The organism is Altererythrobacter sp. Z27, from assembly GCF_052683155.1.
Window position 1 is genome coordinate 2,629,235 of the sequence record NZ_JBQYMC010000001.1, and the last position, 54,442, is coordinate 2,683,676.

Here is a 54,442-nt window from a genome sequence, read left to right on the forward strand (position 1 = left end):
ATCAAGATCGCCGTCGGGGAACGCCGAGGGTATAAGATCGCGGAGTTCTTCTAGGAGCTCCTCCAAAAGATCGGGGGTCGTGCCGCTAACAGTGCTAATGTTATTACTCATCAACTCTTCTTCATGATTGTATTTTCTTCATACTTCAATCGCTTGGCTCTCAAGGACGCCACACCTCATCGCGAGATTCGGTAGATGACGGAGCACCATCTCGCTTTATTGCTCAATAGATGCGTGATGATCATAAGCAACCTTGCGGCCAAAAAGATGTTGAAATTGGGTTCTCTCAGCTCCCGCCAAGGAAACTGGGTTTTAAGGTGCGGTCGGATGATGCGCGCAGAGCATTCCAGTTGCTGGCCTCGCAACGTTTAGCGGTTTGCGTCCATGTCCCTCGCTTCGAATTTGCGTGGCCCGAAGAGTCAATGCGTACTACGGCATGCCGACGTGGTTTTGGTTGAATTCCTATCTCTTTAGGTGCTTGGGTGCGCTGTGTCGTAAGGTCTAGTTTTGTCTAGTCCTAGGCGGTCACCAGCAACGTTGAATTTCGATGCAATATCGGTTATAAGCATCCTATCGGGCGTGGTGCCTGATAAAGTAAAATCTACTAGATGCGCCCCTCTCAGGGGTGAAGTGGTCCGAAAACCGAGCCGCCTTTAAGCTCTGGCACTGTTCCCGCGAAGGGGAACCTTAAACTAGAGCGCCCCTTGCGGGTTAACAGGCTGAAGTAAGACCCTGAAGCGTTCTGGCACTATTTTACCGTCCTTCGCATAAACGGTAAAATGCGAGGTAGCCATGAACGCTATTCCCGAATTCTATTCTGACAAAGATATTGCGCGTATTCTGAACATGTCTCCTGCCTGGGTAAGGGGGCAGAGACACAAGCGTCGCAACGGCCTTCCATGCACCTTCGACCTGAAGCCGAGATATATCGGCTCGTGCCCCCGTTATCTGCGCGACGAGGTTGAAGCATTTGTCGCCTCTTTGAGGGGGTGACTAGCGATGAAAGTGGATATTGATCCCGGCATTCGCGCCGGGCCCGTCATGTTGCCCGCCCAAAAGGCACGACAACCACGATCTGGAGTGGCCAGGAAGGCTCCCCCAGGTGTTGGGGTGTTCTTCGACGAACGGCTCGATTTGCGGGACCCAGAGGGGCGTGCCTTGGTGGACCGCCTGATGGAAGCCTTCGTTGAGGTCAGAGCGAAGCAGAGGCTTCGAGGCATGGAGCTATGGCGATTGCGTGTCCGCAAATTGGCCGCAAACGTCCTCAGGGCCTATTTCTTCCGCAGGCCCCCTTCCGTTCTGTACTTTAGAGGGGCAGCAGCGGGCTCATATGAAAGCAAACCTCAATGGATGAGGCATGGCGCGCTTGGAGACGTTGCAGACACTCTGATGGCAGCTGGCTTGCTTGAAGGGACCACTGGGAAGAAGATGCCATTCTACTCAGCGACTCCCTCTTACGCCTCTTCCCTCTGGGCAAGTGATGCGCTGATTGATTTGGCGAAGGGCCTTGGTGTCACCGAGAGCTCGATCGTCTCGCGTGTCTACGAGGATGATCTGGTGCAGCTCTATGCTCCCAAGAAACGGCCTGAGTTTGACCGCATCAAAGGGCAAATATTGCAGCCTAGGAAAGGGGAAAGAATTTGGTTCGAACACACGGACGAAACCAAAGTTTGGCGTGAAACGCTTCTTGCCATCAACGGGTCCTACCGGCGGCAATCAATCCAACTTGGTCTGTCAGATCGTGATCTTCAGACATGGTTGGATCAGCTCAACACTGACCCTGAAAAGAACGGGCCAAAGCATCGTGCTCCGGAACTCTTTGCTACCGACCTTTATCGTGTCTTCAACGATGGGAATGCCAAGATTCCATCCTTTGAGAAAGGAGGGCGGCTATTTGGCGGATGGTGGATGCAAGTTTCCGAAGAGGCTCGCAAGGCCATCACAATCAATGGAGAGGCGACGGTAGAACTGGACTACGCCAACTGCCATCCAAGAATGCTCTATCATCAGCAGGGGTTGGAATTTGAAGGCGATCACTACCGTGTTCCTGAGATTACCAGATATGAAGAAGAGCACGGTCTTAGGTCTGGGCATTATCGCCCTTGCATCAAATGGCTCATGCAAGTTCTGATCAATTGTGGGGGGAGGCCCGATATGGTCTCAGCTCCGGCCGATATTGAATTCCCAGACGACCTAGAACGAAGAGAGATCGTGCAGTTCATTGAGGCCATGCATGAACTGATTTCTAATGCATTTGGCACAGGAATAGGCCTTCAGTTGATGCGCCTGGAATCCGACATAGCGTTGGAGATCATTTCAACGGCGATGGAGGATGGTTGGACGGTCCTTTCTGTCCATGATTCCTTTATCACAACAACAGATCGACGAGACCATCTCCACGAGTTGATGGTGCGAAGCTATGAGCAACGACTAGGTCAGAAACCAACGATCAAATGAATTTTGGCTTGGCAGCAGCTAGGGCTGATCTAGCAGATGCTTAGTGAGGCCGCTCACTGCATTTATAGGAACTCATAAGCCCACCCAAGCAAGGAGCCCTAGCTGCAACCTTACGGGTTCGTACCTTCCGTTGTCGCGTTTTCTAATGAGCTCTCGATTGCATTTCCAAGCTCAACAGTAGCCACAATGGCAAGAAGCGGGAGGACCATGCCGGAGACAATGCCAATGATGGCGAATAGGCGTGGCTTGCGGCGCAGAGCAATCAGCCCTGCAATGATTGCGAAGGGGGACAAGACTAAGCTCACTACGCCCACATACGGCATGAACCCAAAGAACAGGCTCGAAATCCCGGCAATGGATGACGCCTTACCTAGATTGTTCTTCGGCTCATCACTGTCCACATACGACATTCGACACAATCCTTCCTTCAAGGTGCTTTGAGCGGTGCATTAGCCTTTCTTCCAGCAAAGCATTTCGAGAAGCGCTTCGCCGATTGTGTCGGGAACAACCTTGCGCGGGGAGGCGCCACTCCACTTTTCCGATGAAGTTACGCGGCCAGCAGGATCATAAGTTACCTCTTCTAGAGTGGAGTAGCTATCAGATTTACAGTAATATATCTGATAAACTAGGCGTTCTCTGTCTCGAGTTGATTTATCTTTTCTATGATCCCATTTGACCCAAGTTGTGACCCTGCCTGATGAGACATTTAAGGATTCTAAATCTATGAATATCTGAGATCCCAGATCACTACCTGTAACATATAGCCACCTGGAGTTCTTCAGGTGGTCCGAAAGCAATGCGGCGAGATATTGCCGTGATGCCCACCACGGAGCTTTGACTTCGTATACTAGGCGTGTTTCCTCGTCAGTAAGCTCGAATACACCTGCGCGATCCTCACTTCCCCACATCCAATCAAGTTGAAAGTTAGCCTCGCGTTTCTTCTCAGCTGGCTTCGCAGGGGCTATCACAATCGGTGGAGGAGGTAGCGCTGCCTCTTTGCGGGCAATGTTCGCCGCGCTCCAGGATGGCGGAAGAGTTTCAAAGCTGATTCCAGCCGCGTCACTGTTTAGCTTGCTCAACTCCATTAAGCTGTGCGGCGGCTCTCTAGTGGCAAAAATCACGCTTTTGGCCGGAAATCCTAGCAAGGTGAGATACCGGCCAATGATGGCATTGGCAGCACCTGACTCTTGCAACTTGCCCTGCTTGTCACGGTAAGCGGCGTGAAATCCAATAGTACCCTTCTCGGATAGCCATCGTTTTTTCCCGGCGATCCAAATAAGCGCGCATGCAGATGTGCACTTCGCTCCATCTGGCACAACGGTTTCGTATCCCGCTTCCCTAATTCGCTCTCCGATCTTGATGGCCGGTATGAGCTGACCGCCGGTGCTATAGAGCACCACGATCTTATCGGTTTCTACGAGGGTTGATAGCGCCAAGAACTTTTCGGCGTCTCCCTCTTCGATTGGCCCATCCACCATGATCGCGACCTTACCGTCGATCCACTTTTCCGGAATATAGATTGTCGCTGCGTTTGCGGAGAAATGAAGCAAACTCAAAAATGGTAAGGTTAGGGCCCAAAGGATTATGCGAAACATGTCTCTGCTTACCTTTTTACCGCGAAAGGAATGCAACTTTATTGTAAACTGTCGACGTCACTAAATCTATGGATTTAATGAAAAATACGACATCATATGGGGAGCGGCTGAGATGTTTTGAGGCATGCGACAATTTTTGAATTTTTTGGAAGGACGATGGCTGCTTGCCATACGGTCCAACTCTAATAAAAATCCAACCCTCCCCGCGGGGGGAGGGGGCTTCGAAACGTCGGCGCCGTCATGCTACTCTAGTGCCAGTCGTCGGGATGGAGCCCAGGGCGGTGCGCTTGGCGCTGCAGTGCTACGACCGTCCTGCGTCTCGTTTGAAATGGGGCCGACCGATGCCCATATTGAGCCTTCCGGGTCGAGTTTAAGGAGAAACCAATGGTAGGCTGGCCCAAAGTCAAAACAGGCCCGACAGCGGGGAAAGACAGGTCTCGAAACAAGTCCGATGGGCGGATTCGGGGAAAACGCTCAGATGCTGGGAAACCACGTAGCACCAAGAAGAAATGACACGAGCGATTCGCTAGCTCAAGCACCGCGTTTTATCCCGAGGATGATGGGGATATGGTGGGGCGTTTCTGAGAAGCGAGCGCCAGAGAGCTTAAGTCATTGAAAAGATGGTGGGCGCGGCAAGGATTGAACTTGCGACCCCACCCGTGTGAAGGGTGTGCTCTACCACTGAGCTACGCGCCCGTCCGGCTGGACAGGGGCGCGCCATTGCCACGCAGCAGGTCGATTGGCAAGGGGCCAGTTGCGCGGCGCGCCTCAGCTGGCTCCGAAAAACCTTCCCAGCAGCGCCAGCCATCCGCTGATGCCGGCGGTACTGCCTGCCCGCACTTCGCGCGGGCATTCGAGGCAATAGGCCTGTACTCCCTGCACACGCGTCAGCCGGTCTAGGTCGGTTGCGACCTGCGACAGCGCGGCGTTGCGCTGGCGGGCCAGCATGGCGAAGACGTCGGCAGTTCCTTCGGAGTCCTCCGCACTGTCGACCAGCAACTGGCGGATCAGCGAATCATAGCTTGAAGGCGTGGTGCCGAGCCGCTTGGGATACCAGCCGCCATCCTCAAGCCCGGCCTGCTTTGCTGCCCATTCAAGCGCGTCGCCGAGCCCGCCGAACTGGTCGACGAGGCCGAGCTGGCGCGCGGTGCCGCCATCCCAGACGCGGCCCTGCGCGATGGCATCGAGCCGCTCGGGAGTGATCTTGCGGCCTTCGGAAACATGGGTGATGAAATCGGCGTAGCTGTCTTCGACCGAAGCCTGCAGGATCGCATCGACTTCGGGCGTGAAGCCCGCGATGATGTCGGGCTGGCCGGACAGCGGCGTGGTTGGCACTCCGTCGGAGTGGATGCCGAAGCGCGCGGCGGTCTTCTCGAAAGTCGGGACGACTGCGAAAACGCCGATCGAGCCGGTGACCGTCTCGGGCTGGGCGAAAATGCGGTCGCCGGTCGAAGCGATCGAATAGCCGGCGCTCGCAGCGACATTGGCCATCGAAATCGCCACCGGGATGTCCAGCGCCTTGTGGCGCAGGATGGCGCGACGGATCTGTTCGGACGCAGTCACCGAGCCGCCCGGCGTGTCGATCCGTACCACCAGAGCGGCCAAGTCGTCATCGAGCGCATCGTCGAGCAGTTCGGCAATGCGGTCGCCGCCGGCGGTGCCGGGGCCTGCGTCGCCGTCAACCACGTCGCCCGCAATGGTTATGATCCCGATCGGGCGGCCATGCTTGCCCGGCTTGGTGTCGACCAGATAGGGGCCAAGATCGGTCGAAGCGAATGCGCCCGGCTCACTGCTCCAGTCGTCCTCGCCCGAAACTTCCGCCACTCGCGCACCCCATTCGGTGCGATCGCCCAGCTTGTCGACCAGCCCGGCGGTGAGCGCTGCCTGCGCGAGGTCGCCCTTGGCAGCCTGCACCCAGCCGACCGGGTCCTTGGTGACAAGGTCGAGATCGGCGGCGGGGCGCGCCTTCTTCACATTGGCTTTCCATTCTTCCCACATCGCGCCGTAAAGGCCGCCGATGTTCTCGCGCGCCTCGTCCGAGAATCCTCTGCGGGTATAGGGTTCGGTCGCCGCCTTGTGGGTGCCCACGCGATAGACGCGCGCGTTCACGTCGAATTCCTTGAGCAAATCGCCGTAAAACAGATAGGCGCCGCCCGGGCCGCCTATCACTGCGCCGCCGATCGGATCGACCCACACTTCGCTGGCGTGGGCCGCAAGCTGCAGGGCGTCGTCGCCATAGGCGAAGGAATAGACCAGCACCGGCTTTTTCGCGACGCGCACCCGCGCCATCGCTTCGCCCACTTCCTGCAAGTGGACTTGGCCGCCGCCGAGGAAACGCGAAAGGTCGATCGCGACCGCCTTGATGCGGTCATCGCCCGCGGCAGAATCGAGCGCGCGGACCAGTTCGCCGACCTCATATTCGGTGACCGGGGCTTCCTGGCTCAGCAGCGCCGCGAACGGATCGACCTCGGACTTTTCTTCGACGACATAGCCGTCGAGTTCGATCAGTAGCGCACCGTCACGCACCATGCCGGGGCTGGGCCGCGCAGACAGGATCGCGAACAGTAGCGCGAAGAACAGCAGCATGAACACAAGGACAAGCCCGTCCTTGATGCCGACCAGCAGCCGCCAAACCTTTCCAGCAAAACTCATATTTCGTCGATCCAATTGCGTTTGTGGGCTTAAACTAAGCGCGAAAGTGCAAACTTCCACTGAATTCGGGGCAAGGAATTGGTCGAGCCGCCGATATCGCTCGCCGAACGGCTTTGGATGCGGAGGTGCGGATTCCCACTGGACGGTTGGTTAAATCCAACCTAGAGCGCCGTTCCATGCAAGACCTGCTCCACGAAATCGAACAATTCTGCCTCCGAAACGGCATGTCGGAGACGCGCTTCGGCGAACTGGCGCTCAACGACAAGCCCTTCGTCTCACAGCTGAAATCGGGGCGCGATTTGCGCGGCAGCACTGCTGCGCGATTGCGACAGTTCATGGTGGATTTCGAAGCTGGCCAGTCGGCCAACCTGCCCGACAATGGCCGGTTTCCCGCGGGACGGCTGGCCTTTCCGCATCGCGACCTGCTCGGCATCGCCCAGCTCGAGCGGCACGAGATCCTCTATGTGCTCGACCAAGCGGAGCCGTGGATCGATCTCAACCGACAAAGCTCCAAACATGCCGATCTGCTGGCGGGCCTGACCATCATCAACGCCTTCTTCGAGAACAGCACGCGCACGCTGCTGAGCTTCGAGATCGCGGGCAAGCGGCTGGGGGCGGATGTCGTCAACATGCACGCCGCCCAGTCGAGCGTGAAGAAGGGCGAGACGCTGATCGATACCGCGATCACGCTCAACGCCATGCGTGCCGATGCGATCGTGATCCGCCATGCGTCGAGCGGGGCGACCCAGCTGATTGCCAGCAAGGTCGATTGCCCCGTGCTCAATGCGGGTGACGGGCAGCACGAACACCCGACGCAGGCGTTGCTCGACGCGCTTGCTTTACGCCACGCGCTGCGCGAACGCGGCGAGGCGGCAGAGGATTTCACCGGGCTCACGGTCACGATCTGCGGCGATATCCTGCACAGCCGCGTGGCGCGTTCGAACCTGCTGTGCCTGCAGGCACTGGGCGCCACGGTGCGGCTTTGCGCGCCGCCCGCGCTGATGCCCGCAGGGATCGAAGCGCTGGGCGCGCAGCCGTTCCACGATTTTGACGCCGCGCTGGCGGGCAGCGACGTGGTGATGATGCTGCGGCTCCAGACCGAACGGATGCAGGGCCAGTTCATCCCCTCCGCGCGCGAATACCACCACCTCTACGGCCTCACGAAGGAGCGGTTGAAACGCGCCGCACCCGATGCGCTGGTGATGCATCCCGGGCCGATGAACCGCGGGGTCGAGATCGACAGCGACGTTGCCGACCTGATCGACCGCTCGATCATCACGCGCCAGGTCGAAATGGGCGTGGCGATCCGCATGGCTTGCCTCGATATCCTGACCCGGCGGGCGCGGCAGGTGGAGGGCTGGGCATGAAACAGCTTGCACCAGTCACGATCACCAATGGCCGCGTGGTCACGCCCGGCGGCATCGCCGAGGGTAGCGTGCGGCTGGTCGATGGGCGGATCGAAGCAGTCGGCGATGTAGCGCCGCTGGACGGTGACGAAGTGATCGACGCGCGCGGTAAGCTCGTCGCCCCCGGCCTCGTCGATTTCGGAAGTTTCGCGATCGACAAGCCCGCGTGCCATTTCGGCGGGATCACCCGCGCCGCGCTGATGCCCGACCAGTCGCCCCCGCTCGATCTGCCGAGCCGCGTCAGCTACATCGCCAAGAGCGGCAAGCCCGACCTGTGGGTGCATCCGCTGGCCGCCGCCACGCGCGGCCTCGAAGGCAGCGAACTCGCCGAGATCGGCCTGATGAAAGAAGCGGGCGCGCGCGGCGTCGCGACCGGGCGGCGCTGGATTGGCGATAGCGGGGCGATGCTGCGGCTGCTGCAATATGCGGCCATGCTCGATCTGGTGGTGGTGAGCCATGCCGAGGATGCCGGGCTGGCCGGCGACGCGGTCGCAACCGCCGGTGAAATGGCGACGCGGCTCGGACTCCCGAGCGCCCCGGCGGAGGCCGAAGCGCTGGCGGTGGCGCGCGATATCGCGCTCGCCGAAATCTGTGGGGCCCGGCTCCATATCCGGCAGGTGACCACCGCCGCTGCGCTCGAACTGGTGCGTGCAGCGAAACGTCGCGGGGTTGCAGTCACGGCGGGCGTAACCCCGGCGCATTTCATGCTGTCCGACCTTGCGACGGCGGAGTTCCGCAGCTTCGCGCGGCTTTCGCCCCCGCTTCGCAGCGAGGCGGACCGACAGGCAGTGATTGCCGCGATCGGCGACGGGACGATCGACGTAATCGCTTCGGGCCACGATCCGCGCGGCCCGGAAGACAAGCGCCTGCCCTTTGCCGATGCCGAGCCCGGCATGGCCGGGGCCGAAACGCTGCTGGCCATGACGCTCACGCTGGTGCGCGATGGTGTGATCGACCTGCCCCGAGCCTTCGATCTTCTCGCTGCCGCACCGGCACGCCTGCTGGGCGTGGCCGCCGGGGAGATCGAGGTGGGGCGCGAGGCGGATATCGCGCTGGTCGATCCCGAAAAACCCTGGATCGTCGACCGCGCGAAAATGGCCGCCACCGCCGACAATACGCCTTTCGACGGTCAGCCGGCGCAGGGACGCGCGACGGCCCTGTGGAAGGGCGGCGTCAGGATCGCCTAGCGCGGCTTCTCTTTTCCCGCCGTTCGCTGTATCAGCCCGCGCAGGGTCGCGTTCCTCAGGGAGGGTAGGGGAACATGGCGACACATGCCCAAATTCAGCCTGCGTCCGGCGCCGAAGCGCCGTCGCTCACGGCTTTCATCGACCGCTGGATCTATGTTTTCATGGCGGCGATGCTCGTCGCGGTCGTGCTGGTGGGGTTCATCCCGGATTCGATCGGCAAGATCGCAGCAGTGGAGGCGGGAGAAAGACCGCCCTTTCCATTCGCCATGCATGTCCATGCCGTGCTGATGGGAAGCTGGATGCTGCTCTTGCTCACGCAGACGACACTGATGGCGACGGGGCGGCGCGATTGGCACATGCAGCTTGGCATGTTGGGGATGGTGCTCGCACCCGCACTGGTGCTGGCGGGCGTGGTGCTGGTTCCCACCAATCTGCAATCGATGATCGCCTTTGCAGAGGGCAAACCGCCCGAAGTCCAGGCCGAGGTACAGGGCTTCCTGCATTTCATGACCAATATCGCGCTGATCCAGGGGCGGGTTGCGATCTGCTTCCTTCTGCTGGTCTATCTCGGATTGAAGGCTCGCAAACACGATCCCGGCTTGCACAAGCGGCTGATGATCCTTGCCACGACAGTGCCCATGCCGGCAGCGCTCGATCGCATGGAGTTCCTCTATCACACCATGCCGGATTCGCCGCTAAGTGCCGATTTCTGGCCGCTGTTCTGCATCGCGCCGATGTTCCTGTGGGATCTTTACCGCCAGCGGAAGATCCACCGCGCCTATTGGATCTGGGCGGCGGTGATGGTGCCGACCGGCATATTCGTGAACCTCGCCTGGAACAGCGACTGGTGGCACTCCTTCGCCCCCGGGATCCTTTACGGCTGAAATGAAAACCCCCGGAGCCTTGCGGCGCCGGGGGCATTCACGCTGAATTTCAGGAGATGCGCGTCAGCGTGACGCGACGCGGATTCCGCGATCCACCGCGCCGGGAAGCGGGCGGCTCGCCGCATAGGCAATGCAGCCCTTGCCGCCGGACTTGACCGTCTGGCACATGGCGGTGGCGCTGCGCGCGCCATAGCCAGCCGCTGCAACGCGGAAATAGGTCTTGCCGCGTACCACCGCCTCGGTGATCACGACGTCGCGGCCCGAAAGCTGCGGATATCGGGTCTGGTAGATGCCCCAGGCGCGCTCGGCGCTTGCGCGGCTGGCAAAGCTGCCCAGCTGCACGAGGTGCGTGTTCGAGCCGCTGTCAGCCGTTGCGGCCATGCGGCGCTGCGACGAGCTGGCGGCGAGGCGCGAAGCGGGTGCGGCCGGCTTGGCGGCGGGCTTCTTGTAGTCGCTCGGCAGCTGCTGCACGACCGGGCCGGTCGCGACGCGCTGGGCCGGAGCGGCAGCGGGTTTGGGCGCGACAGGCGTGCTGTCCTGCGCGAAAGCGACTGCAACGGTTTGTGTCGCAACGGGCTTGGGCGAGGGTGCAGGGGCCGGCGCTTCGACAGGCTGCGCCACGGCAACCTGCGGCACTTCGCTGGCTGCGAGTTCGGGCCCGGCGATATCACCCGCCGCATCGGCCACCATCTGCCCATGGCTGGGGAAATTGGCGAGCGCGAGCTGCGCGGGCTGGCCGCCGTCATGGGACGGGGAAACCTGCAGCAAGCTAGCGACGCGTTGCTGGTAATATTCGGGAGCGGCAAGTTCAGCCCATTCGCCGATACGGTCCGAGACCATGTCGGCCGGGACGTCTTCCGCGACCATGACGCGCGCGGCGCGCCAATTGCCCTGCAACGCATAGGCATAGGCGAGGTTCTGGCGCAGCTTGGCGCTCGACTGGCCGCTGCGCAGTGCGTCGGAAAGCACGGCGACGCCTTCATTGGCATCGCCCGCAAGCGCAAGCGCGAGGCCAAGGTCGGCCGGGTCGATATCGTTGCGGGCTCCATCGAGCGCATCCACCGCTTCGCGGCTGTTGCCCAGCGCGATCTGCGCCAGCGCATAGCTGAGCACGGTGCGCGGATCGCTGTCGCCCAGTTCCATCGCGTCGCTGAAGCTGGTCGCCGCGGCCTGGAAGCGGCCTGCCTCGAGATAAGCAGCGCCCAGCAGCGCGCGGCTCTGCGCATTGCGGGGATCGGCCAGCACGGCGCTTTCGGCATGGCTGACGGCCTTGCTGAACTGTCCCTTTTCAAGCGCGACCTGCGCCTTGGCAGCCGATGCCTGAGCCGGCGGAGCGGCTGAAGTGGCGCAACCCGACAGCGCGATGCTGACGAGTGCAGTGCTGACCGCAAGGGCGATCTTCGGCTTGTTGGTGGCGGTCTGGCTCATTGGGTCATCCCCCTCAGTTCACGCATTTCCGGTCACTTGCGCGTCATTTTGTCGGCAAGCGCATCGAGGTCCTCGACTTCGGCCAGCAGCCGGTCGAGAGCATCGGTAACGATCTGCTGCGCGCTTTCGCCCTTGATGGTGGCGGCAAGGCGCAGCTTGAGATGGCGCTGCGCATCGAGGCGCAGGGTAAAGGCGGCGCGCTTGCCGCGCTTCGAGGCCGAGACGCGCTTGGCCGGTGCAGCCGCACGGGCGGAAGCGAGGCGGATCGCGGGCGCTTCGTCATTCGACGGCGGCGTCAGCTGCACGACATTGTCCTGTTCGTCACCGCCCATGTCGTTCCAGCCGAGATCCTCGAGATTCGCGGACGAAACGTCGGGGATCGGGGCGAGCTGCGGGCGCATCGCGGGCTTGGCGCCACCTTTGCGGGCCAGCAGCGTCGGGCTCAGGGAAGCAAAGCTGGCTTCGGTCATGGCCCGCGCTCCTTACTGAGCGACGCGGCGGCCGAAACCGCCTGCCGGACGATGCACGCCTGGCAGCTGCGACTGCGAACCCGGGGCAGCAAACACCGTGCGGCGGAAATTCTTTTCGAGCCGGTCCGAAATATACTTCCACAGCGCGGTCACTTCGGCGGCGCTGCGGCCTTCGGGATCGACTTCCATCACAGTGCGGCCATCAATCATCGAGGCCGCGAAATCGGTGCGGTGGTGCAGGGTGATCGGGGCCACCGTGCCGTGCTGTGACAGCGCGACCGCGGCTTCCGAGGTGATCTTGGCCTTGGGCGTGGCGGCGTTGACCACGAACACCAGCGGCTTGCCGGCGCGTTCGCACAGGTCGACGGTCGCACCCACGGCGCGCAGATCGTGCGGGCTCGGACGGGTCGGCACCACGATCAGTTCGGCGACCGAGATCACCGACTGGATTGCCATGGTGATGGCCGGCGGCGTGTCGATCACGGCCAGTTTGAAGCCCTGCTGGCGCAGGACCTGCAGGTCGTTCGCCAGGCGCGCCACCGTGGTCTGGGCGAAGGCGGGATATTCCGCTTCACGCTCGTTCCACCAGTCGGCGAGCGACCCCTGCGGGTCGATGTCGATCAATACCACCGGGCCAGCGCCAGCGCGCTGGGCCTGGACGGCGAGGTGACCGGACAGGGTCGTTTTGCCCGATCCGCCCTTCTGCGATGCCAATGCAAGTACTCGCAACGCCTGGTTCCCCCTGGTTAGCCCTTCAAAAGATGCCGCAACCAATGCGGCTTCAAACAGGGGGATGGCAGTATACCCCTAATTTTGGGTTAACGCCGATGCGCCAGAAGCAAGGTTTCGGGGCGCGGCAAAGGCCTTGCCGGTGTCGCAATACATCGCGCGCGGCTTTCCAAAGGGGGCCAGCGTGTTATGAGTGCAAACCGCAGGGGATTAAGGGGAATTCGATGAATCACGCAGACATGCCGGCAGCGAATGGCGACACGGCCGCTGCCGCACCGGTTGTGGGCGCGGACCGGATCGGAAGCCTCGATTTCATCCGCGGGCTGGCCGTGATGGGCATCCTTGCGGCGAATATCGTCGCCTTCGGCCAACCATCGAGCGCTTATATGTTCCCCGACGCCTTCCTTGTGCCCAGCGGCGATCAGGGCGGCTGGCTGTGGATTGCCCAGTTCCTCCTGATCGACGGCAAGATGCGCGGGCTGTTTACGCTCTTGTTCGGCGCCGGACTGTATCTCTTCATGGAACGTGCGTGGGCGCGTGGCGCCACCCGCTGGCTACAGGCGCGGCGACTTTTCTTCCTGCTGCTGTTCGGGCTCGCGCATTTCTTCCTGGTATGGTTCGGCGACATCCTGACCTATTACGCGCTGTGCGGTTTCATCGTGCTGCTCTGCCTGCGCTGGCGGGCCAAGACGCAGCTGGTCGTCGGGCTGGGTGGTTATATTCTGGGCGCTCTCGCCTATGCGGCGATCTTCGTTCCGCTTCATTTCATCGCCGATACGCCGATGGGCAAAACGGCATCGCTGACCGAAATGCGCTCGGGTCTCGAGGAATCGAAGGCCAAGGCGTTTGCAGAAGACGAAGTCGAAACCGGCCTCATATCCTCGGGCGACTATTCCGGATTCGTCGCGCACCGGATCACCGAGCACACATTCGAACCGCTCGCCAACGTGCTGCTGTTCTGCATGGAAAGCATTCCGCTGATGCTGATCGGCGTGGCGCTTTACCGGCTCGGCTTCTTCGGGGGCGGGTTCGAGCGGCGCGACATGATCCGTTGGGGCTGGATCGGGCTGGCGGTTGGCGGAGCGATTCATGTCGCCATTGCGCTATGGGCCCGGCAGGTCGGCTTTACCTATTACGGCAATCTGGCGGCATTCATGGGGTTCAGCCCTTTGCCGCGGCTGTTCATGGTGTTGGGGCTGGCCGCGCTGCTGGTGGCCTATTCGCCCGGCTGGACCGGCTGGCTGGGACAGCGGATCGTGGCAGCGGGGCGCGCGGCCTTCAGCAATTATCTTGGTACGTCGATCGTGATGCTGTTCGTATTCCACGGCTGGGCGCTGGGCCTGTATGGCGAACTCAACCGCCCGCAGCTTTACCTGGTCGTGGCGCTGGCCTGGGTGGCGATGCTGGCATGGTCGAAGCCATGGCTCGCGCGCTTCCGCTATGGCCCGCTCGAATGGCTGTGGCGCAGCCTCACTTACGGGAAGCTGTTCGCCCTGAGACGATAGCTGACGCGCTTGGCCGCGGCAGCCAAAGGGCGACCGCCCGCCCGCAGGCGCCCTGTAGCGAAGCGGAGGGAGTAGCGCCGAGGATGCACCTGCGGAGGCAGGTGCCAAATACAAATTTCACTTGCTATTGAGAATAGTTCGCATATTTCTACTCCTGCGAATCACTCGCAGGAGACTGCCGCCGATGTATGTCTGCATCTGCAATGCTATCCGCGAAACCGAACTGCGCCATGTTGCACGGCGCACTTCGGGCGATGCCGAGGCGGCCTATGCTGCGCTGGGCAAGCGCCCCAATTGCGGCACCTGCCTGATGGAGGCTGACGCGATCCTGTTCGAGGAGCGCGAATTGGGCTGCAAGCCGATCGCCGCCTGAGCGGGTTCCGCGCTAACGCAAATCGCTCGCAAGTGGCGGAATTCCGCCATTTTTCATCCGCTCATCTTGTCTTTCCGGCCCCATGGGAGCATAAATCTGCGCTCATCCGGGAAGCAAGGGAGCCGCGCCATGAAGGGCGACGCAACAGTCATCGAATTCCTCAACAAGGCGCTCACCAACGAGCTGACCGCGATCAACCAGTACTGGCTGCACTACCGCGTGCTGGCCGATTGGGGCGTGGCGCAGCTCGCCGAATATGAGCGGCACGAATCGATCGACGAGATGAAGCATGCCGACCAGCTGGCCGAGCGGGTGCTGTTCCTGGGCGGGCTGCCCAATTTCCAGGCGATCCACCGGCTGAAAGTGGGCGAGACGGTCGAAGAAATCCTCAAGGCCGACCTTGCGATGGAGGAAGAGGCGATCCCCTTGCTGCGCGATGCGATCGAGCATTGCGAGAAGGTGCGCGACTATGTCAGCCGCGACCTGTTTGCATCGATCCTCGAAAGCGAGGAGGAGCATGTCGATTTCCTCGAAACCCAGTTCGAGATGATCGGGCGGATGGGGCTGCAGAACTACGTTCAGCTGCAGAGCAAGCCCGCCGAGGAATGATCGCGGGCCGCCAAGCCGGCCTCCAAACCTTCAAATCATTGCCGTGCGCCGGGCCGATCCGGCCGGGCCGATCGCATTGACTCGCCTATGAATAGCGCGCACACCGTGCGCCGGAAGCGTCAGGTTGAACCTGTGGGTCGTGCGCCTTCCTTTTCCGGGTCGCAGTTACCTGTGAAGAAGGGGTACGAATATGAAGACCATCCTGAAATCGATCGGCCTTGCAAGCGCGACTGCCGCTGCTTTGGCATTTGCCTCGCCTGCGGCAGCCCAACTCACCGTTTGGGAAGACTACACGCCGCAACAGACAGTGATCGAACTGACCTATGTGAAGGTCGATGAAGGCCAGCTGGACACCTATCTCGAAGGGCTCGCCCAGACCTGGGTGAAGGCCAATGAAGTGTCGAAGAGCCTCGGCCAGATCACCGACTATGGCATCTACACCGTTCCTTACGGCAGCAATGAAGTGAACCTGGTGTTGCGGATCAACTATCCCAACATGGCTTCGCTCGACGCCGACAAGGCCGAGTACGACAAGTTCATGACCGCATGGGGCAATGCCAATATGGCAAACAGCAACAAGACCGTGCGCGAGGTCTACAACAAGATCCGCAAGATCAAGGGCACCTACATCCTGCGCGAACTGCGGATGAACACCAAGTAGTTCGCTGCTCGATTGGGCGGGCAAGGGGCGGGGCGCGCTGCGCTTCGCCCCTTCTGCTGTCGAGGGTTAGTCGCCGGACGGGCCGTCCCGGTGCTCCTGCTCTCTATAGCCGCGCGCGGCGACCAGCGTTTCGACCACGAAATGCAGCAGCCCGGTGATCAGGAAGCCCATGGTCGCGATCCATGCCAGCGCCGTCACCGTGCCGATCTGCGGCTTTATGAAGGCGCTGACGAACAGCAGCGCCACCACCACGCAGATCGTCAGCCCCGCAATGGTGCTGAACATCACCGCGCGCTGCGCCAGCAGCCGGCGCCGACGCAGCCAGGCCAGTTCGCTGTAATCGCGCGGCGTCCGTTCCTCTTCCATGCGTTCTTCGAGCCGCTCGATCCGCTCGGCGACCCAGATCATCCGCGTCATCATCACGTTCATGATCGCGCCGATCGCCGCCAGCAGGAAAGCCGGTGCAAGGCTCAGCCGCACGATTTCCTGCACGCGCAGCGTGCTCGCGGTGCGTTCCAGCAAATCGGTGGCGATGTTGCCGCTTGAAGCGAGGAGATCGAGCATTCCCGGATACCTTCCTCAGTCCTTGGCGTAGGGGTTCTTCGGGCTCTTCAATACCACGCGCACGGGCACGGCGTCGAAGCCCAGGTTCTTGCGGATACCGTTGACGAGGTAGCGCTCGTAGCTCTTGGGCAGCATGTCGAGCCTTGTGCCGAACACCACGAAGCGAGGCGGGCGGGTGCCCGCCTGCGTTATATAGCGCAGCTTGATGCGCTTGCCGCCGGGCGCTGGCGGCGGATTGGCTTCGAGTGCATCGTCGAACCAGCGATTGAGCGCGGCGGTCGGCACACGCTTCGACCAGCTTTCGCGAAGTTCGAAGGCGGCGCGCAGCAGGTCGTCGAGACCCTTGCCGGTCTTGGCACTCACCGCGAACAGCGGCAGCCCGCGCACTTGCGCCAGCCCTTCGTCGAGCGCGTGGCGGATGCCGTTGAACAGTTTCGACGGGTCTTCGGCGACGTCCCACTTGTTGATCGCCACCATCAGCGCGCGGCCTTCCTGCAGCACCAGATCGGCGATCTTGAGGTCCTGGTGTTCGAGTCCCTGCGTCGCATCGAGCAGCAGCACCACCACTTCGGCGAAATCGACCGCGCGGCGCGCATCGGCGACCGAGAGCTTTTCCAGCTTCTCGACCACATTGCGCTTCTTGCGCATCCCCGCGGTGTCGATCAGCCGCACTTCGCGTACGTCACCCGATTTCGGATCGGTCCACTGCCAGTCGACCGCGATCGAATCGCGCGTGATCCCGGCCTCGGGGCCGGTCAGCAGCCGGTCTTCGCCCAGCAGGCGGTTGATCAGGGTCGATTTACCTGCGTTGGGCCGCCCGACGATGGCCAGCTTGAGCGGGCCGAGCGGGGCTTCCTCGCCTTCGCTCAGTGCGAATTCCGCGGCGGTTTCGGCCGCTTCTGCCTTTGCACCGATGATCGGCCACAGCGCGCCGAACAAATCGGCCACGCCTTCGCCATGCTCGGCCGAGATGGCGATCGGTTCGCCCAGACCCAGCGCATAGCTTTCGAGCACGCCGCCTTCGCCCGCGCGGCCTTCCGCCTTGTTGGCGACCAGCACAACGGGAACGCTCTGCCCGCGCAGCCAACGCCCGATTTCCTCGTCCAGCGGGGTCAGGCCCGCGCGCGCATCGATCACGAACAGCGCGGCGTCGGCGCCTTCGAGGCTGACTTCGGTCTGCTTGCGCATCCGCCCGGGCAGCGTTTCGGGGTCGTCATCTTCCCAACCGGCAGTGTCGACGATAGTGAAGGCCATGCCCGCGATCTCGGCATCGCCCATGCGGCGGTCGCGCGTCACCCCCGGCTGGTCGTCGACCAGCGCGAGCTTCTTGCCCACCAGCCGATTGAACAGCGTGGACTTGCCGACATTGGGCCGGCCGATGATGATGACCTGCGGTTTCATGCTTGCCGGGCGGAGTGGCCCTTATCTTGCCCGAAGGCAAGCCTCGTGCGGGCTCAGGCCTTGGCGACCGGCGGGCTCTCGCCCAAGTCTTCGTACCAGGCTTCGACCGGGCCGGTGAGCTTGATGGTCAGCGGGTTGCCGTGGCGGTCCATGCTCTTGCCCGCCTGCACGCGCACCCAGCCTTCGGAAATGCAATATTCCTCGATGTCGGTGCGCACGCGCTCCTTGAAGCGGATGCCGATGCCGCGCTGCAGCTTGTCGGCATCGAAAAAATCGCTGCGCGGATTCACCGACAGGCGGTCGGGCGGAGTGTCGTTTGTGGAATTCTCGGTCATGCGCGGGCCCTTAGTCGCGTGGAGTGAACCAAACAAGCGGCTTCCGCTTGCCCTTTCGCGTCGGCCCGACTAATGGCGCTCCCCTACACGCGAAGCGGGTTCCGTTTCGCGCGCAGCTTCGTTCGGGCTAGCGGGCGTGGCGGAATTGGTAGACGCGCTGGTTTTAGGTACCAGTATCGCAAGATGTGGGGGTTCGAGTCCCTTCGCCCGCACCAATTCGCTCGAACGTTGCTCTGTCATAGCGAAATTGTTGAAAAGGCTTCAGTTTTAATCCCATGCAGATCAAGGAAACGACCAACCAGGGCCTCAAGCGCGCCTATCAGCTGACGATCAAGGCAGGCGATATCGCCGCAAAGATCGAGGCAGAGATCAAGAAGATCGCGCCGCAGGTCCGCATGCCCGGCTTCCGCCCTGGCAAGGTGCCCGCGAATCTCGTCAAGAAGATGCACGGCGAACAGCTGCACGCACAGACTGTGAACGACGTGATCCGCGAATCGGTCGACCAGCTGATGAAGGACAAGGAGCTGCGCCCCGCGATGCAGCCCCGCATCGAGCTGGGCACGGGCTATGAAGAAGGCAAGGACGCGGAAATCGCCGTCGAGCTGGAAGTGCTGCCGACCATCGAAGCGCCGTCGACCGACGGGTTGAAGCTCGAAAAGCTGGTGGTGCCGGTGTCCGACGAAGCCGTCGACGAGGCGCTGCAGGGCATCGCCGGGCAGCAGAAGAGCTACAAGGACGCGCCGAAGACGAAAAAGGCCGCCGAAGGCGACCAGCTGATCATCGATTTCGTCGGCCGCCTGGGCGATGAGGAATTCGAAGGCGGCAAGGCCGAAGACGCTGCGCTGGTGATCGGTTCGGGCCAGTTCATCCCCGGCTTCGAAGAGCAGCTGGTGGGCGCGAAGACCGGCGACAAGAAGACCATCAAGGTCACTTTCCCCGCCGACTATCCGGCTGAGCACCTCGCGGGCCAGGAAGCCGATTTCGACATCAATGTGAAGCAGGTGAAGGTCGAAGGCGAAACCAAGGTTGACGAAGACTTCGCCAAGTCGCTCGGCCTCGAAGGTCTCGACCAGCTCAAGGGCCTGATCCGCGGCCAGCTCGAACAGCAGACCGCCGGGCTTACCCGTACGCAGATGAAGCGCGCGCTGCTCGACCAGCTTGCCGCCGGCCACGATTTCGAAGTGCCCGAAGGCATGGTGAACGCCGAATTCGACCAGATCTGGGCGCAGCTGCAGCAGGAAGCCTCGCGCGAGGAAAACCCGCAGGAAGCGCTCAAGGAAATCCAGAACGAGCGTGACGAATACCGCAGCATCGCCGAGCGCCGCGTGCGCCTGGGCCTGCTGCTGTCGGAAATCGGCCAGGCCAATGGCGTGGAAGTGACTGCGCAGGAAATGAGCATGCTGATCCAGCAGGCTGCCCAGCAGTATCGCCCGGAAGACCGCCAGCGGTTCGTCGACTATGTCCGCCAGGAACCGATGGCTGCCGCCCAGCTGCGCGCGCCGCTCTATGAAGACAAGGTCGTCGACTTCCTGTTCGACAAGGCCGACGTCACCGAGCGCGAAGTGACGCAGGAAGAGCTCGAAGCCGCGATCGAAGCGGACGAGACCGCCGAGGCGAAGCCTGCTCCGAAGAAGAAGGCTGCTGCCAAGAAGGCCCCCGCCAAGAAGGACGCTCCCAAGAAGGAAGCGGCCAAGGAAGAAAAGCCTGCGGCCAAGAAGGCTCCCGCCAAGAAGCCTGCCGCAAAGAAGGCAGAAGCCAAGCCCGCAGCCGAAAAGAAGCCGGCTGCGAAGAAGGCCCCTGCCAAGAAGGCTGCGGCCAAGAAGTAATCAGCTTGGGTCTGGCGGTCAGTCCGCCGGGTGCCAGGGTTTGAACGAGGGCGTGGGCAGCTTGGCTGTTCGCGCCCTTTCGTATGCGGCGCCCGCTTTCAGCACTTCGTGGTCCTGCCACTTCCCGGCAAAGATGCTGAAGCCCACCGGCAGCCGCTCAACCGCGCCCATCGGCACTGTGAGGTGCGGATAGCCCGCGATCGCCGGGAGCGAGCCTGCGCCGATCCCGCCGCCGAAATTGTCGCCATTGACGAGATCGGTCGACCAGGCCGGGCCGGTGGTCGGCGCGACCAGGAAGCTAACCTTGTGCTCGGCCATCAGGCGGTCGATACCATCTTCGCGCGTTGCCTTGAGATTGGTCTCGAGCGCTTGGCGATAGGCCACCTCGTCGGTCGTTCCCAGCGCCTGCTCGAACAAATCCTGCCCGAACCAGCGCAATTCCTGATCCGCATGCGTACGGTTGAATGCGACAAGGTCTGCCAGCGTGTCGGGCATGGCCGGATCGGGAAGAGTGGCGAGATAGGCGTTCATGTCGCGCTGCAATTCGAAAAGCAGCACGGTCAGCGAGCGGCCCCAGAAGCCCTCGGGATAGCTGTATTCGACATCGACCAGTTCCGCGCCCGCTGCCTCGAGATCGCGCAAGGCCTGTTCGAACAATGCGGTCACGCCGGGGCGACGACCGATCTGGTTGCGCATCACGCCGATCCGCACGCCCTTGAGCGAATAGTCGGCAAGGCCTGCGGTGAAATCGGTCGCGTGGCTGTCTGCATCGGCGGTTGCGGGGTCCGCAGGATCGCTGCCGGCGATCGCGCCGAGCAATTGCGCTGCGGCAAACACGCTGCGCGCCATCGGCCCTGCCGTGTCCTGCGTCGCGCTGATCGGCACGACATGGGTGCGGCTGACCATGCCGACAGTGGGCTTGAAGCCCACGACGCCGTTCACGCTGGCAGGGCAGGTGATCGAACCGTTGGTTTCGGTGCCGATGGCCGCCCAGGCAAAGCCTGCCGCCACGGCCGCGCCGCTGCCAGACGACGATCCGCAGGCGTTGCGGTCGATCGCATGCGGGTTGCGCGTAAGGCCGCCCACCGCGCTCCAGCCGCTGGTTGAATCATTGTCGCGGATATTGGCCCATTCGGAAAGGTTCGTCTTGCCCATCACCACGCCGCCCGCATCGCGCAGCCGCGCGATCATCGGGGCATCGCGGCCGGTCATATTGCCCTTCAGCGCCAGCGAACCGGCGGTGGTCGGCCATTCGGAGGTCTCAATATTGTCCTTCACCAGCACCGTGCGCCCGCCGAGCGAAGTTCCGGCATCGAAGGCTTCACCGGCTTCGCGCCCGACTTCCGGGTTGAGTGCGATCACCGCGTTGAGCCCGTTTTCTCCATCGTCCAGTTCGAGGATGCGCTGGTAGCGTTCGAGCGCATGGCGTTCGGCGATGTTGGGGCTTCCCGGAGGCGGTGCCGCATCCTGCGCGGCGACAGGGACAGAAGCGAGGGCGAGTGCGATCAGCGCGGCGTATGTCTGCATTGGCGCACACTGCCACCATGCGCATCCATTGCAAGCATCCACATGCTATTGCCAGTTCCAAGGGTTAACGCCCTTGAACATCGCGCCGCGCGGCCCGACATAGGCCCTCACGCAATTCTATGAGGAAGAATCGATGATCGACCTGCTCGGCAATTCCGGCGAAACCTATGGCGCCCAGGGCCAGTTCACCCGCGATCCCCTGACCGGGGCGCTGGTGCCGGTGGTGGTAGAGCAGACCAGCCGCGGGGAACGCAGCTTCGACATCTTCAGCCGCCTGCTGCGCGAACGCATCGTGTTCGTGACCGGCCAGGTGGAAGACAACATGGCTTCGCTGATCGTGGCCCAGCTGCTGTTCCTCGAAAGCGAGAATCCCTCGAAGCCAATCAGCATGTACATCAACTCGCCCGGCGGCGTGGTGACCGCAGGCATGGCGATCCACGACACCATGCAATACATCAAGCCGCGCGTTTCGACCGTGTGCATCGGGCAGGCGGCCAGCATGGGCAGCTTCCTGCTGGCGGCGGGCGAGCCGGGCATGCGCATCGCATTGCCCAATGCGCGGATCATGGTGCACCAGCCTTCGGGCGGCGCCCGCGGCATGGCGTCCGACATCGAGATCCAGGCGCGCGAAATCCTGCGTATTCGCCAGCGGATGAACGACCTTTACGTGAAATATACCGGCAAGAGCCTGACCGATATCGAGAAGGCGATGGACCGCGACACCTTCCTTGAGGCTGATGAAGCGCTCAAGTTCGGCATTGTCGACAAGGTCTTCGAAAGCCGCCCCGAAGGCGAAGGTTCAAGCGAAGCCGAAGGCTCGGGCGGCGCACCGGAGTAAGAATTCCGGGCTTTTCGCCTCTTTGCGGGACACCGGCGCCACGATCGGCGCCCGGCACCCCGGATAGCGCTACGCGGGGCCGCAAAAGCGTGCGCTATAGGTTGATTCATCATTATGCGGGTATAGATTGGCCGAATCCCCATATATTGGGGATTCAGGAATCCTAGGAAATGACCAAATTGAGCGGAACTGACAGCAAGAGCACCCTGTATTGCAGCTTCTGCGGCAAGTCGCAGCACGAAGTGCGCAAACTCATCGCAGGGCCCACCGTATTCATCTGCGATGAATGCGTGGAACTGTGCAACGACATCATCCGCGAAGAGACCAAGGCGGGGATCGCCGGGCGCAAGGAAGGCGAAGTCCCCACGCCGAAGGATATCTTCGACACGCTCAACGATTACGTGATCGGGCAGGACCGCGCGAAGCGCGTGCTCTCGGTCGCGGTGCACAACCACTACAAGCGGCTCAAGCACAGCGGCAAGGGTAACGATGTAGAGCTGGCCAAGTCGAACATCCTGCTCGTCGGCCCGACCGGTTCGGGCAAGACGCTGCTGGCGCAGACGCTGGCGCGAACGTTCGACGTGCCCTTCACCATGGCCGACGCCACTACGCTGACCGAAGCGGGTTATGTGGGTGAAGACGTCGAGAACATCATCCTCAAGCTGCTCCAGGCTTCCGACTACAATGTCGAGAAGGCGCAGCACGGCATCGTCTACATCGACGAGATCGACAAGATCACGCGCAAGGCGGAAAATCCGTCGATCACGCGCGACGTGTCGGGCGAAGGCGTGCAGCAGGCGCTGCTCAAGCTGATGGAAGGCACCACCGCTTCGGTTCCGCCGCAGGGTGGCCGCAAGCATCCGCAGCAGGAATTCCTGCAGGTCGACACGACCAACATCCTGTTCATCTGCGGCGGCGCCTTCGCGGGCCTCGACAAGATCATTGCCGACCGCCTGCAGAAGCGCTCGATCGGCTTCGGCGCGCATGTCGCCGATCCGGAAAAGCGCCGCGTGGGCGAATTGCTCGAGAAGAGCGAGCCGGAAGATTTGCTCAAATTCGGCCTGATCCCCGAATTCGTCGGCCGCCTTCCGGTGATCGCCACGCTGCACGACCTCGATGTCGATGCGCTGGTCCAGATCCTCAAGGAGCCCAAGAACGCGCTGGTCAAGCAGTACCGCAAGCTGTTCGAGCTTGAGGATGTAGAGCTGACCTTCACCGAGGAAGCGCTGCAGGCGATCGCCGAACGCGCGATCAAGCGCAAGACCGGCGCGCGCGGGCTGCGCTCGATCGTCGAAGGCATCCTGCTCGACACGATGTTCGACCTGCCCGACATGGACGGCGTGACCGAGATCGTGATCGACAAGGATGTGGTCGAAGGCCGCAAGGAACCGGTCCGCGTGATGCAGGGCAAGAGCGGCAAGAAGGAAGAGGCGGCCTGAGCGGTCACTGCCTCCTCTCGCGATGACACGATAATCTGATTGCGGGGCTCCTTCGGGGGCCCCGTTTGCTTTTGAGGGAACTGCCGGATTGAAAACCATCGGCCTGATCGGCGGAATGAGCTGGGAAAGCTCGGCGCAATATTACGCGATCATCAACCGCGCAGTGCGCGACCGCCTCGGCGCCCCGCACAGCGCCAGGATCCTGATGCACTCTGTCGATTTCGGCGAAGTTGAACGGCTCCAGCATGCGGGCGAATGGGATGCGCTGGGCGACATGATGGCTGACAGCGCGAGCCGGCTGGAAGCAGGAGGGGCAGAACTGATCCTGCTCTGCACCAACACCATGCACAAGCTGGCCGACCGGATCACGGCGGCAAGCGGCCTTCCTTTCCTGCACATCGTCGATCCCACCGGGGAAGCGATCAGGGCGCAGCGAATTGCGAAGGTCGGGCTGCTCGGCACCGCTTTCACCATGGAGCAGGACTTCTATCGCGGGCGGCTCGAAAGCGAGCACGGGCTCGAAGTGCTGGTTCCCGAAGCGGAGGACCGCGCCACGGTCCACCGGGTGATCTATGATGAACTGGTGGCGGGCATCGTCACCGAAAGCTCGCGCGCGGCCTATCGCGATGTGATCGCACGCCTCGTCGAACGCGGCGCGCAAGGCGTGATCCTGGGCTGCACCGAGATCATGCTGTTGGTGCGCGAGGAAGACAGCGCCGTGCCGCTGTTCGACACCACGCAATTGCACGCGCTTGCTGCGGTGGAGCAGGCGCTCGCCTGAATTGAACGAGTGACTGCGCCTCAGCGGGGCTCAGGTCGTCAACATCAAGCCACCGTCAGGGGTCAGCGTGGCCCCGGTGATGTAGCTCGCTTCGTCGGAGCAGAGGAAAGCGATCGCCCGGGCGATTTCCTCGGGCTCGCCCGCGCGGTGCTGGTGGACCCGCGTGATCATGCCCTGGTCGATCGCCGCATCGCCGATCGTGTCGCGAATGCGCTGGTGCATCGGCGTCTTGACCAGTCCGGGGCAGACGATGTTGACGCGAATGCCCTGCGGCGCAAGTTCGGCGGAAGCGGAGGTCGTCAGGCCGAGCTGGCCGTGCTTGGACGCGGCATAGGCCGTGGCTCCGGGCGATCCGAGGAAGGAGTTGACCGACCCGACATTCACGATCGCGCCGCCATTTCCGGCCTTGAGCATCGCCTTGGCCTCGTATTTCAGGCACAGGAAATTGCCGCGCAAATTGATGCCGGTGACGCGATCCCAATTCTCGTCGGGCATGTCGGTGAGCATCGAGATATGCCCTTCGATGCCCGCGTTGTTCACGGCGATGTCGAGCCGCCCGAAAGTTTCGACCGCATGGGCGACCATCGCCTGCACATCTGCGGAATCCGATACGTCGGTCCTGATGTGGCTGGCCTGCCCCCCGGCCGCGCGGATCGCTTCGGCATGTTCGGCAATGTCGTCGCCCCGGCGAGCCGCCAGCACGACGGCTGCTCCGCGTTCAGCGAGAAGTCTGGCGGTTGCCAGCCCGATCCCGCTGCTTGCGCCGGTGACTATCGCGACCTTGCCATCGAAACTGCCTGCCATGCTATCCCCTCCCGAACCTGTCCGGCGGTTCCGCCGGGATGGAGCAGGCTAGGGTCGAAGCGCCGGTCGCGCAATGGCGAGCATTCAGACCATTTCGGGGCGGCGATGGTTAACCTTCGCCCGCCTTGCGCCGCTCGACCAGGGCATCCATCCGCGCGATCTTGTCGGGCGCGAGAAGCTCGCGGAAGTCGTAATAGGCGTCGAAGTGCGGGATGCCTTCGGGCAGGGCGACCCAGGGCATGCGTTCTGCTACCCACACCGCCGCATCCGGCCTGATGTCGCGGCAATCGTCGAGCGTTCCCACGCGCAGCCCCGCTCCGAGCCTGCCGAGGCGCGGATAATGGCTCCACAATGCTGTGCCGCACTCGCTGCAACGGCAGATGATATGCGGCCCGCCGCTGCCGGCTGTAACCACATGCTCGGTCAGCTCGCCTGAAAGCAGCGTGATGCGGTCGCTTTCGAAGAAGGCGTTGACGACTGAGGTCGATCCGGTTTGCTGCTGGCATTGGCGGCAATGGCAGTTGTTGACGAAGATCGGATCGCCTTCGATCCGATAGCGCACGGCGCCGCATGCGCAGCCACCCTCGCGTTCACTCGCTGCCATGGCCTCTCTCCTAATCGTGTTCCCCTGCCGCCTTGCAACAGCCCGCCAGCCGCACACTTGCGACCTGCACGGTGACATGCACGATGCCGAAACGATGCTCCAGCGCATCCGAAAGCGACTGCAGGAAGGCGTCGCCGGGATGCCCGCCGGGCATGACCAGATGCGCGGTGAGCGCGGTCTCGGTGGTCGACATCGGCCAGATGTGCAGATCGTGGACGGCGCTGACGCCCGGGAGCGCCGCCATATGGCTGCGCACCGCTTCCTCGTCGATCTGTTCGGGCACGGCGTGCAGGCCCAGCTTGATGCTGTCTTTCGCCAGTCCCCATGTGCCCCAGCCGATCACCGCCACGATCAGCAGGCTTGTGACCGGATCGATCCACAATTGGTCCGTCAGCAGGATCGCCAGCCCGGCCACCACCACGCCAAGCGAGACCAGCGCATCGGCCGCCATGTGCAGGAAGGCGCCGCGAATGTTCAGATCGGTCTTGCGGCCGCGCATGAACATCAGCGCAGTGGCGGTGTTGATCGCGATCCCGATGCCCGCCACGACTACCATGGTCATGCCCTCCACCGGGGCCGGATTGAACAGGCGATGGATCGTCTCGAACAGGATCGCGCCGATCGCGATCGCCAGCAGCATGGCGTTTGCCAGCGCTGCGAGGATGGTCGAGCTCTTGAAGCCATAGGTGAAGCGGGGCGAGGGCGGCTTCTTCGCCGCCACGCTCGCCGCCCATGCCAGGATCAGCGCCAATACGTCGGATAGATTGTGCCCGGCATCGGCGACCAGCGCCATCGAGCCGGAAAGGATGCCGTATGTCGCCTCCACGATGACGAAAGCGGTGTTGAGCACAACCCCGACGAGGAATGCACGGCCGAAGTCTGCGGGCGCATGGCTATGGCCACCATGGTGGTGATGGCCATGGTCATGCCCATGATCGTGGCTATGTGAGTGAGTCCCGCCCATTGAAGTCAGTCGTAGACGCAGGAATCGAGCCCGTCACGCCTCACAACGCCCATGCGTGCCGCAATCATGTTGCCATAACGCCTTGTGAAGCCGCCGGGATTGACCACCGGGCGCTTTTTGGGGAGCGGCAGCGCGGCGGCCATGCGGGCGGCCTCGCTCCGCGTCATCCGTGCCGCCGAATGGCCGAAATAGCGCTGCGAACCGGCCTCTGCGCCATAGGTGGCGATGCCCGTCTCCGCGACATTGAGATAGACTTCCATGATCCGCCTTTTGCCCCAGACCTGTTCGATCAGGAAAGCGAACCAGGCTTCCATTCCTTTGCGGAAATAACCGCCGCCTTGCCACAGGAACACGTTCTTGGCGGTTTGCTGGGTGATGGTCGATCCGCCGCGGATGCGCCCGCCCTGCAGGTTGCGCGCCGCCGCCTTGGCGATCGCTTCAGTGTCGAACCCGTTATGGGTGCAGAACTTGCCGTCTTCCGCCGCGATCACTGCGGTGACCAGGTTCCGGTCGATATTGTCGAGCGATTCCCAGTCCTTGGTAAGCCCGCCTTCCTCCCACACCTTTTCGTCCAGCAGCATGGTCGCGGTGATCGGCACCGGCACCCATTTGTAGATCAGCACCAGCGCCAGGCTGATCGCCACGAAGCCGAGGATCCCCTTGGCCAGCCAGCGAAGGAGCGTGCGCCCGGGCGAGCGCCTGAGGTTGGCGAATCCCTCGCGGATGGCGGGAAGAAATGCAGTGCGCATGCTTTGTCGATTAATCGCGCTGCGGCGGCTGCGCAATCATCATACATGTGCGCTTGCGCGCGAAGTGCGAAGCTGCTTGGAATGCGCCGAGGTCGAATTCAGGAGAGACTCGATGAAACTGATCCGCAAGGCGATGCTGGCCGCGGCACTGGGCGCGGCATGGGCGGGCACCCCCGCAATGGCCAATGACGATGCAATCGCTGCCGCCGTGAATGCGGATTACGACGGATATCTCGACGAGTTGTTCGTCCACTTCCATCTCAACCCCGAGCTGTCCTTCCTCGAGACGAACACCGCGGCGCGAATGGCGGCGGAACTGCGCGCCGCCGGGCTGGAAGTGACCGAAGGCGTCGGCGGCACCGGCGTGGTGGGCATGCTGAAGAATGGCGACGGGCCACTGATCCTGCTGCGCGCGGACATGGACGGCTTGCCCGTGCCCGAGAAATCCGGGCTCCCCTATGCCTCGACCGCGAAGCAGGTGGGGCAGGACGGGGTCGAATATCCCGTGATGCATGCCTGCGGCCATGACGTGCACATCACCTCGATGGTGGGCACCGCGCGCCGCCTGATGGCGATGAAGGACAAGTGGAGCGGAACGCTGATGTTCGTGGTCCAGCCCGCTGAAGAGCGCGTCGGCGGGGCGCGGGCGATGGTCGAAGACGGGCTATACGACCGCTTCGGCAAGCCCGACTATGCGGTGGCCTTCCACGTGTCTTCGGAACTGCCGACCGGAATGGTCTCCGCATCCGAAGGCATCCAGTATTCGAGCGCGGATTCGGTCGACATCGTGGTGCCGGGCATCGGCGCGCATGGCGCCAGCCCGCATGCGGGGCGCGACCCGGTCTACATCGCATCGCAGATCGTCACCGCGCTGCAATCGATCGCCAGCCGCGAAACCATGCCGCTCGACCCGGTGGTGGTGACAGTGGGCGCATTCCATTCGGGCACGAAGCACAACATCATTTCGGACCGAGCGGACCTGCAGCTGACAGTGCGCGCCAATGACGAGAAGGTGCGCGCCGCCACGCTCGCTTCGATCGAGCGGATCGCGGTCAATATCGGGCGTGCGCACGGCCTGCCCGAAGACATGCTGCCCAAGGTGACGGTCAGCGAAGGCACTCCCGTGACCAATAATGACCCGGCGCTGGCGCGGCGGCTCAACGCGGCGATGAAGCGGACCTTCGGCGAGGAATCGGTTCCCGATTTCAAGCAGAAGGGCATGGGCGCGGAAGACTTTGCTTTCTTCGTGACCGAGGATCTGGGCGTTCCGGGATATTATTTCGCGGTGGGCGGCACCCCGGCCGAAGCCTTCGAGGCGGCAGCCAATGGCGGCCCGCCGGTGCCTTCGCATCACTCGCCGTTGTTCAAGATCTCACCGCGCGAATCCGTGACGGTGGGCACCCGCGCGATGATCGCGGCGGTGCTGGACCTCGCGCCCGCCGAATAGCGGCACAAAAAAAGGGGCGAAGAACCGCCCCTTTTTCATCGTTTCGGTGACTGTCAGGCGATGCCCGGAAGCAGCCGTTCGCCGGCAATGCGCTGCATCGCCTTCTGTAGCTTTTCAAAGGCGCGCACTTCGATCTGGCGGATGCGCTCGCGGCTGACGTTGTATTGCTGCGAGAGCTCTTCGAGCGTCTGCGGGTTCTCGGTCAAGCGGCGCTCGGTCAGGATGTGCCGCTCGCGCTCGTTGAGCGCATCCATCGCTTCGGACAGCATTTCATGGCGCATGTCGGCTTCTTCGGCATCGGCGACGAGCTCATCCTGCAGCGGACGGTCATCGGTCAGCCAGTCCTGCCACTCGCCCGAACCTTCCTCGCCATGGCGCATCGGCGTGTTGAGCGAACCGTCGCCGCCCATCATCATGCGCCGGTTCATATTGATCACTTCCTGCTCGGGCACGCCGAGATCGGCCGCGATCTTGGCGACATCGTCAGGATGCAGGTCGGTGTCCTCGTAGGCGTCGAGGTTCTTCTTCATCCGGCGCAGGTTGAAGAACAGCTTCTTCTGCGCGGCGGTGGTGCCCATCTTCACGAGGCTCCAGCTACGCAGGATGAATTCCTGCATGCTCGCCTTGATCCACCACATGGCATAGGTGGCGAGGCGGAAGCCGCGATCGGGCTCGAACTTCTTCACACCCTGCATCAGGCCCACATTCCCTTCGGAAATGAGGTCGCTGACGGGCAGGCCATAGCCGCGATAGCCCATCGCGATCTTGGCCACGAGCCGCAGGTGGCTGGTCACCAGCTGTGCAGCCGCTTCGGGATCGTCATGTTCCTGGTAACGCTTGGCGAGCATGTATTCCTGCTCGGCCGTGAGTACGGGGAATTTCTTGATCTCGGAGAGATAGCGGTTGAGGCTCTGCTCACCGCTCAATGCCGGAACCGTCGGGTTCTTCTTAGTGCTCACTTCTTCCCTAACCTTTCTTGCGTCGACCCTTCGGTGCCGGACCCCTGATGGGCGTCCGCTGGTGAGGGCCACACGGTTACATATAGACGCATCTGTCGCGTTTTGCAGTGCGATTCATCGATTTTAACGAGCGGTTTGGCCGATCAGTTCCCGCATGTCGGCGGGCAATTCCGAGGTAAATTCCAGCCATTTGCCGCTCACCGGGTGTTCGAAACCGAGCGATGCTGCATGCAAAGCCTGCCGGTTGAAGCCCAAGTCCTTGAGAATCGACCGCAATTCGGATGGAGTGCGTCCATATAACGGATCTCCCAATAGCGCATGGCCGATTGACGCACAGTGAACGCGCACCTGGTGGGTTCGCCCCGTTTCCAGCCGGCATTCGATCAAGGCGGCAGACCTGAGCTTTCTGATTACCTTATAGTGCGTAACCGCGTGTTTCCCGCGTGAGGAATTCTTGTCGAGCACGGCCATTTTCTTGCGGTTCGCATCGGAACGGCCGATTCGCGTGGCGATCGTGCCTTCGGGCGGGGAAGGGTGCCCGGCGCAGACCGCGAGATAGCGCCGCTCGATCGAATGGTCCTTGAACTGGCGTGCAAGCCCCTCATGCGCGACATCGCTCTTGGCGACAACCAGCAGCCCCGAAGTGTCCTTGTCGATGCGGTGGACGATGCCGGGGCGCGCTACCCCGCCGATGCCGGAAAGCTGCCCGCGGCAGTGATGCAGCAGGGCGTTCACCAGCGTTCCGTCGGGATTGCCCGCCGCCGGATGCACCACCATGCCCGCAGGCTTGTCGATCACGATCAAATGCTCGTCTTCGTAAACCACTTCGAGCGGGATATCCTGCGGGCGCGCTGCGGCTTCGGCTGCGGGCGGCACTTCGACCGTGTAGGCCGCGCCTGCCGCGACCTTTGCGCTGGCGCTGGTGGCGGGCTTGCCCCCGATTGCCACCATGCCTTCCGCGATCAGCGCCTTGATGCGTTCGCGCGATAGCCCGCTCGCCTCGGCCAGCGCCTTGTCGAGGCGGCCGGGTGCGGCAATGGTGCCGGTGATGACATTCGCGTCGCTCATGCTAGGGCAATGGGGCATGCATATCGAAGTGACAAGCGATGTGATCGCACGGATCGAAGCCGCCGCCCGCGCCGCCCATCCGCGCGAATGTTGCGGGATCCTGTTGGGCACTGGCAATCGCTTCACCGAGGCGCGGCTTGCCGCCAATGTCCACCCCGAGCCTGAAACGCATTTCGAGATCGATCCGCAGGCGCTGATCGATGCCCATCGCGCTGCGCGTGACGGCGGGCCGCAAGTGCTGGGCTATTACCATTCACATCCCACCGGCGCGGCCGAACCTTCCACCACGGACCGGGCAATGGCGTCGGGCGATGGCCGGGTCTGGGCCATTATCGGCCGCGACAAGCTCCTGTTCTGGCAGGACACAGCGGATGGCTTCCGGGCGCTTTCCTACCTAGTCGAAGAAAGCTAGGGATTGCACATGTCCGCGCGATCGCTTGCCCCTTTCCCCAGCCACCTTGCCGATGCGGGTGGTGGGGCAGGTTTTTTCAACTTAGACAGTGTCGCATGTGTCGCGCCAATTCAGGTGAAGCCGTCAAGCAATGAATGATACCTCCGCAACCGAACTCGCCGCGCTCATGTGTTCGCGCCTGTGCCACGACATGCTTTCGCCCGTGGGCGCGCTGTCGAACGGGCTGGAACTGCTCGCCGACGAGAAAGACCCGGAAATGCGCGCGCGCTGCATCGAATTGCTCGAGCAGAGCGCGCGGATCAGCACCGGCAAGCTCAAGTTCTTCCGCCTCGCCTTCGGTGCGGCAGGCGGCTTTGGCGATGCCGTTCCGGTCGAGGAAGCGAAAGGCGTGATCGAAGCGCTGGTGGCCGAAGCCCGGCGGGTCGAGCTCAATTGGGCGATCGACGGAGCGAGCCTGCCCAAGCCCGCGGTCAAGGTGATGCTCAACCTCGCGCAGATCGCGCTCGACGCGCTGATCCGCGGCGGTACTCTGGACATCGGGGCCGAGCTGCATGACGGGAATTACGAGATCGTGGTGCGCGCCAGCGGGGACAAGATCGCTTTCGACGAGACGATCGGCCGTGCTCTCGAAGGCAATCTCGCGCCGGGCGAATTGTCGAGCCGCACGGCTGCCGCGCATATGATCGCCATCCTTGCCGAGGAATGCCGCGGCGGCCTGCAATACAAGCGTGATGACGGCACGCTGGTGATGGGGGCAGTGATCCCCCAGCCCGACGGGATGATCGGCTGAAATGGACGATGAGCTGGTCCATCGCGAGCGGCTGTCTCCCAATTTCAACGACCGCGCGCTGCCGATCAGCATGGTGGTGCTGCATTATACCGAAATGAAGCCGGTCGAGACCGCGCTCGACAGGTTGTGCGATCCCGAAGCGCAGGTTTCCGCGCATTATTTGATCACCGAGGAAGGCGAAGTCACGCGGCTGGTGCCTGAAGAAAAGCGCGCCTGGCATGCGGGGGCGTCGTTCTGGCGCGGGCACAAGGATGTGAACTCGGCCAGCATCGGCATCGAGCTCGATCATCCGGGCCATGCGCTTGGCTATCGCCCGTTCGCCGAAGAGCAAATCGATGCGCTGATCCCGCTGCTCCACCGTATCCAGCGGCAGTATGATATCCCGCGCGCCAATGTGGTGGGCCATTCCGATGTCGCCCCGGCGCGCAAGACCGACCCGGGCGAACTCTTCCCCTGGGACAGGCTGGCCGAATACGGGCTGTGCCTGCCAAGGCCCAGGATCGAACTGGGCGATCCGTTCGACAATGACGGCGCATTCTATCTCGCGCTCGAGCGCTTCGGCTACGACATCACAGACGGGCACAAGGCGGTCGAGGCGTTCCAGCGGCGCTGGCGGCCAGAGCGGATCAATGGCGAGATCGACGGGCAGCTCCGTGCGATCCTGTTCCAACTGCTGCTCGATCGCGACCGCGGGGTGACGCGCTGAGGGAGATTGACCTCGATCAATGAGGGCGGCGGGGCGGATCAACTAGTCAGGGATCGAAAACAGGAGGCAGCACTCATGGCGCATACCGAATTCAAGGACTGGCCGGCGATGGCCGCAAACCTGATCCCCGCAATCCGCGAACTGCACAAGGGCGCGCCGGGAGTGATGAAGGCATTCCGCGAAATGGGCGCCGCCGCGCATGAAGCGGGCGCGCTCGACCCCAAGACCAAGGAACTGTTGGCGCTCGGGATTGCAGTGGCGGTGCGCTGCGATCCGTGCATCACCTACCACGTCGAAGGCGCGCGCAAACACGGCGCGTCGCGGGCGGAGATCGCCGAGACGATGGGCATGGCTGTCTATATGGGTGCGGGGCCAGCCGCGATGTATGCTGCGCAGGCGCTCGAGGCCTACGACCAATATGTCGACAAGGCCGCGGAATAGGAGGCGGCTTCCCTAATCGCTGCGCCATCCCTATATGCGCCATTGCCAGGGGGCCGGGCAGCCGCGTTATCGCAAGATACCGAGGAAAGTCCGGGCTCCACGAAGCAAGGGTGGCGGGTAACGCCCGCCCGGCGAGGCTTTCGGGCCGAAGCCGAGGGAAAGTGCCACAGAGAGTATACCGCCGATGGCCCCTAAAGGGCACAGGCAAGGGTGAAAGGGTGCGGCAAGAGCGCACCGGGGCGCTGGCAACAGGGTCCGCATGGCAAACCCCACCCGGAGCAAGGCCAAATAGGGGCCTCCCGCCCCGGACTTGATCCGGGACAGGGGCGTTTCGCCCCGAGAGGCCCGGGTTGGCTGCTTGAGCCATGGAGCGATCCATGGCCTAGATGAATGGCTGCCCTTGCGGGGCTGATGTGCAAGCATATCGCCCGCAAGACAGAACCCGGCTTACAGGCCCCCTGGCAAACTCTCCGCTATTCGGTTCAAGCCCGTCCGATGCTTTCGTAGATGAAGCCGGCGGAGCGCATATCGTCGGGGTTGTAGATGTTCCTGAGATCGACCAGCAGCGGGGCCTTGGCGAGCGCCTTGACCCGGTCGAGGTCGAGCGCGCGGAAGGCATCCCATTCGGTCACGATCACTACGGCGTCGGCGCCTTCGATCGCGGCATAGGGGCTGTCGCACATCGCCACGTCGGGCATCAGCGGGCGCGCCAGCTCCATGCCTTCAGGGTCGTAGGCGGCGATGCTCACACCGGCGTCGCCGAGCGTCTCGGCGATGTCGATCGAGGGCGAATCGCGCATATCGTCGGTGTTGGGCTTGAAGGTCAGGCCAAGCAGCGCGACCCTCTTGCCGCGCGCGGCCGCATCACCGCCCAGCGCATCGATCACCTTGTTGCCCATCGCGCGCTTGCGGTTGTCGTTGGCCTTGACCACCGCTTCGACGATGCGAACCGGGCTGTCATAGTCCTCGGCGGTCTTGAGCAAGGCCAGCGTGTCCTTGGGGAAGCACGATCCGCCATAGCCCGGCCCGGCATTGAGGAACTTCGAGCCGATGCGGCCATCCATGCCGATGCCGCGCGCCACGTCCTGCACATTGCCGCCTGCCTTTTCGCACAGGTCGGCCATCTCGTTGATGAAGGTGATCTTGGTCGCGAGGAACGCGTTGGCGGCGTATTTGATAAGCTCGCTCGAGCGCCGGTTGACGAACAGGATCGGGCTCTCGTTGAGGAACAGCGGACGGTAGACTTCGCGCATCACTTCGCGCCCGAAATCGTCCTCGGCCCCGATCACGATCCGGTCGGGGCGCTTGAAATCGCCGATCGCCGCGCCTTCGCGCAGGAACTCGGGGTTGGAGACAACCGAGACCTTGTGCGGCGTTCCGCTGGCCTGGATAATCCGCTCGACCTCGTCACCCGTTCCCACCGGCACGGTCGATTTGGTCACGACGACGGCATCATTGGCCAGGCTCTCGCCAACTTCCCTCGCTACGGCATGGACGAAGGACAGGTCGGCATGGCCATCGCCCCGGCGGCTGGGAGTGCCGACCGCAATGAAGATCGCCTGCGCACCCTTGATCCCTTCGGCAAGATCGGTGGTGAAGCTCAGACGACCGGCCTTGACGTTGTTTTCGACCAGCGCATCGAGCCCCGGCTCATAGATCGGCATGATCCCCTGATGGAGCCGGTCGATCTTCGACTGGTCCTTGTCGATACACACGACGTCATGGCCGAAATCGGCAAAGCAGGCGCCCGAGACAAGGCCAACATAGCCCGATCCCACCATTGCGATTTTCATTGAGCAAGTTCCTTGCGCTTGATCTTGATGCGGCCTTCCTTTTCGACCGCCTGAATGGTGCGTCGCTGGTCCCCTTCAAGCACGAGCGCGGTGAGAATTCCGGTGCGGAAGGCTCCGGTATCTACTCCGATGCGATGGGGCCTGTCCTCCACCTCATCGAAGATCGTGTGTCCATGAACCACAACCTTGGGCAGCGGCCCGCGGTGCCGCAGGAACCGCTCGCGGATCCACATCAGGTCGCTGCGGCGTTGCTGTTCGAGCGGCAGGTTCGGGTCGATCCCGGCATGGACGAAAACATAATCGCCCGCGACGATCATATCTTCGAATCCGGCGATGAATTCGCGGTCGGCCTGCGGCACGATCTCGGGGAGGCGTTCGAACAGCTCTTCCAGCGAAAGCTTGCGATATTCCTTGCGCGGCAAGCCGTAGCTCAGGATCGTCTCGCGCCCGCCGTGCTTGAGGAAATGGCGCAGCACTTCCGCATCCTGGAAGGATTCGAGAAACATCTCTTCATGATTGCCCGCGATGATGCGGACGGGGCGCTTCTTGCGCCACTTGCGCGCCCGCTTGATCACACCGGCGCTTTCAGGGCCGCGGTCGATCAGATCGCCAAGCAGGACGACATGCGTGACCACCGAATCGGCATCGGCCGTGTCAGCTTCGATCGCCTCGACCAGCGCATCGAAAAGGTCGCATCGCCCGTGGATGTCGCCGACCACGTAATAGCGTTCGCCCCCCGGCACGCAGGGGCGCGTCGTTTGCGTGGCCTCGCGGCGGAACAGCTTGTTCAGGGGCGCTAGAATCATGGTTCTGGGATCAGTCCGGATCAGGCGAACGCCTTAGGCGACGCGGGCCATAACGGCAACCGAGTGGCACATGCGAAGGGGTGGCCGGTGCGAGTGGTGCAGAAAATCAACACTGTTGAAGCTTTGCAGCATGTCGCGCAATTTCCCTTGTGCGTTGCAGCAAATGTGTGCACGATTATTGCGTCTCCGGAAGAGATTGCCCGCAAATAGAGGCGACCTATCGGATACGCAGGTGGGACGAAGCAACAAAACAACGAAGGAAGTTGTCATGCTCACGTCCATTCGCGGCATCGTTGCCGCAAGTTTTGCAACCGGCCTCGCGCTCTCCGCAGCGCCGGCATTCGCCGAAACCTCGGCACCCGAAACCGAATTCGATCTTGCCGCCGTGCAAGCTGCGGCTGACGTCACTGTCAATGTGGCTGACCTTGAGGCTGCCACTCCCGCGGTCGACTATTCCCAGGTGAACCGCGCTGGCGATGAAAGCAGCGTCGAAATCTCGGGCAACGTCGCGCTGGTCAGCGAATACCGCTTCCGCGGTGTCGATCTGTCGGGCGGCGATATTGCCGTCCAGGGCGGCATCGACGTGTCGCACAGCTCGGGCTTCTATGTGGGCACCTGGGGTTCGTCGCTCGATGAAACCACTGTCGGCTATGGCCACACCGAACTCGACGTTTACGCCGGCTTCAGCGGCGATCTGGCTGAAGGTGTCAGCTTCGATATCGGTGCGCTCGCCTATCTCTACCCCAATGCCGGGGCGGGCGATTACGACTACATCGAAGCCTATGGTTCGGTCGGCTTCTCGATCGGTCCGGCTGAAACGACTCTTGGGGTCGCCTATGCGCCCAAGCAGGATTCGCTCGGCGGGACGGACAATTTCTACATCTACACCGACCTTGCGTTCGGCATTCCGGAAACGCCGTTCTCGGTCACCGGCCATGTCGGCTACACCGATGGCTTCCTGACTTTCACCAATGACGGCAAGGCATTCGACTGGTCGATCGGGGTTGAGGCCGCAGTCGCCGGTCCGGTGAGCTTTGGCATCGCCTATGTTGGCGTGGAAGGCAGCCCGTCGCTTCTGGATGACGGCGGCACGCCGGCCGATCCGCTGGACGACTTCGTCTACAATTTCACCGATGACGCAATCGTGTTCACGATCAGCGCGAGCATCTGATCGCGCTTCAGCGTTAGTTCGCGTAAATAGAAGGGGCGCTGGCCATGCAGGTCGGCGCCCCTTTCATTTCCTGTGCTGGGTTCACTCGAGCGCGAAGTTGACCGTCGTGACCACGCGCACCTTCTTGTAGGGGCTGTCACTCACACCCCATCCGCCGCTATCGCCATCGCGTGCTTCGATCGTGAAATAGCCCTGCGTCGCATTCATGATCGCGCCGACCCCGGCTCCGCTGTCCTTGGCGAATTGCTCGGCAGCGGCGCGCGCGTCACGTGTGGCCTCGGCCACCATCTCGGGCTTGATGTCGTTTAGCCTCGTGAAGCTATAGGCCATGGCTGACCCTTCCTCGAGGAACACGCCACGGCTTACGAGGTCGAATTGCTGCGCGACCGCTTTTTGCGCGCGCGCGATATCGCCGCTTCGCAACGCCAATCGCTGGCGAACGGTGTATTGGGTTGTGCCGTTCTGGGTGTAGCTCGAAACATTGGCTCCGGTCGGTTGCAGCGCATCGTCGGGAAAGCCGAGTCCATCGAAGAACTGCTCGATAGCTTGGGTGTCACGCCGCACCTTGGCTTGCGCGGACGCCAGGTCGGTCGAGGTAGCGGAATAGGAGATCGTCCAGGTGGCGAGGTCTGCGGTGACGTCATGCTCGGCAAGGCCGCGGACTGTCACCGAACGTTCCGCTTCTTTCGCGCGCAGGAGGCCGTCGCCCAATAGATATCCAGCCGAAGCGAGCCCCAGTGTTACGATCATGGCTGTGCCGAACCATCGCAGGGTAACCGGATCGCGCAGGAATGTGCCCCCGTGAAGGGCGCTTGTGGGTTGCATGCCAGGCTCATTCATCGCATCTTCCTCCCGGAGCTAGTGCTGCGGTGAACCGTGCATTATCATCGATGAACCGTTTTTGAATGAAGGCGTGCCACATGGTCAAATACCTCCACAGCATGATCCGGGTGAGCGATCCGGATGCGACAGTCGCCTTTTTCAAGCTGATCGGCCTTGAGGAAGTGCGCCGCTTCGAAGTGGAAGCCGGGCGCTTCACCCTGATTTTCCTCGCGGCGCCAGGGCAGGAGGGGCTCGCCGAAGTCGAGCTGACCTACAATTGGCCGCCCGCTGACGGAAGCGCATCCGAGGAGTACAATGGCGGGCGCAATTTCGGTCACCTGGCCTATCGGGTCGACGACATTTACGAGACCTGCCGGCGCCTGATGGACGCCGGCCATACCATCCATCGCCCGCCGCGCGACGGGCACATGGCCTTCGTCAAATCACCTGACGGAATCTCGGTCGAATTGCTGCAGGAAGGCAATTTGCCGCCGCAGGAACCCTGGGCGAGCATGGAAAATAGCGGGAGCTGGTAAGGCGAGGTCGGGCGGAAGAGCCACTTGGCTCTCCCGCGTCGGCTTTAGCATTCGCGTCAGTGCCTCGACGGGTCGTTCGCGTGGTCGTCGCATTCCTCTTCGGGATGCGGGGTGGTCATGCGCAGGATGACATATCCCAGGATCGCTGAGATGGCCGAACCGCTGAGGATGCCGATCTTCGCTTCGTCGATCAGCAGCTCATTGCCGGGGAAGGCAAGGCCACCGATGAACAGCGACATCGTGAAACCGATCCCGCAAAGCACCGAAACGCCATAGATCTCGGTCCAGCTGGCATGGTCGGGTTTCTGGGCGAACCCGGTCTTCACCGCCAGCCAAACGGCCGTGAAAATACCCAGCTGTTTACCGACCACCAGGCCGGCCGCAATCGCGTAGGGCAGGGGATCGAGCAAAGCTTCGAGCCCCAGGCCATCGAGCGAGACGCCCGCATTGGCGAAGCCGAAGACAGGAACCACCAGATAGGCGCTCCAAGGGGCCAGGCCATGCTCCAGCTTTTCGAGCATCGAGTTCCCATCGCGGCGCCGCATCGGGATGGTCAGAGCGGCGACAACGCCTGCAATAGTCGCATGAATGCCGGTGTTGAGCACGCAATACCACAGCACCAAAGCCATCAGGATATACGGCCAGAGACTGCTCACGCGGGCGCGGTTGAGCCCCACCATGAGGGCAAACACCACCACCGATGCAAGAAGCCAGGCCGTCTTGATCGACGGAGTGTAGAACAGCGCGATCACCAGCACCGCACCGATATCGTCGACGATCGCTACGGTCAGCAGGAACAGGCGGAGCGAAGCGGGCACGCGGTTGCCGAGCAGCCCCAGCACGCCCATCGCAAAGGCAATGTCCGTAGCCGCCGGGATGGCCCAACCGCTGGTATATTGCCCGCCGCCGGAAACCAGCATGTAGACGGCGGCGGGTACAAACATGCCGGCTCCAGCCGCCAGCACCGGCAGGCGTCGCTTCATCGGATCGGCCAACTGGCCCGCGATCAGTTCGCGCTTCACTTCCAGTCCGACTACGAAGAAGAAGATCGCCATCAACCCGTCATTGATCCACAGGTGCAGATCGTCGAGCTTGGCGATCGGGGTCCAGGCCAGGTCGCCATAGAACAGGTTGCGATATTCCCCTGCCAAAGGCGAATTGGCCGCCAACATTGCAGCCGCCGCAACGAGGATCAGCAGCACGCCAGCCGATGCATCGCTGACAAACAGTGCACGCACAGGTGCGAAAATCGAACGGAGGGGATTTGAACTGGTCATGATGTACATGGCCTTTTTAGGAATTTCTTCGCCGTTGCAAGGGGAGATCGATCCGACTAGTCTCGGCAACATAAGGGAAGGGGGTCGCCTTGCCCGTGTTGGAACTGTCTACGTGGCAGCTGCTGGTTTTGTTCCAGCACGAGCTGCTTCTTTTTGCTGGGATTTTCTTTCTGCTGGGTGCGCTCGACGATTTCGGCGTCGATTTGTGCTGGCTGTGGTTGCGGCTGACTGGCCGGGCCAAGGCCGAAACAGTCGATAGCGAAAGCCTCGCTTCCGAGCCACTGGAGGGACCAGCGGCGATCTTCATTCCCGCCTGGCAGGAATCCGAAGTAGTCGGATACACCATCGCGCATGCCTTGCGCGCATGGCCGCAGGCGGATTTGCTGATCTATGTCGGCTGTTACCGCAACGATCCCGAAACGATCCAGGCGGTGATGGCGGCAGCGCCCGGCGATCCTCGCCTGAGGCTGGTAATCCACGACAGGGCGGGGCCGAGCACCAAGGCGGATTGCCTCAACCGCCTCTATGGGGCGTTATGTGCCGATGAGGCGCGCAGCGGAAAAATGGCGCGGATGGTCGTGTTCCACGATGGGGAGGACATGGTTGATCCGGCCGCGCTCTGCCTGCTGGATCGCGCCGTAGCGACTTCCGATTTCGTGCAATTGCCGGTGCTGCCGCTGCCGCAACCGAACAGCCGCTGGATCGGCAGCCATTATTGCGAGGAGTTCGCCGAAGCGCATGGCAAGGGGCTGGTCGTGCGCGATGCCCTTGGTGCGGCATTGCCTGCAGCAGGCGTCGGCTGCGCCGTTTCTAGAGCGGCACTCGCTCGCCTTGCCGCGTCGCGCGGCGCAGAAGACCCATTCGAAACCGAATCGCTGACCGAGGATTACGAACTCGGCCTGCGGATCGCCGACCAGGGCGGGCGTTGCCGCTTCATCCGTGCGCGCCACGCCAATGGCGAGCTGGTGGCGACGCGCGCCTATTTCCCCGCGCGGCTCGATCATGTTGTACGGCAGAAGACGCGCTGGATTCACGGAATCGCCTTCCAGGGATGGGATCGGCTGGGATGGAGCCCGCCGGGGGAGGCGACGAGCTTGGCTGAGAAATGGATGCGGATGCGCGACCGGCGCGGCCCGCTGACGGCGCTGGTGCTGTTCGTCGGCTATCTGCTGCTGGCGATCGCGGCGCTGGTTTGGGTCGCAGCAGCCCTTGGTTTCGGCCAGTCGATCGAGCTGACCCCGGCACTCAAGATTTTGCTCGCCGCGAATTTCGCCGCTTTCCTGTGGCGCGGAGCAATGCGCTTTGCCTTCACCACGCGCGAGTACGGGGCGGTCGAAGGGCTACGGGCGGTGCTGCGTTTCCCCATCACCAACATCATCGCAATCATGGCAGGGCGCAGGGCGTTCATGGCCTATGTCGGGACGCTGGCCGGGCAAGCGATCTCGTGGGACAAGACGCAGCACTTCGATCATCCGGCTCGCGGCGTGCCTGCGAAGACGCAACGCGTGCGGAGCGCCACATGATCGGAAGCGGCGGCATTGCAAGGCGACCGCGGCGCGGCCAGCCGCTGATCATGCTGGCGGTATTGCTGTTGGTTTGGGTGGGGTCGCGCGTGGTCATGTGGGAATCCCCGCTGCAGGACGCAAGCAAGTTGCATGACTTGGCATTTCCTGCCCTTGCATCGGGCGAAACACCGACGATCGCAGCAGTTTCGGCAGCGAGAACACCGGGACCAAATCGGCTTTCGAAAGCGTCGCGAGCAGAGAATTTCGCAGAGAACACGACCTTCCGGGATAACTTCCCGCTTGCATGGGGCAAGCCAACTGCGGTGCCGCTAAGCAAAGCGCCTGCTGATGCGGCGGGGCATCAACATCTGTGGATGGCGGCCATGTCCTATTTGCCGGTGCCGCAAGCGGTGAACGAGCGTCTTGCGCAAGCCGCGCCGCCGGGTTCCGTCGTTCCTGCATTGCCGAAGCGTAGCTTGCCGGGGGTCGAGCGCTGGTCGCTTGACGGCTGGGCTTTGTGGCGCGCCGGTTCGGGCAGCGGAGCGGTTTCGGAAGGTCGCGTGCCGACATATGGCGCCAGCCAGGCTGGCGCCGTCCTGCGCTATCACCTTGCGCCGGACAATGCGCGTGACCCGCAGGCTTACCTCCGAGCCTACCGCGCGTTGATCTCAGGAGGTGAAAGCGAGCTGGCAGCCGGACTTTCGGCCCGCCCCTTCTCGCACGTGCCATTGCGCGCCCATGCCGAATTTCGCGCGACCGAATTTGCCGTGGGCACGAGGCTGAGGCCGGCGGGCTTCGTCACGACCGAACTTCCTGCTGTTCGCCTTCCAGCAGGCCTGCGTGGCGAAGCCTATGCACAGGCGGGCTATGTTGGCGGCGAAGCGGCAACGCCGTTCGCCGACGGGCAATTGCACTTGCTGCGCAGCGTGAGCAGCTTCGACCTGGGCGAAGTGAGTGTCGGCGCGGCAGCCTGGGGCGGAGCGCAAAAGGGAGCGGAACGGATCGACCTCGGGCCTAGCGTGAGGTTCGACCTGACGATCGGCGAGGCTCCGGCGCGGCTATCGGTCGACTATCGTGAGCGCGTCGCGGGCGAGGCCGAGCCGCCTTCGGGCCTTGCCGTGACGCTTTCGACACGGTTTTAGGCGATAGCGGGGCTACTGCCGCTTTAATCCGCAACCTCGCTGGGCTAGGCCCACGCTATGGATGTCTACCTCCCCATCGCGAATCTTTCAGTGAACGGTCTTCTGATCGTCGCGTTGGGCGGGCTGACCGGAATTCTCTCGGGCCTGTTCGGCGTGGGCGGCGGCTTCCTGACCACGCCTTTGCTGATCTTCTACGGTATCCCGCCGACAGTTGCGGCGGCTTCGGCGGCGACCCAGGTCACCGGCGCCAGCGTGTCGGGCGTGCTTGCACACAGCCGCCGCGGCGGGGTCGACTACCGGCTCGGCTCGGTCGCGGTGGGCGGCGGCATTTTCGGGGCGATGATCGGGGCGCTGCTGTTCCGCGTGCTGCAAGCGGTGGGGCAGATCGATGTCGTCATCAATGTGCTCTACGTGGTGCTGCTCGGGGCGATCGGATCGCTGATGCTGCATGAAGCGCTCAGCGCGCTTCGCCCGCGCGAAGGCGCGAGGCAGCAGGTGCGCAAACGTCGACATCATCCCCTAGTCGCAGCTCTGCCGATGCGCTGGCGCTTCTACCGCTCGGGGCTCTACATCTCGCCGTTTGCTCCGTTCATTCTCGGTGTGCTGGTGGGGATTCTCACCATGCTGATGGGCGTGGGCGGCGGGTTCATACTTGTGCCCGCGATGCTCTACATTCTGGGAATGAGCGGGAACGTCGTGGTCGGCACTTCGCTGTTCCAGATCCTTTTCGTGACCATGGCTACAACCATGGTCCATGCGCTTACGACCAAGGCGGTCGATATCGTGCTGGCCGGGCTGTTGCTGCTCGGCTCGGTGCTCGGCGCGCAGTTCGGCACGCAGATTGCGCTCAAGGCACGCCCCGAAATCCTGCGGCTGGTGCTGGCGGCGATCGTGCTCGCCGTTGCGCTGAGGATGCTGTTCGGGCTCGGTGTGCAACCCGACGAGATCTATACGGTGGCGCCGCTATGAGGGCGCTGTTCCTCATCGTCGCGGCGCTGTTCCTGATGGGGCAGCGTGACGCGATCCTCGTGCCCGCCGTTTCGCAGAGCGAGGTTCAGGTGCGCCAGGGCTTCACCGGCACGGAACTGCTGCTATACGGCGCCATTCTTGACCCGCGCGGCCAGCGCGGCGGTTCGAATTACGATATCGTGGTTGTGCTGAAAGGGCCAACCGAACCGATCCGGATTCGCGAGAAAGAACGGATTCTCGGCATCTGGATGAATGCCGAAAGCTCGGATTTCCGCTCAGCACCCTCGTTCTTCGCGGTCGCGGCCTCGCGACCGGTCGAAGAGATCGTCGATGAGCGAACAGCCGCGATCTACGAGCTGGGCACCGAATTCATCCAGCTTTCGCCGACCGGCCAGATCGAACCGGAAAAGCAGGCGCGGTTTGCTTCCGGGCTGGTGGACCTGCGCGAGCGGCAGGGGCTCTACAAGGAAGACATGGGCGGGGTCACGATTAGCGAGCAAGTGCTCTACCAGGCCCGAATCGGGCTGCCGTCGAATGTCGTGACCGGCCAATATACGGCTGAAACCTTTGCCATTTCGGACAATCGCGTGATCGCATCTGCCATCGCCGAGGTTGAAGTGCGCAAGGTGGGTTTCGAGCGCTTTGTCGAAGTGTTTTCGCAGAACTGGGCGCTGTTCTACGGGCTCATCGCAGTCGGGTTGTCGATCGGTATGGGTTGGGTCGCCGGGCGACTGTTCGCTTTCATCTGATCTTTCCGAAATCGGTATCGTTGACGCGATCTTAACCTCGTGCGGCTAGGCCCACGGGCGAATAATTCCACGCGTCTTGGGGCTTTGCATGACCGATATGGGCAATCAGAATTTCGACTCGTTCAACCCGGCGAACGGCCAGCAACCGCAGGATGCGGCTCGGCCGACAGCTGCTGCCGGCGCTGCGGCGCCCAAGCCTTCCTCTGCTCCAGATGACAATGCTCGCATGCCGATCGGCGTTGTGCTGGAAATCGCGGGTTCGGGCTCTGAGATCGCGCTCGATATCCAGCGGATCAACGAATGCATGGAGGATGACGATCCTTCGATTGCGCTGGCCGGGCAGGTCGGCAGCCAGATCAAGATCCGCGTTGGCGATAGTTGGCTGCTCGCCAGCGTTCGCAACCAGCGCAAGGATCGCCGCGCCAATGGCGGCATCCTCGCCAATATCGACTTCCTCGGCGAAGGCGTCGAAGAGAAGCTGACCGGGCGGCTGCGCGGGTTCCGCCGCGGCGTCACACGCTACCCGATCCCGGGTGCGATGATCTATCCGGCGACCACGACCGACCTCAAGCAAGTCTATGCCAGCGATGGCCGTGCCAATATCGAAATCGGCACCGTGTTCCCGACGCGCGACATCCGCGCCGGGCTCTACATCGATGCCATGCTGGGCAAGCACTTCGCGCTGCTCGGCTCGACCGGTACCGGTAAGTCGACCAGCGCCGCGCTGATCCTGCACCGCATCTGCCAGGCTGCGCCCGATGGTCATATCGTGATGGTCGACCCGCACGGCGAATATTCGGCGGCGTTCCGCCAGACCGGCCTGATCCTCGACGTGTCGAACCTTCAGATGCCCTATTGGCTGATGAACTTCGAAGAGCATTGCGAAGTTCTGCTCACTAGCGCAGGCAACGAGCGGCAGGTCGATGCCGACATTTTGGCAAAGTGCCTGCTGCACGCGCGCCAGAAGAACCGGCTGGCCGAACATCTCGGAAAGATCACGGTGGATTCGCCGATCCCCTATCTCCTGTCGGACCTTTCGAACAAGATCCTCGACGAGATGGGCAAGCTCGACAAGGCGACTTCGTCTGCCCCCTATATGCGGATCAAGAACAAGCTCGACGAAATCAAGGCCGATCCGCGCTACCAGTTTATGTTCTCAGGGATGCTGGTGGGCGACACCATGGCCGAATTCATCGGCAAGGTGTTCCGCATGCCGGGCGACGGCAAGCCAATCTCGATCATCGACGTGTCGGGTGTGCCTTCAGACATCACCAGCACGGTGGTAGCCGTGCTCAGCCGACTGGTGTTCGACTTTGCGATCTGGGGCCGCGACGACAAGACCCGCCCGATCCTGCTGGTCTGCGAAGAGGCGCACCGCTACGTGCCCAATGAGAAGAACGCCGACGGTTCATCGGTTGGCCGCATCCTCAGCCGAATCGCCAAGGAAGGCCGTAAATACGGCATCTCGCTGGGCCTGATCACGCAGCGCCCGTCCGACCTTGCCGAAGGCGTGCTCTCGCAGTGCGGCACGATCATCTCGATGCGCCTCAACAACGAGCGCGACCAGGCCTTCGTGCGCGCCGCCATGCCCGAAGGCGCACGCGGCTTCCTCGATTCGATTCCGGCGCTGCGTAACCGCGAATGCATCGTCTGCGGCGAAGGTGTCGCAATCCCGATCCGCGTCGCCTTCGACAATCTCGAAGAGAACAAGCGCCCGGCTTCGGAAGACCCGAGCTTCGTGCAGCTGTGGAACGAAACCGGCGGCGAGGAAGAGGTCGTCCACCGCGTCGTCCAGCGCTGGCGTTCGCAAGGGTAATTTCCGCGATGGCGGGCTGCAAACGGCAGCCTGCTGCGCTTCCGGTGCTCACGACCCACATGGTCGCTGCGCGCCGGTTCTCGCAGTCCGCCATTTTCACCTTGCCCTCCCGGAAATTCCCTCCTGCGAACTCGCCTTCCTCTTGTTTCGTCATTCCCGCGAACGCGGGAATCCAGAATGCTTAAGTCCCGCGCGTATCCCCGTAGAGATGGATATGCAGCCGGTCGCTCATCCGGAAGCCGTGCTTAAGGCATAGCTCGCTGAGCCATGTCTCGCGCTCGCGCAGAGTAGCGCTGTCGGTGCCTTCGGGCATCAGGAAGACATGGCCAGGCCCGAAGCGATAGCGGCGATGCAGCGCCAGCACTTCGTCGACGTCAGCGGGCGAAGCGATCACGAATTTGAAGAATGCGCGCGGGTCGGTGGCATAGGCATCGAGCCGTTCGGGGATCAGCGCCAGCTCCGCTTCATTGCCGGAATGCGCCAGCTTGGGGCTGACGTTGTACTGATCGACACGGATATCGAGCCGCGCGGGTGCAGCCACGGTGCCGTTGGTCTCGATCTCGACCGAGATGTCGGGCAGCAGCGCGAGCAGCTCCGCCAGCTTGCCCGCTTGCAGCAGCGGCTCCCCGCCGGTGATGACGAGGCGCTTCTGCCCCAATGCAGCGATCCGCGCAGCGACATCGGTCACTTGCAGCGAGACCTGGTTGGCCTTGCGCTCGAAAGTCTTGCCATCGCGATGCGGCCGATTGTCGCCCTCGAAATGCCAGGTGTAGGCCGTGTCGCACCACACGCAGGCTAGGTTGCAGCGGCTCAAGCGCATGAAAGCGACCGGCATCCCCGCGCTGGGCCCTTCGCCTTGCAGCGAAGCGAAAATCTCCGGTTCGCCGGGGGCCGTTGTTGCCAGTACTAGCGCCATATCCATTCCGTTCGGCTGAGCCTGTCGAAGCCCTGTGTTTCGCCAGGCCCGACAATAAGGAAAAGGACAGCCCTTCGACAAGCTCAGGGCGAACGGATCATTTCCTAACCAAGTCGCGCCAACGCAGCCTGTAGCCGCTCGACTTCCGCACTGTGATGGGCATGGTCGGCGCGCGCCTTTTCAACCGCTTCGGGCTTGGCGCGTTCGACGAAGGACGGGTTGGACAGCCGCCCTTCGAGCGATTTCGCTTCCTTGGCTGAAGCGTCGAGCGCCTTCTGGAGTCGAGCCTTCTCGGCGTCGATATCGATCACGCCTTCAAGCGGCACGATGAACACGTCGTCGCCTGCGGTCACTTGCATGGCGGGCCCCGAGGGCGCCTCGCCCAGCGTAACCGGCGTCAATCGCGCGAGCCGTTCGATCGCCGCGCTGCTGCGCTCGATCACGCGTTGCGCGACATCGGAAGGGGCGGGGCAAAAGGCCGCGAGCTTCGCGCCCGGGGCAATGCCGAGTTCGTTCTTCGCGCTGCGCACTGCAGTGGTCAGTTCGATCACCCAGTCGATCGCGTCGGTCGCTTCCTTGCTCACGCTGGCATCGGGTTCCGGCCATTTGGCGAGGATGAGCTCGTACCCACGCTCACCCTGCGCGTGCCACAGCTCTTCTGTGATGAAGGGCATGAAGGGGTGCAGCATCACGAGAATCTGGTCGAGCGCCCATCCGGCCACGGCGCGGGTTTCCTGCGCGGCGGGGCTGTCTGCCTCGCCCTGGAACACCGGCTTGATCAGCTCGAGATACCAGTCGCAGAACCGGTCCCACACGAAATGATAGATCGCGTTGGCGGCCGCGTCGAAGCGGAGATCGGCCATGGCGGCTTCGAGCGCCGTGACGGTCTGCGCCACTTCGCCAATGATCCACTGGTTGGCAGCGAGCTTCGCTTTGGGTGCTGCGATGGAAGTGGAAGCGCCGATCCCGTTCGACTGGCAGAAACGCGTCGCGTTCCACAGCTTGGTGGCGAAGTTGCGGTAACCCTCGACCCGCTTCTCATCCATCTTGATGTCGCGGCCCTGGCTTTCCATCGCCGCCATGAAGAAGCGCAGCGCGTCAGCGCCATACTGGTCGATCAGGCCAAGCGGATCGACCACATTGCCCTTCGACTTGGACATTTTTGCGCCGTCCGCCGCGCGCACGAGGCCGTGGAGATAGAGCTTTTCCCACGGGCGCTGGCCCATGTTGTAATAGCCCATCATCATCATGCGGGCGTCCCAGAAGAACAATATGTCGAAGCCGCTGATCAGCAGATTATTGGGATAATGCTTGTCGAGCAGTTCGGTGCTCTCGGGCCAGCCAAGCGTGGCGAAGGGCCACAGCGCGGATGAGAACCACGTGTCGAGCACGTCATTGTCGCGAGTGAGGTTCACGCCTGCGCCTGCTTGCGCTTGCGCCTCTTCCTCGGTCATGGCGACATAGACCTTGCCGGCCTCGTCATACCAGGCCGGGATCCGGTGGCCCCACCACAGCTGGCGGCTGACGCACCATGGCTGGATGTTCTCCATCCAGTTGAAGAAGGTCTTTTCCCAGCTCTTGGGGACGATTTCGATCTCGCCGGTCTTCACCGCTTCGATCGGCTTCTTCGCCAGTTCGGCGGCGTTGACGTACCACTGGTCGGTCAACCACGGCTCGATCACCACTCCGCCGCGGTCGCCGAAAGGCGTTGCGATCTGGCGCGGTTCGGCATCGTGTTCGATCCGCTCGCCATCCTTCTCGACGACATGCGGGATGAGATAGCCCTGTTCCTTCAGGCGCTGGACCACCAGTTCGCGCGCGCCGTCTACACCGTCCTTCCGGAAGCGGTGGAGGCCGATGAATTCGGCGGGCACCAGCCCGTCCGCCGTCTGGCAGACATTCGCGTCGCTATCGAGCATGTTGAGCATGTCTGCCGGGGCGATCCCCGCGCGCTTGCCCACTTCGAAGTCGTTGAAGTCATGCCCCGGAGTGATCTTGACGCAGCCCGATCCCAGTTCGGGATCGGCGTGCTCGTCAGCCACGATCGGCACGCGCCGCCCTGTAATCGGCAGCACCACATATTTGCCGACCACGCTCTTGTAGCGTTCATCGTTGGGGTGCACCGCCACGGCCATGTCGGCCAGCATGGTTTCAGGCCTCGTGGTGGCGACCTCAAGATAGTCGCGCGCGCCAAGGTCGGGGTGGTCGAGCGTTACGCCATCGGCAAGCGGGTATTTGAGATGCCAGAAGCTGCCTGCGACAGTCTGCTGTTCGACCTCGAGGTCCGAAATCGCGGTCTTGAGCTTGGGGTCCCAATTGACCAGCCGCTTGTCGCGGTAGATCAACCCGTCATTGTAGAGGTCGACGAATACTTTGAGAACGGCGCGCGTGAAGTGCTCGTCCATGGTGAACTGTTCGCGGCTCCAGTCCATAGAACAGCCCAGCCGACGAAGCTGGCCGGTGATCTTGCCGCCGCTTTCGGCCTTCCACTTCCACACGAGATCGACGAATTCCTCGCGCGAGTAATTGGTGCGCTTGTCCTGCCGCTCCTCGAGCTGGCGTTCGACCACCATCTGCGTGGCGATGCCCGCATGGTCGGTGCCGACCACCCACAGCGCATCCTTGCCCTTGAGCCGCTCGTAACGGATCACAACGTCCTGCAGCGTGTTGTCGAGCGCGTGGCCGATATGGAGGCTTCCCGTCACGTTCGGAGGCGGGTTGACCAGCGTGAAAGGCTCGGCATCGGGCCGTTCGGGGCGGAACAGCCCGTTCGTTTCCCAATGGGCATACCACTTCGCTTCGATCGCGGCGGGGTCGAAAGTCTTGGATAATTCGGTACTCATAGGGCACCGCCTTTGCCAATGTTGCGGCTGCGAAGCAACGACAGATGCGACCAGTTCCATTGCGCGCTTGTTATGGCCCGATTTTCCCCGCATACCTTGCCGCTATGTACGGCGGGGCCGAATTTTCAATCGAGCATGACGAGAGCGGGGCGGGGAGGCTGGTCCTCACCGGCCCCTATTTGATCTCGACCATCGGCGCGATCGACCAGGATCTCTACGCCGTGGGGGACGGAATCGAGGCCATCGACATTGCCGGTGTGACCGAGATCGACACGGTCGGTGCCTGGGTCGCACTCCAGCTTGCCGAACGCCATTGCGCCGAAATCATCGGTGCGGACGAGCGTGCGCAGCGATTGCTAGCGGCGGTCGGCACGGCGCACAGCAATGCTGCACTTGAACCGCCGCGCCTGCCCGTGTGGGAGCGGGTGCCAGAAGCCGCCGGTGCGCTGGTCACCAACGGCTGGCAGGGCTTCGTCGGCGTGGTCGGGTTCCTCGGCCAGGTATTGATCGCTTGCGGCAGCCTGATCATACACCCCAGCCGATTTCGCGGGACCGCGCTGGTGCGCCAGATGGAACTGGTGGGGGTTTCGGCACTGCCGATCATAGGGCTGATGAGCTTCCTGATTGGGATCGTGATCGCGCAGCAGGGCTCGGTGCAGCTCGAACAGTTTGGCGCGGAAGCGCTTACAGTGAACCTCGTCGGGCGCATTACGCTGCGCGAACTGGGCGTGCTGATGACTGCAATCATGGTTGCGGGCCGCTCAGGCTCGGCCTTTGCCGCGCAGATCGGCACGATGAAGCTGACCGAAGAAATCGACGCCATGCGTACCATCGGGATTTCACCGATCGAAGTGCTGGTGGTGCCGCGCATCCTAGCCTGCACCTTCATGATGATCCTGCTCGGCTTCTACGCCTCGGTCGTGGCGATCGTGGGCGGCGCGGTGGTGGGTGACCTGTTGCTGGGCATCCCTTTCTGGACCTTCCTCACGCGGATCCAGGAAGTGGTGCCGACGCACGATTTGTGGGTCGGGCTGATCAAGGCGCCGGTATTCGGCCTGATCGTGGCGCTCGCCGGCTGCTATCACGGGATGCAGGTGCGGGGGAATTCCGAAGAGGTTGGCCTCAGGACGACCATGGCGGTCGTCTCCGCCATCTTCGCAGTGATCGTGCTAGACGCCTTTTTCGCGGTATTCTTCACCGAGGTGGGCTGGGGATGAATTTGCTCGGCCAGCGCGCGCCCGAAGCGCACGAACGCTTCAAGGGCGACCACCCGATCGTGGTCGAAGGGCTCAAGACCCAGTTCGGTACGCATGTCGTGCACGAGAATTTGTCGCTTACGGTCAATCGCGGCGAGATCATCGGTGTCGTGGGCGGATCGGGCACGGGCAAATCGGTGCTGATGCGCGCGATCATCGGGCTGCAGGCCGCTGCCGCTGGAACCATCGAAGTGTTCGGTCGCAACATCACCGGCGCCGATCCCGACGCCTATATGGGCGTACGCAGCCGCTGGGGCGTGCTGTTCCAGGGCGGAGCGCTGTTTTCGACGCTGACCGTAGGCGAGAATGTCGAGACGCCGCTCAAACAGTTCTATCCCGATATCGAGGACAGCCTGCGGCGCGACATCGCGCGTTACAAGGTGCTGCTGTCGGGCCTGCGCGAGGATGCGGTAAGCAAATTTCCCTCCGAACTTTCGGGCGGGATGCGCAAGCGCGCCGGGCTGGCGCGCGCACTCGCGCTCGATCCCGAGCTGCTGTTTCTTGACGAGCCGACTGCCGGGCTGGACCCGATCGGCGCGGCCAAGTTCGACCGGCTGACCAAGGAATTGCAGGAAACGCTTGGCCTCACCGTGTTCCTGATCACTCACGATCTCGACACGCTATACGAGATTTGCGACCGCGTGGCGGTGATCGCGGACAAGCGCGTGATCGCGGTTGGCACGATCCCCGAACTGCTCAAGACCGACCATCCGTGGATCGACGAATATTTCAACGGGCCGCGCGGGCGCGCCGCTCGCGACAGCAAGGCCCGTGCGGACGGCATGGCCAAGTCGATGGACAATGACGGGCCCGGCGGGCCATAGAGGGGCGAATGGAAACACGGGCCAATCATCTCTGGGTCGGTGCGGTCACGCTGCTGTTGCTGGCAGCGTTGGCCGCGTTCATCGTGTGGATCGCGCGGCTGGGCGAAGGCCAGCAGAACGATTACGACATCTTCTTCCAGCAGTCGGTTTCGGGCCTGGCCAAGGGTTCGGAAGTGTCGTTCGCGGGCGTGCCGGTGGGGCAGGTGAGCGAAATCCAGCTGTGGGAACGCGACCCCGAGTTTGTGCGCGTGAGGGTGCGCGTACGCGACGATGTGCCGATATTGGTCGGCACCACCGCCACGATCCAGGGCTCATTCACCGGGGTCTCCACCATCCTGCTCGACGGTGCGCGGCGTGGCGCTCCGCCGATCACCTGCGGTGATGCCGAAGGCGCGACCGCCTGCCCCGAAGGCGTGCCGGTGATCCCGACCAAGCCGGGCGGGCTGGGCGAATTGCTGTCGAACGCACCGCTGCTGCTCGAACGGCTGGCGACGCTGACCGAACGGATGACGCAGGTCCTTTCGGATGACAACCAGAACGAGATTTCCGCCATCCTGCGCAACACCAATGCCATGACGGCGAGCTTCGCCGAAACCGCGCCGCAAGTGAATGCGACGCTCGAAGACTTGCAGGTGACGCTGACCGAAGCAGCCGAAGCGCTCGACTCCTTCGAGAAGGTGATGGCTTCGACCGACAAGGTGATCAACAGCGAGGGTCAGTCGCTGGCGAAAGAACTGCGCGCCACGCTCGAATCGGTCAATGCAGCCTCGGCGTCGCTGGCGAAGACGCTCGACGCGGCCGAACCCGCCGCCCAGCAATTGTCGCAGACTACGATCCCGGCGGCTGAAGCCACCTTGCGCGATCTCGAAGCCACCAGCCGCGCGCTGCGCAAGGTGACAGAGCGTCTCGAAAGCCAGGGCGCTGGCGCGGTTCTCAAGGGCGAAACGCTGCCGGACTACAAGCCATGAGGAAGGCCATGACTATGGGGGGCATCATGCCGTCACTCGCGAAACGACCCCGGGGTGCCTTGCGCCTTGCCTTGCTGGCGCCGCTGCTGGCGCTGGGTGGCTGCGTGAGCCTAGGCGGGGCGGAACCGCCCGAAAGCCTGCTTACCCTGACGCCCGAAATGTCCGCACCGGCGGGCAGCGCAGTCAGCGCAGCGCGGGGGCAGGCGATTGCGCTTAACGAGCTGGCTGTTCCGGCCGAAATCGACGTGCTGCGTGTGCCCGTGCGGATCGACCCGACCAATGTGGCTTATCTGAAGGATGCCGTGTGGGTCGAGCGTCCGGGGCAATTGTTCCGTCGCATGCTCGCCGAAACCATCCGCGTGCGGACCGAGCGCGTGGTGCTGGCTGGCGGCGATCCGCTGGCTCGTGGTGCCCCGCAATTGCGCGGCCAGATCAGCGAATTCGGTTATGACGCGTCGCGCGCTGCAGTCGTGGTTCGTTTCGATGCCATGCTGGTAGGAGAGGACGGCGTGGTCGAGCAGCAGCGCTTCGAAGCGGTCGAGCAAGGCGTGATCGCCGAAGCAGGGCCGGTAGGCGCAGCGCTCAATCGCGCAGCGAATGACGTGGCGCGCCAGGTCGCAGACTGGGTCGCCCAATAGGGCTCAGGCGCGCTGCAGCCGCATCCACTCGCAAGCCGCCAGGAAGTCCGCATGTTTCCGCGCGCGGTGCTCCTCCGCTTGCGGGTCGCGGCCCCACTGCTCGGCCTGCCATTCTTCCTCGAGGCCGGCAGCCCGCCACAGGACGTCAGGATCCTCCGCCTGTTCCAGCGCAAGAAGCGCAATCGCCAGAGATGCGGCGAGCGAAGCCGCGGCCTGCAATCCGGCCAGCGCGAAATGATCGAGTTCTTCCAGCCGTTCGCGCAAGCGAGAGAGCGTGGCAGGCGGCTGCGGGCGATGCATGATCCCGCTGACGCGCGTGAACGCGATGCCTTCGCGCTGTTCCAAGGCTGAGACTAGCGGCTCCCATTCGGCTTGCTGGCGCGCATAGAGCGGCTCGTCGGGATCGGCGCGGTAGCAAAGCGTATCGGTTTCGGCGAAGCCCAGCAGGGTATCGATTGCGGCTGCAGGGTCAGTTGCGACGATATCGATCGCGAAATCGGCCTGGTCGCGGAAGCGGAACGCCGCGGGGTCGATGTCTTCACCCTGGCCGGCCCATTCGCTCGCCAATGCCTCGGCCAGAGCGCGGCTGGGCAGCACTTGCGGTGCGCCTCTCATGCTCTTGATGCCGCGCCCGTCGAGCGTGACTTGCCAGCCACCCGGAACCTCGGCGACGGAGACTTCCTTGTAGAATCGCTTCATTGGTCGTTTGAGCGCCACCCCCGCGCAAGCAAGCGGGGCGCAAAGAAGAAATCGAATAGGCCGGCAAAGGCCAGCACCCATCCAAGCGGAACGGGCAGGTC

The 54,442-nt window shown here is 62.7% G+C and carries 53 protein-coding genes, 2 tRNA genes and 1 other RNA gene (2 of these 56 cut by a window edge); 30 read left to right on the plus strand and 26 right to left on the minus strand.

The genetic code is table 11. The features are described from left to right. On the minus strand, positions 1-111 hold the beginning of the coding sequence (locus tag ACUJ47_RS12705) for a site-specific DNA-methyltransferase (protein ID WP_445538751.1). Its footprint begins 1,863 nt before the window's first position; only the first 111 of its 1,974 coding nucleotides appear in the window; its start codon is at positions 109-111; its stop codon lies off the left edge, out of view. Positions 112-999: 888 nt separating this feature from the next. Here ACUJ47_RS12705 and ACUJ47_RS12710 point away from each other — a divergent pair. Next, positions 1,000-2,457 (plus strand): hypothetical protein, encoded by a 1,458-nt coding sequence (locus ACUJ47_RS12710; RefSeq protein WP_445538752.1) that lies wholly within the window; start codon positions 1,000-1,002, stop codon positions 2,455-2,457. Positions 2,458-2,567: 110 nt separating this feature from the next. Here the strand turns inward: ACUJ47_RS12710 and ACUJ47_RS12715 are convergent, their stop codons facing one another. The 4 genes from ACUJ47_RS12715 to sppA form a co-directional block, all read right to left on the minus strand. Beyond that, positions 2,568-2,867 (minus strand): hypothetical protein, encoded by a 300-nt coding sequence (locus tag ACUJ47_RS12715; RefSeq protein ID WP_445538753.1) that lies wholly within the window; start codon positions 2,865-2,867, stop codon positions 2,568-2,570. A gap of 39 nt (positions 2,868-2,906) precedes the next feature. Then, positions 2,907-4,052 carry a surface-adhesin E family protein gene (locus ACUJ47_RS12720; RefSeq protein ID WP_445538754.1) on the minus strand — a complete coding sequence of 382 codons (1,146 nt, stop codon included), beginning with the start codon at positions 4,050-4,052 and terminating at the stop codon, positions 2,907-2,909. Between the two features lie 621 nt (positions 4,053-4,673). Further along, positions 4,674-4,748, minus strand: a tRNA-Val gene (locus ACUJ47_RS12725). 72 nt (positions 4,749-4,820) lie between these two features. Beyond that, positions 4,821-6,704, minus strand: coding sequence for a signal peptide peptidase SppA (gene sppA, locus ACUJ47_RS12730; protein ID WP_445538755.1), 1,884 nt, complete (start codon positions 6,702-6,704; stop codon positions 4,821-4,823). A 335-nt stretch (positions 6,705-7,039) separates the two neighbouring features. Between sppA and ACUJ47_RS12735 the strand changes: the two genes are divergently transcribed. From ACUJ47_RS12735 to ACUJ47_RS12745, 3 genes are all read left to right on the plus strand, one after another. Next, on the plus strand, positions 7,040-8,071 hold the full coding sequence (locus ACUJ47_RS12735; RefSeq protein ID WP_445538903.1) for an aspartate carbamoyltransferase catalytic subunit: 1,032 nt from the start codon (positions 7,040-7,042) through the stop codon (positions 8,069-8,071). Then, the gene (locus ACUJ47_RS12740; protein ID WP_445538756.1) at positions 8,068-9,297 is read left to right on the plus strand and encodes a dihydroorotase; all 1,230 of its coding nucleotides are present in this window, start codon (positions 8,068-8,070) and stop codon (positions 9,295-9,297) included. The genes ACUJ47_RS12735 and ACUJ47_RS12740 overlap by 4 nt, the downstream gene beginning before the upstream one ends. 74 nt (positions 9,298-9,371) lie before the next feature. Continuing rightward, complete coding sequence (locus tag ACUJ47_RS12745) at positions 9,372-10,181, plus strand: hypothetical protein (protein WP_445538757.1); 810 nt, start codon at positions 9,372-9,374, stop codon at positions 10,179-10,181. A gap of 63 nt (positions 10,182-10,244) precedes the next feature. Here ACUJ47_RS12745 and ACUJ47_RS12750 read toward each other — a convergent pair whose 3' ends face one another. From ACUJ47_RS12750 to ACUJ47_RS12760, 3 genes are read right to left on the minus strand one after another with little or no spacing between them, the layout of a single operon-like run. Then, positions 10,245-11,609: an SPOR domain-containing protein gene (locus ACUJ47_RS12750; RefSeq protein ID WP_445538758.1), complete on the minus strand. Its 1,365-nt coding sequence runs from the start codon at positions 11,607-11,609 to the stop codon at positions 10,245-10,247. A gap of 32 nt (positions 11,610-11,641) precedes the next feature. Next, positions 11,642-12,079 (minus strand): hypothetical protein, encoded by a 438-nt coding sequence (locus ACUJ47_RS12755; RefSeq protein ID WP_445538759.1) that lies wholly within the window; start codon positions 12,077-12,079, stop codon positions 11,642-11,644. 12 nt (positions 12,080-12,091) lie between these two features. Beyond that, the gene (locus ACUJ47_RS12760) at positions 12,092-12,808 is read right to left on the minus strand and encodes a ParA family protein (RefSeq protein WP_165196747.1); all 717 of its coding nucleotides are present in this window, start codon (positions 12,806-12,808) and stop codon (positions 12,092-12,094) included. Between the two features lie 224 nt (positions 12,809-13,032). Here ACUJ47_RS12760 and ACUJ47_RS12765 point away from each other — a divergent pair, with 224 nt between their 5' ends. From ACUJ47_RS12765 to ACUJ47_RS12780, 4 genes are all read left to right on the plus strand, one after another. Continuing rightward, positions 13,033-14,313 (plus strand): DUF418 domain-containing protein, encoded by a 1,281-nt coding sequence (locus tag ACUJ47_RS12765; RefSeq protein ID WP_445538760.1) that lies wholly within the window; start codon positions 13,033-13,035, stop codon positions 14,311-14,313. 184 nt (positions 14,314-14,497) lie between these two features. Next, entirely contained in the window at positions 14,498-14,686 is a 189-nt protein-coding gene (locus ACUJ47_RS12770; protein ID WP_445538761.1) for a (2Fe-2S)-binding protein, read from the plus strand. Between the two features lie 129 nt (positions 14,687-14,815). Continuing rightward, on the plus strand, positions 14,816-15,295 hold the full coding sequence (gene bfr, locus ACUJ47_RS12775; RefSeq protein WP_445538762.1) for a bacterioferritin: 480 nt from the start codon (positions 14,816-14,818) through the stop codon (positions 15,293-15,295). A gap of 190 nt (positions 15,296-15,485) precedes the next feature. Continuing rightward, complete coding sequence (locus tag ACUJ47_RS12780; RefSeq protein ID WP_445538763.1) at positions 15,486-15,956, plus strand: hypothetical protein; 471 nt, start codon at positions 15,486-15,488, stop codon at positions 15,954-15,956. Between the two features lie 66 nt (positions 15,957-16,022). On the opposite strand, the gene ACUJ47_RS12785 is transcribed toward ACUJ47_RS12780, so the two are convergent. The 3 genes from ACUJ47_RS12785 to ACUJ47_RS12795 are packed head-to-tail and all read right to left on the minus strand — an operon-like array spanning position 16,023 to position 18,256. Then, positions 16,023-16,520: a DUF2721 domain-containing protein gene (locus ACUJ47_RS12785; protein WP_445538764.1), complete on the minus strand. Its 498-nt coding sequence runs from the start codon at positions 16,518-16,520 to the stop codon at positions 16,023-16,025. Between the two features lie 15 nt (positions 16,521-16,535). Further along, the gene (der, locus tag ACUJ47_RS12790; RefSeq protein WP_445538765.1) at positions 16,536-17,921 is read right to left on the minus strand and encodes a ribosome biogenesis GTPase Der; all 1,386 of its coding nucleotides are present in this window, start codon (positions 17,919-17,921) and stop codon (positions 16,536-16,538) included. 53 nt (positions 17,922-17,974) lie between these two features. After that, a complete protein-coding gene (locus tag ACUJ47_RS12795) occupies positions 17,975-18,256 on the minus strand; it encodes a DUF3297 family protein (RefSeq protein WP_445538766.1) in 282 nt (93 codons plus the stop codon). A 130-nt stretch (positions 18,257-18,386) separates the two neighbouring features. Between ACUJ47_RS12795 and ACUJ47_RS12800 the strand changes: the two genes are divergently transcribed. Together ACUJ47_RS12800 and tig are read left to right on the plus strand one after the other, a co-directional pair. Continuing rightward, positions 18,387-18,471: transfer RNA gene (locus tag ACUJ47_RS12800), tRNA-Leu, on the plus strand. 60 nt (positions 18,472-18,531) lie between these two features. Beyond that, entirely contained in the window at positions 18,532-20,082 is a 1,551-nt protein-coding gene (tig, locus tag ACUJ47_RS12805) for a trigger factor (protein ID WP_445538767.1), read from the plus strand. Between the two features lie 18 nt (positions 20,083-20,100). Here the strand turns inward: tig and ACUJ47_RS12810 are convergent, their stop codons facing one another. Further along, positions 20,101-21,609, minus strand: coding sequence for an amidase (locus tag ACUJ47_RS12810; protein WP_445538768.1), 1,509 nt, complete (start codon positions 21,607-21,609; stop codon positions 20,101-20,103). A gap of 133 nt (positions 21,610-21,742) precedes the next feature. On the opposite strand from ACUJ47_RS12810, the gene ACUJ47_RS12815 reads away from it, so the two are divergent. The 3 genes from ACUJ47_RS12815 to ACUJ47_RS12825 all read left to right on the plus strand — a co-directional run bounded on the left by ACUJ47_RS12815 (position 21,743) and on the right by ACUJ47_RS12825 (position 24,667). Further along, positions 21,743-22,447 carry an ATP-dependent Clp protease proteolytic subunit gene (locus ACUJ47_RS12815; RefSeq protein WP_445538769.1) on the plus strand — a complete coding sequence of 235 codons (705 nt, stop codon included), beginning with the start codon at positions 21,743-21,745 and terminating at the stop codon, positions 22,445-22,447. A gap of 170 nt (positions 22,448-22,617) precedes the next feature. Next, a complete protein-coding gene (clpX, locus tag ACUJ47_RS12820; protein ID WP_445538770.1) occupies positions 22,618-23,886 on the plus strand; it encodes an ATP-dependent Clp protease ATP-binding subunit ClpX in 1,269 nt (422 codons plus the stop codon). Between the two features lie 88 nt (positions 23,887-23,974). Further along, on the plus strand, positions 23,975-24,667 hold the full coding sequence (locus ACUJ47_RS12825) for an aspartate/glutamate racemase family protein (protein ID WP_445538771.1): 693 nt from the start codon (positions 23,975-23,977) through the stop codon (positions 24,665-24,667). A gap of 30 nt (positions 24,668-24,697) precedes the next feature. Here the strand turns inward: ACUJ47_RS12825 and ACUJ47_RS12830 are convergent, their stop codons facing one another. The 4 genes from ACUJ47_RS12830 to mtgA form a co-directional block, all read right to left on the minus strand. Further along, positions 24,698-25,471: an SDR family NAD(P)-dependent oxidoreductase gene (locus ACUJ47_RS12830; RefSeq protein ID WP_445538772.1), complete on the minus strand. Its 774-nt coding sequence runs from the start codon at positions 25,469-25,471 to the stop codon at positions 24,698-24,700. 109 nt (positions 25,472-25,580) lie between these two features. Continuing rightward, positions 25,581-26,075 (minus strand): GFA family protein, encoded by a 495-nt coding sequence (locus tag ACUJ47_RS12835; RefSeq protein ID WP_445538773.1) that lies wholly within the window; start codon positions 26,073-26,075, stop codon positions 25,581-25,583. Between the two features lie 10 nt (positions 26,076-26,085). After that, positions 26,086-27,039, minus strand: coding sequence for a cation diffusion facilitator family transporter (locus ACUJ47_RS12840; protein WP_445538774.1), 954 nt, complete (start codon positions 27,037-27,039; stop codon positions 26,086-26,088). Positions 27,040-27,044: 5 nt separating this feature from the next. Next, a complete protein-coding gene (mtgA, locus tag ACUJ47_RS12845; RefSeq protein ID WP_445538775.1) occupies positions 27,045-27,788 on the minus strand; it encodes a monofunctional biosynthetic peptidoglycan transglycosylase in 744 nt (247 codons plus the stop codon). Between the two features lie 112 nt (positions 27,789-27,900). Here mtgA and ACUJ47_RS12850 point away from each other — a divergent pair, with 112 nt between their 5' ends. Beyond that, positions 27,901-29,235, plus strand: coding sequence for an amidohydrolase (locus ACUJ47_RS12850; protein WP_445538776.1), 1,335 nt, complete (start codon positions 27,901-27,903; stop codon positions 29,233-29,235). Between the two features lie 53 nt (positions 29,236-29,288). Here the strand turns inward: ACUJ47_RS12850 and rpoH are convergent, their stop codons facing one another. Next, entirely contained in the window at positions 29,289-30,194 is a 906-nt protein-coding gene (rpoH, locus tag ACUJ47_RS12855; protein ID WP_445538777.1) for an RNA polymerase sigma factor RpoH, read from the minus strand. Between the two features lie 123 nt (positions 30,195-30,317). Next, positions 30,318-31,262 (minus strand): RluA family pseudouridine synthase, encoded by a 945-nt coding sequence (locus ACUJ47_RS12860; RefSeq protein WP_445538778.1) that lies wholly within the window; start codon positions 31,260-31,262, stop codon positions 30,318-30,320. A 16-nt stretch (positions 31,263-31,278) separates the two neighbouring features. Here ACUJ47_RS12860 and ACUJ47_RS12865 point away from each other — a divergent pair, with 16 nt between their 5' ends. The 5 genes from ACUJ47_RS12865 (at position 31,279) to rnpB (ending at position 34,077) form a co-directional block, all read left to right on the plus strand. Then, positions 31,279-31,674: a M67 family metallopeptidase gene (locus tag ACUJ47_RS12865; protein ID WP_445538779.1), complete on the plus strand. Its 396-nt coding sequence runs from the start codon at positions 31,279-31,281 to the stop codon at positions 31,672-31,674. Positions 31,675-31,804: 130 nt separating this feature from the next. Beyond that, on the plus strand, positions 31,805-32,464 hold the full coding sequence (locus ACUJ47_RS12870; RefSeq protein WP_445538780.1) for a histidine phosphotransferase family protein: 660 nt from the start codon (positions 31,805-31,807) through the stop codon (positions 32,462-32,464). Position 32,465: 1 nt separating this feature from the next. Then, the gene (locus ACUJ47_RS12875; RefSeq protein ID WP_445538781.1) at positions 32,466-33,170 is read left to right on the plus strand and encodes an N-acetylmuramoyl-L-alanine amidase; all 705 of its coding nucleotides are present in this window, start codon (positions 32,466-32,468) and stop codon (positions 33,168-33,170) included. Between the two features lie 75 nt (positions 33,171-33,245). Next, the gene (locus tag ACUJ47_RS12880) at positions 33,246-33,611 is read left to right on the plus strand and encodes a carboxymuconolactone decarboxylase family protein (RefSeq protein WP_445538782.1); all 366 of its coding nucleotides are present in this window, start codon (positions 33,246-33,248) and stop codon (positions 33,609-33,611) included. A 45-nt stretch (positions 33,612-33,656) separates the two neighbouring features. After that, positions 33,657-34,077, plus strand: an RNA gene (rnpB, locus tag ACUJ47_RS12885) — RNase P RNA component class A. Between the two features lie 16 nt (positions 34,078-34,093). Here the strand turns inward: rnpB and ACUJ47_RS12890 are convergent. Then, positions 34,094-35,404: a UDP-glucose dehydrogenase family protein gene (locus ACUJ47_RS12890; RefSeq protein WP_445538783.1), complete on the minus strand. Its 1,311-nt coding sequence runs from the start codon at positions 35,402-35,404 to the stop codon at positions 34,094-34,096. Beyond that, on the minus strand, positions 35,401-36,210 hold the full coding sequence (locus ACUJ47_RS12895; RefSeq protein WP_445538784.1) for a metallophosphoesterase family protein: 810 nt from the start codon (positions 36,208-36,210) through the stop codon (positions 35,401-35,403). The genes ACUJ47_RS12890 and ACUJ47_RS12895 overlap by 4 nt, the downstream gene beginning before the upstream one ends. A 268-nt stretch (positions 36,211-36,478) precedes the next feature. On the opposite strand from ACUJ47_RS12895, the gene ACUJ47_RS12900 reads away from it, so the two are divergent. Continuing rightward, positions 36,479-37,381: a TorF family putative porin gene (locus tag ACUJ47_RS12900; RefSeq protein WP_445538785.1), complete on the plus strand. Its 903-nt coding sequence runs from the start codon at positions 36,479-36,481 to the stop codon at positions 37,379-37,381. An 81-nt stretch (positions 37,382-37,462) separates the two neighbouring features. Here the strand turns inward: ACUJ47_RS12900 and ACUJ47_RS12905 are convergent, their stop codons facing one another. Continuing rightward, positions 37,463-38,206, minus strand: a complete 744-nt coding sequence (locus ACUJ47_RS12905) for an SIMPL domain-containing protein (protein ID WP_445538786.1) — start codon at positions 38,204-38,206, stop codon at positions 37,463-37,465. Positions 38,207-38,301: 95 nt separating this feature from the next. Here ACUJ47_RS12905 and ACUJ47_RS12910 point away from each other — a divergent pair, with 95 nt between their 5' ends. After that, positions 38,302-38,739 (plus strand): VOC family protein, encoded by a 438-nt coding sequence (locus ACUJ47_RS12910; RefSeq protein WP_445538787.1) that lies wholly within the window; start codon positions 38,302-38,304, stop codon positions 38,737-38,739. Positions 38,740-38,795: 56 nt separating this feature from the next. On the opposite strand, the gene nhaA is transcribed toward ACUJ47_RS12910, so the two are convergent. Further along, entirely contained in the window at positions 38,796-40,016 is a 1,221-nt protein-coding gene (nhaA, locus tag ACUJ47_RS12915; protein ID WP_445538788.1) for a Na+/H+ antiporter NhaA, read from the minus strand. 95 nt (positions 40,017-40,111) lie between these two features. Between nhaA and ACUJ47_RS12920 the strand changes: the two genes are divergently transcribed. The 5 genes from ACUJ47_RS12920 (at position 40,112) to ACUJ47_RS12940 (ending at position 46,197) form a co-directional block, all read left to right on the plus strand. Then, entirely contained in the window at positions 40,112-41,539 is a 1,428-nt protein-coding gene (locus ACUJ47_RS12920) for a glycosyl transferase family protein (protein WP_445538904.1), read from the plus strand. 365 nt (positions 41,540-41,904) lie between these two features. Continuing rightward, positions 41,905-42,663, plus strand: a complete 759-nt coding sequence (locus ACUJ47_RS12925) for a hypothetical protein (protein ID WP_445538789.1) — start codon at positions 41,905-41,907, stop codon at positions 42,661-42,663. A 57-nt stretch (positions 42,664-42,720) separates the two neighbouring features. Further along, positions 42,721-43,632 (plus strand): sulfite exporter TauE/SafE family protein, encoded by a 912-nt coding sequence (locus tag ACUJ47_RS12930; RefSeq protein ID WP_445538790.1) that lies wholly within the window; start codon positions 42,721-42,723, stop codon positions 43,630-43,632. After that, positions 43,629-44,381, plus strand: coding sequence for a TIGR02186 family protein (locus ACUJ47_RS12935; protein WP_445538791.1), 753 nt, complete (start codon positions 43,629-43,631; stop codon positions 44,379-44,381). The genes ACUJ47_RS12930 and ACUJ47_RS12935 overlap by 4 nt, the downstream gene beginning before the upstream one ends. Positions 44,382-44,469: 88 nt before the next feature. Next, a complete protein-coding gene (locus tag ACUJ47_RS12940) occupies positions 44,470-46,197 on the plus strand; it encodes an ATP-binding protein (RefSeq protein ID WP_445538792.1) in 1,728 nt (575 codons plus the stop codon). 181 nt (positions 46,198-46,378) lie between these two features. On the opposite strand, the gene ACUJ47_RS12945 is transcribed toward ACUJ47_RS12940, so the two are convergent. Both ACUJ47_RS12945 and ACUJ47_RS12950 read right to left on the minus strand, forming a co-directional pair. After that, a complete protein-coding gene (locus ACUJ47_RS12945) occupies positions 46,379-47,113 on the minus strand; it encodes a 7-carboxy-7-deazaguanine synthase QueE (RefSeq protein ID WP_445538793.1) in 735 nt (244 codons plus the stop codon). Positions 47,114-47,217: 104 nt separating this feature from the next. Then, on the minus strand, positions 47,218-49,956 hold the full coding sequence (locus tag ACUJ47_RS12950) for a valine--tRNA ligase (protein WP_445538794.1): 2,739 nt from the start codon (positions 49,954-49,956) through the stop codon (positions 47,218-47,220). A gap of 104 nt (positions 49,957-50,060) precedes the next feature. Between ACUJ47_RS12950 and ACUJ47_RS12955 the strand changes: the two genes are divergently transcribed. Genes ACUJ47_RS12955 through ACUJ47_RS12970 form a run of 4 tightly spaced genes read left to right on the plus strand, consistent with a single transcriptional unit; the run spans position 50,061 to position 53,642 of the window. Continuing rightward, entirely contained in the window at positions 50,061-51,173 is a 1,113-nt protein-coding gene (locus tag ACUJ47_RS12955) for an MlaE family ABC transporter permease (RefSeq protein WP_445538795.1), read from the plus strand. Beyond that, positions 51,170-52,036 (plus strand): ABC transporter ATP-binding protein, encoded by an 867-nt coding sequence (locus ACUJ47_RS12960; protein ID WP_445538796.1) that lies wholly within the window; start codon positions 51,170-51,172, stop codon positions 52,034-52,036. Before ACUJ47_RS12955 ends, ACUJ47_RS12960 begins: the two co-directional genes overlap by 4 nt. Positions 52,037-52,044: 8 nt before the next feature. After that, positions 52,045-53,004 carry an MlaD family protein gene (locus ACUJ47_RS12965; protein WP_445538797.1) on the plus strand — a complete coding sequence of 320 codons (960 nt, stop codon included), beginning with the start codon at positions 52,045-52,047 and terminating at the stop codon, positions 53,002-53,004. Between the two features lie 8 nt (positions 53,005-53,012). Next, positions 53,013-53,642, plus strand: a complete 630-nt coding sequence (locus ACUJ47_RS12970) for an ABC-type transport auxiliary lipoprotein family protein (protein ID WP_445538798.1) — start codon at positions 53,013-53,015, stop codon at positions 53,640-53,642. 3 nt (positions 53,643-53,645) lie between these two features. On the opposite strand, the gene ACUJ47_RS12975 is transcribed toward ACUJ47_RS12970, so the two are convergent. Both ACUJ47_RS12975 and ACUJ47_RS12980 read right to left on the minus strand, forming a co-directional pair. Then, positions 53,646-54,341, minus strand: a complete 696-nt coding sequence (locus ACUJ47_RS12975; RefSeq protein ID WP_445538799.1) for an ATP12 family chaperone protein — start codon at positions 54,339-54,341, stop codon at positions 53,646-53,648. After that, positions 54,338-54,442, minus strand: the end of a protein-coding gene (locus ACUJ47_RS12980; protein ID WP_354144526.1) for a hypothetical protein. It continues 114 nt past the right edge of the window; 105 of the gene's 219 nt are visible here — the last part of the coding sequence; its start codon lies off the right edge, out of view; its stop codon occupies positions 54,338-54,340. Before ACUJ47_RS12980 ends, ACUJ47_RS12975 begins: the two co-directional genes overlap by 4 nt.

What these genes read in the sequence shown, in the direction of transcription:
- ACUJ47_RS12900 (WP_445538785.1), top strand. Translation starts at nt 36,479, where the DNA reads ATGCTCACGTCCATTCGCGGCATCGTTGCCGCAAGTTTTGCAACCGGC.
- ACUJ47_RS12875 (WP_445538781.1), top strand. Translation starts at nt 32,466, where the DNA reads ATGGACGATGAGCTGGTCCATCGCGAGCGGCTGTCTCCCAATTTCAAC.
- ACUJ47_RS12795 (WP_445538766.1), bottom strand. Translation starts at nt 18,256, where the DNA reads ATGACCGAGAATTCCACAAACGACACTCCGCCCGACCGCCTGTCGGTG.
- ACUJ47_RS12710 (WP_445538752.1), top strand. Translation starts at nt 1,000, where the DNA reads ATGAAAGTGGATATTGATCCCGGCATTCGCGCCGGGCCCGTCATGTTG.
- ACUJ47_RS12735 (WP_445538903.1), top strand. Translation starts at nt 7,040, where the DNA reads ATGGTGGATTTCGAAGCTGGCCAGTCGGCCAACCTGCCCGACAATGGC.
- ACUJ47_RS12780 (WP_445538763.1), top strand. Translation starts at nt 15,486, where the DNA reads ATGAAGACCATCCTGAAATCGATCGGCCTTGCAAGCGCGACTGCCGCT.
- clpX (WP_445538770.1), top strand. Translation starts at nt 22,618, where the DNA reads ATGACCAAATTGAGCGGAACTGACAGCAAGAGCACCCTGTATTGCAGC.
- ACUJ47_RS12720 (WP_445538754.1), bottom strand. Translation starts at nt 4,052, where the DNA reads ATGTTTCGCATAATCCTTTGGGCCCTAACCTTACCATTTTTGAGTTTG.
- ACUJ47_RS12940 (WP_445538792.1), top strand. Translation starts at nt 44,470, where the DNA reads ATGACCGATATGGGCAATCAGAATTTCGACTCGTTCAACCCGGCGAAC.
- ACUJ47_RS12950 (WP_445538794.1), bottom strand. Translation starts at nt 49,956, where the DNA reads ATGAGTACCGAATTATCCAAGACTTTCGACCCCGCCGCGATCGAAGCG.
- ACUJ47_RS12815 (WP_445538769.1), top strand. Translation starts at nt 21,743, where the DNA reads ATGATCGACCTGCTCGGCAATTCCGGCGAAACCTATGGCGCCCAGGGC.
- ACUJ47_RS12865 (WP_445538779.1), top strand. Translation starts at nt 31,279, where the DNA reads ATGCATATCGAAGTGACAAGCGATGTGATCGCACGGATCGAAGCCGCC.
- ACUJ47_RS12715 (WP_445538753.1), bottom strand. Translation starts at nt 2,867, where the DNA reads ATGTCGTATGTGGACAGTGATGAGCCGAAGAACAATCTAGGTAAGGCG.
- ACUJ47_RS12765 (WP_445538760.1), top strand. Translation starts at nt 13,033, where the DNA reads ATGAATCACGCAGACATGCCGGCAGCGAATGGCGACACGGCCGCTGCC.
- ACUJ47_RS12880 (WP_445538782.1), top strand. Translation starts at nt 33,246, where the DNA reads ATGGCGCATACCGAATTCAAGGACTGGCCGGCGATGGCCGCAAACCTG.
- ACUJ47_RS12755 (WP_445538759.1), bottom strand. Translation starts at nt 12,079, where the DNA reads ATGACCGAAGCCAGCTTTGCTTCCCTGAGCCCGACGCTGCTGGCCCGC.
- ACUJ47_RS12740 (WP_445538756.1), top strand. Translation starts at nt 8,068, where the DNA reads ATGAAACAGCTTGCACCAGTCACGATCACCAATGGCCGCGTGGTCACG.
- ACUJ47_RS12960 (WP_445538796.1), top strand. Translation starts at nt 51,170, where the DNA reads ATGAATTTGCTCGGCCAGCGCGCGCCCGAAGCGCACGAACGCTTCAAG.
- ACUJ47_RS12785 (WP_445538764.1), bottom strand. Translation starts at nt 16,520, where the DNA reads ATGCTCGATCTCCTCGCTTCAAGCGGCAACATCGCCACCGATTTGCTG.
- mtgA (WP_445538775.1), bottom strand. Translation starts at nt 27,788, where the DNA reads ATGCGCACTGCATTTCTTCCCGCCATCCGCGAGGGATTCGCCAACCTC.
- ACUJ47_RS12935 (WP_445538791.1), top strand. Translation starts at nt 43,629, where the DNA reads ATGAGGGCGCTGTTCCTCATCGTCGCGGCGCTGTTCCTGATGGGGCAG.
- bfr (WP_445538762.1), top strand. Translation starts at nt 14,816, where the DNA reads ATGAAGGGCGACGCAACAGTCATCGAATTCCTCAACAAGGCGCTCACC.
- ACUJ47_RS12835 (WP_445538773.1), bottom strand. Translation starts at nt 26,075, where the DNA reads ATGGCAGCGAGTGAACGCGAGGGTGGCTGCGCATGCGGCGCCGTGCGC.
- ACUJ47_RS12870 (WP_445538780.1), top strand. Translation starts at nt 31,805, where the DNA reads ATGAATGATACCTCCGCAACCGAACTCGCCGCGCTCATGTGTTCGCGC.
- der (WP_445538765.1), bottom strand. Translation starts at nt 17,921, where the DNA reads ATGAAACCGCAGGTCATCATCATCGGCCGGCCCAATGTCGGCAAGTCC.
- ACUJ47_RS12965 (WP_445538797.1), top strand. Translation starts at nt 52,045, where the DNA reads ATGGAAACACGGGCCAATCATCTCTGGGTCGGTGCGGTCACGCTGCTG.
- ACUJ47_RS12955 (WP_445538795.1), top strand. Translation starts at nt 50,061, where the DNA reads ATGTACGGCGGGGCCGAATTTTCAATCGAGCATGACGAGAGCGGGGCG.
- ACUJ47_RS12810 (WP_445538768.1), bottom strand. Translation starts at nt 21,609, where the DNA reads ATGCAGACATACGCCGCGCTGATCGCACTCGCCCTCGCTTCTGTCCCT.
- ACUJ47_RS12830 (WP_445538772.1), bottom strand. Translation starts at nt 25,471, where the DNA reads ATGGCAGGCAGTTTCGATGGCAAGGTCGCGATAGTCACCGGCGCAAGC.
- ACUJ47_RS12970 (WP_445538798.1), top strand. Translation starts at nt 53,013, where the DNA reads ATGACTATGGGGGGCATCATGCCGTCACTCGCGAAACGACCCCGGGGT.
- ACUJ47_RS12975 (WP_445538799.1), bottom strand. Translation starts at nt 54,341, where the DNA reads ATGAAGCGATTCTACAAGGAAGTCTCCGTCGCCGAGGTTCCGGGTGGC.
- ACUJ47_RS12945 (WP_445538793.1), bottom strand. Translation starts at nt 47,113, where the DNA reads ATGGCGCTAGTACTGGCAACAACGGCCCCCGGCGAACCGGAGATTTTC.
- tig (WP_445538767.1), top strand. Translation starts at nt 18,532, where the DNA reads ATGCAGATCAAGGAAACGACCAACCAGGGCCTCAAGCGCGCCTATCAG.
- ACUJ47_RS12910 (WP_445538787.1), top strand. Translation starts at nt 38,302, where the DNA reads ATGGTCAAATACCTCCACAGCATGATCCGGGTGAGCGATCCGGATGCG.
- ACUJ47_RS12840 (WP_445538774.1), bottom strand. Translation starts at nt 27,039, where the DNA reads ATGGGCGGGACTCACTCACATAGCCACGATCATGGGCATGACCATGGC.
- ACUJ47_RS12745 (WP_445538757.1), top strand. Translation starts at nt 9,372, where the DNA reads ATGGCGACACATGCCCAAATTCAGCCTGCGTCCGGCGCCGAAGCGCCG.
- ACUJ47_RS12860 (WP_445538778.1), bottom strand. Translation starts at nt 31,262, where the DNA reads ATGAGCGACGCGAATGTCATCACCGGCACCATTGCCGCACCCGGCCGC.
- ACUJ47_RS12850 (WP_445538776.1), top strand. Translation starts at nt 27,901, where the DNA reads ATGAAACTGATCCGCAAGGCGATGCTGGCCGCGGCACTGGGCGCGGCA.
- ACUJ47_RS12895 (WP_445538784.1), bottom strand. Translation starts at nt 36,210, where the DNA reads ATGATTCTAGCGCCCCTGAACAAGCTGTTCCGCCGCGAGGCCACGCAA.
- ACUJ47_RS12930 (WP_445538790.1), top strand. Translation starts at nt 42,721, where the DNA reads ATGGATGTCTACCTCCCCATCGCGAATCTTTCAGTGAACGGTCTTCTG.
- ACUJ47_RS12770 (WP_445538761.1), top strand. Translation starts at nt 14,498, where the DNA reads ATGTATGTCTGCATCTGCAATGCTATCCGCGAAACCGAACTGCGCCAT.
- ACUJ47_RS12890 (WP_445538783.1), bottom strand. Translation starts at nt 35,404, where the DNA reads ATGAAAATCGCAATGGTGGGATCGGGCTATGTTGGCCTTGTCTCGGGC.
- nhaA (WP_445538788.1), bottom strand. Translation starts at nt 40,016, where the DNA reads ATGACCAGTTCAAATCCCCTCCGTTCGATTTTCGCACCTGTGCGTGCA.
- ACUJ47_RS12925 (WP_445538789.1), top strand. Translation starts at nt 41,905, where the DNA reads ATGTCCTATTTGCCGGTGCCGCAAGCGGTGAACGAGCGTCTTGCGCAA.
- ACUJ47_RS12750 (WP_445538758.1), bottom strand. Translation starts at nt 11,609, where the DNA reads ATGAGCCAGACCGCCACCAACAAGCCGAAGATCGCCCTTGCGGTCAGC.
- sppA (WP_445538755.1), bottom strand. Translation starts at nt 6,704, where the DNA reads ATGAGTTTTGCTGGAAAGGTTTGGCGGCTGCTGGTCGGCATCAAGGAC.
- ACUJ47_RS12905 (WP_445538786.1), bottom strand. Translation starts at nt 38,206, where the DNA reads ATGCAACCCACAAGCGCCCTTCACGGGGGCACATTCCTGCGCGATCCG.